The sequence below is a fragment of the Streptomyces hoynatensis genome (assembly GCF_003626535.1).
In the GTDB taxonomy this organism is placed as follows: Bacteria; Actinomycetota; Actinomycetes; order Streptomycetales; family Streptomycetaceae; genus Streptomyces; species Streptomyces hoynatensis.
Genome location: NZ_RBAL01000013.1, coordinates 115,343 through 173,013, shown reverse-complemented (window position 1 = coordinate 173,013; position 57,671 = coordinate 115,343). Strand labels below are relative to the sequence as shown.

At 73.1% G+C, this 57,671-nt stretch carries 44 protein-coding genes, 5 tRNA genes and 1 pseudogene (2 of these 50 running past the window's edge); 30 read left to right on the top strand and 20 right to left on the bottom strand.

The features are described from left to right. Positions 1-772, bottom strand: the 5' end (the start) of a protein-coding gene (locus D7294_RS32650; protein ID WP_120682240.1) for a serine/threonine-protein kinase. Its footprint begins 1,256 nt before the window's first position; only the first 772 of its 2,028 coding nucleotides appear in the window; the start codon lies at positions 770-772; its stop codon lies beyond the left edge, outside the window. Positions 773-1,137: 365 nt separating this feature from the next. Continuing rightward, positions 1,138-1,611 (bottom strand): MarR family winged helix-turn-helix transcriptional regulator, encoded by a 474-nt coding sequence (locus D7294_RS21460; protein ID WP_241562537.1) that lies wholly within the window; start codon positions 1,609-1,611, stop codon positions 1,138-1,140. A gap of 237 nt (positions 1,612-1,848) precedes the next feature. Here D7294_RS21460 and D7294_RS21455 point away from each other — a divergent pair, with 237 nt between their 5' ends. Together D7294_RS21455 and D7294_RS21450 are read left to right on the top strand one after the other, a co-directional pair. Continuing rightward, positions 1,849-2,538: a GntR family transcriptional regulator gene (locus D7294_RS21455; protein WP_120682236.1), complete on the top strand. Its 690-nt coding sequence runs from the start codon at positions 1,849-1,851 to the stop codon at positions 2,536-2,538. A 116-nt stretch (positions 2,539-2,654) separates the two neighbouring features. Then, positions 2,655-3,305, top strand: a complete 651-nt coding sequence (locus tag D7294_RS21450) for a hypothetical protein (RefSeq protein WP_120682234.1) — start codon at positions 2,655-2,657, stop codon at positions 3,303-3,305. Positions 3,306-3,374: 69 nt separating this feature from the next. Here the strand turns inward: D7294_RS21450 and D7294_RS21445 are convergent, their stop codons facing one another. Both D7294_RS21445 and D7294_RS21440 read right to left on the bottom strand, forming a co-directional pair. Further along, positions 3,375-3,665: a DUF1330 domain-containing protein gene (locus D7294_RS21445; protein ID WP_120682232.1), complete on the bottom strand. Its 291-nt coding sequence runs from the start codon at positions 3,663-3,665 to the stop codon at positions 3,375-3,377. Between the two features lie 72 nt (positions 3,666-3,737). Further along, positions 3,738-4,430: an SLATT domain-containing protein gene (locus D7294_RS21440; RefSeq protein WP_422070723.1), complete on the bottom strand. Its 693-nt coding sequence runs from the start codon at positions 4,428-4,430 to the stop codon at positions 3,738-3,740. A gap of 204 nt (positions 4,431-4,634) precedes the next feature. On the opposite strand from D7294_RS21440, the gene purD reads away from it, so the two are divergent. The 4 genes from purD (at position 4,635) to D7294_RS21420 (ending at position 10,464) form a co-directional block, all read left to right on the top strand. Then, on the top strand, positions 4,635-5,981 hold the full coding sequence (gene purD / locus D7294_RS21435) for a phosphoribosylamine--glycine ligase (protein ID WP_120682228.1): 1,347 nt from the start codon (positions 4,635-4,637) through the stop codon (positions 5,979-5,981). A gap of 225 nt (positions 5,982-6,206) precedes the next feature. Further along, entirely contained in the window at positions 6,207-7,781 is a 1,575-nt protein-coding gene (locus D7294_RS21430) for a hypothetical protein (RefSeq protein WP_120682226.1), read from the top strand. 175 nt (positions 7,782-7,956) lie between these two features. Further along, a complete protein-coding gene (locus D7294_RS21425; protein WP_120682224.1) occupies positions 7,957-9,435 on the top strand; it encodes a N,N-dimethylformamidase beta subunit family domain-containing protein in 1,479 nt (492 codons plus the stop codon). Positions 9,436-9,552: 117 nt separating this feature from the next. Beyond that, entirely contained in the window at positions 9,553-10,464 is a 912-nt protein-coding gene (locus tag D7294_RS21420; RefSeq protein WP_120682222.1) for a phosphoribosylaminoimidazolesuccinocarboxamide synthase, read from the top strand. Between the two features lie 365 nt (positions 10,465-10,829). Here the strand turns inward: D7294_RS21420 and D7294_RS21415 are convergent. From D7294_RS21415 to D7294_RS21405, 3 genes are all read right to left on the bottom strand, one after another. Next, positions 10,830-10,902 (bottom strand) — tRNA-Gly (locus tag D7294_RS21415). Between the two features lie 42 nt (positions 10,903-10,944). After that, positions 10,945-11,019: transfer RNA gene (locus tag D7294_RS21410), tRNA-Gly, on the bottom strand. Between the two features lie 86 nt (positions 11,020-11,105). Beyond that, positions 11,106-11,435: a histone-like nucleoid-structuring protein Lsr2 gene (locus tag D7294_RS21405; protein WP_120682220.1), complete on the bottom strand. Its 330-nt coding sequence runs from the start codon at positions 11,433-11,435 to the stop codon at positions 11,106-11,108. Positions 11,436-11,786: 351 nt separating this feature from the next. On the opposite strand from D7294_RS21405, the gene purS reads away from it, so the two are divergent. Genes purS through purL form a run of 3 tightly spaced genes read left to right on the top strand, consistent with a single transcriptional unit; the run spans position 11,787 to position 14,982 of the window. Further along, positions 11,787-12,044: a phosphoribosylformylglycinamidine synthase subunit PurS gene (gene purS / locus D7294_RS21400; RefSeq protein WP_120682218.1), complete on the top strand. Its 258-nt coding sequence runs from the start codon at positions 11,787-11,789 to the stop codon at positions 12,042-12,044. Next, positions 12,041-12,715, top strand: coding sequence for a phosphoribosylformylglycinamidine synthase subunit PurQ (gene purQ, locus D7294_RS21395; protein WP_120682216.1), 675 nt, complete (start codon positions 12,041-12,043; stop codon positions 12,713-12,715). The genes purS and purQ overlap by 4 nt, the downstream gene beginning before the upstream one ends. After that, entirely contained in the window at positions 12,715-14,982 is a 2,268-nt protein-coding gene (purL, locus tag D7294_RS21390) for a phosphoribosylformylglycinamidine synthase subunit PurL (protein ID WP_120682215.1), read from the top strand. The genes purQ and purL overlap by 1 nt, the downstream gene beginning before the upstream one ends. 158 nt (positions 14,983-15,140) lie before the next feature. Here the strand turns inward: purL and D7294_RS21385 are convergent, their stop codons facing one another. Both D7294_RS21385 and D7294_RS21380 read right to left on the bottom strand, forming a co-directional pair. Then, positions 15,141-15,644: a hypothetical protein gene (locus D7294_RS21385; RefSeq protein ID WP_120682213.1), complete on the bottom strand. Its 504-nt coding sequence runs from the start codon at positions 15,642-15,644 to the stop codon at positions 15,141-15,143. Between the two features lie 13 nt (positions 15,645-15,657). Next, positions 15,658-16,110, bottom strand: coding sequence for a YbhB/YbcL family Raf kinase inhibitor-like protein (locus tag D7294_RS21380; protein ID WP_120682211.1), 453 nt, complete (start codon positions 16,108-16,110; stop codon positions 15,658-15,660). A gap of 190 nt (positions 16,111-16,300) precedes the next feature. On the opposite strand from D7294_RS21380, the gene D7294_RS21375 reads away from it, so the two are divergent. From D7294_RS21375 to purM, 3 genes are all read left to right on the top strand, one after another. Next, positions 16,301-17,107 (top strand): sterol carrier family protein, encoded by an 807-nt coding sequence (locus tag D7294_RS21375; protein WP_120682209.1) that lies wholly within the window; start codon positions 16,301-16,303, stop codon positions 17,105-17,107. A 103-nt stretch (positions 17,108-17,210) separates the two neighbouring features. Continuing rightward, complete coding sequence (gene purF / locus D7294_RS21370) at positions 17,211-18,746, top strand: amidophosphoribosyltransferase (protein ID WP_120682207.1); 1,536 nt, start codon at positions 17,211-17,213, stop codon at positions 18,744-18,746. A 103-nt stretch (positions 18,747-18,849) separates the two neighbouring features. Beyond that, positions 18,850-19,926, top strand: coding sequence for a phosphoribosylformylglycinamidine cyclo-ligase (gene purM, locus D7294_RS21365; protein ID WP_120682205.1), 1,077 nt, complete (start codon positions 18,850-18,852; stop codon positions 19,924-19,926). 180 nt (positions 19,927-20,106) lie between these two features. Here purM and D7294_RS21360 read toward each other — a convergent pair whose 3' ends face one another. Together D7294_RS21360 and D7294_RS21355 are read right to left on the bottom strand one after the other, a co-directional pair. Beyond that, entirely contained in the window at positions 20,107-20,370 is a 264-nt protein-coding gene (locus D7294_RS21360) for a DUF3073 domain-containing protein (RefSeq protein WP_120682276.1), read from the bottom strand. Positions 20,371-20,632: 262 nt separating this feature from the next. Continuing rightward, positions 20,633-21,763, bottom strand: coding sequence for a Leu/Phe/Val dehydrogenase (locus D7294_RS21355; protein ID WP_120682203.1), 1,131 nt, complete (start codon positions 21,761-21,763; stop codon positions 20,633-20,635). A gap of 219 nt (positions 21,764-21,982) precedes the next feature. Between D7294_RS21355 and D7294_RS21350 the strand changes: the two genes are divergently transcribed. After that, positions 21,983-22,825, top strand: a complete 843-nt coding sequence (locus tag D7294_RS21350; RefSeq protein WP_120682201.1) for a DUF8083 family protein — start codon at positions 21,983-21,985, stop codon at positions 22,823-22,825. A 477-nt stretch (positions 22,826-23,302) separates the two neighbouring features. Then, a complete protein-coding gene (gene bldC / locus D7294_RS21345; RefSeq protein ID WP_019431930.1) occupies positions 23,303-23,509 on the top strand; it encodes a developmental transcriptional regulator BldC in 207 nt (68 codons plus the stop codon). A 510-nt stretch (positions 23,510-24,019) separates the two neighbouring features. Here bldC and D7294_RS21340 read toward each other — a convergent pair. Next, positions 24,020-24,094, bottom strand: a tRNA-Asp gene (locus D7294_RS21340). A 61-nt stretch (positions 24,095-24,155) separates the two neighbouring features. Further along, positions 24,156-28,124, bottom strand: a complete 3,969-nt coding sequence (hrpA, locus tag D7294_RS21335) for an ATP-dependent RNA helicase HrpA (protein WP_241562529.1) — start codon at positions 28,122-28,124, stop codon at positions 24,156-24,158. 496 nt (positions 28,125-28,620) lie between these two features. On the opposite strand from hrpA, the gene D7294_RS21330 reads away from it, so the two are divergent. The 4 genes and pseudogenes from D7294_RS21330 (at position 28,621) to D7294_RS21315 (ending at position 31,758) form a co-directional block, all read left to right on the top strand. Beyond that, positions 28,621-29,238: a TIGR03086 family metal-binding protein gene (locus D7294_RS21330; protein ID WP_158674676.1), complete on the top strand. Its 618-nt coding sequence runs from the start codon at positions 28,621-28,623 to the stop codon at positions 29,236-29,238. A 232-nt stretch (positions 29,239-29,470) separates the two neighbouring features. Continuing rightward, positions 29,471-30,187, top strand: a pseudogene (locus D7294_RS21325) (DUF3631 domain-containing protein); the annotation flags it as partial. Between the two features lie 174 nt (positions 30,188-30,361). After that, the gene (locus D7294_RS21320; RefSeq protein ID WP_120682195.1) at positions 30,362-30,562 is read left to right on the top strand and encodes a helix-turn-helix domain-containing protein; all 201 of its coding nucleotides are present in this window, start codon (positions 30,362-30,364) and stop codon (positions 30,560-30,562) included. Further along, positions 30,562-31,758: a site-specific integrase gene (locus D7294_RS21315; protein WP_120682193.1), complete on the top strand. Its 1,197-nt coding sequence runs from the start codon at positions 30,562-30,564 to the stop codon at positions 31,756-31,758. The genes D7294_RS21320 and D7294_RS21315 overlap by 1 nt, the downstream gene beginning before the upstream one ends. Positions 31,759-31,873: 115 nt before the next feature. On the opposite strand, the gene D7294_RS31630 is transcribed toward D7294_RS21315, so the two are convergent. The 4 genes from D7294_RS31630 to D7294_RS21300 form a co-directional block, all read right to left on the bottom strand. Further along, the gene (locus tag D7294_RS31630; protein ID WP_147450885.1) at positions 31,874-32,635 is read right to left on the bottom strand and encodes a hypothetical protein; all 762 of its coding nucleotides are present in this window, start codon (positions 32,633-32,635) and stop codon (positions 31,874-31,876) included. Between the two features lie 706 nt (positions 32,636-33,341). Then, positions 33,342-33,415, bottom strand: a tRNA-Phe gene (locus D7294_RS21310). 4 nt (positions 33,416-33,419) lie between these two features. Continuing rightward, positions 33,420-33,494, bottom strand: a tRNA-Asp gene (locus D7294_RS21305). A gap of 212 nt (positions 33,495-33,706) precedes the next feature. Further along, positions 33,707-35,371: a DHA2 family efflux MFS transporter permease subunit gene (locus D7294_RS21300; protein WP_158674675.1), complete on the bottom strand. Its 1,665-nt coding sequence runs from the start codon at positions 35,369-35,371 to the stop codon at positions 33,707-33,709. A gap of 214 nt (positions 35,372-35,585) precedes the next feature. On the opposite strand from D7294_RS21300, the gene D7294_RS21295 reads away from it, so the two are divergent. After that, complete coding sequence (locus D7294_RS21295) at positions 35,586-36,206, top strand: TetR/AcrR family transcriptional regulator (protein ID WP_120682188.1); 621 nt, start codon at positions 35,586-35,588, stop codon at positions 36,204-36,206. Positions 36,207-36,468: 262 nt separating this feature from the next. On the opposite strand, the gene D7294_RS21290 is transcribed toward D7294_RS21295, so the two are convergent. Next, the gene (locus D7294_RS21290; RefSeq protein WP_241562528.1) at positions 36,469-36,912 is read right to left on the bottom strand and encodes a MarR family winged helix-turn-helix transcriptional regulator; all 444 of its coding nucleotides are present in this window, start codon (positions 36,910-36,912) and stop codon (positions 36,469-36,471) included. Positions 36,913-37,016: 104 nt separating this feature from the next. Between D7294_RS21290 and D7294_RS21285 the strand changes: the two genes are divergently transcribed. From D7294_RS21285 to D7294_RS21250, 8 genes are all read left to right on the top strand, one after another. After that, complete coding sequence (locus D7294_RS21285; protein ID WP_120682184.1) at positions 37,017-37,550, top strand: (2Fe-2S)-binding protein; 534 nt, start codon at positions 37,017-37,019, stop codon at positions 37,548-37,550. Position 37,551: 1 nt separating this feature from the next. Next, entirely contained in the window at positions 37,552-38,529 is a 978-nt protein-coding gene (locus D7294_RS21280; RefSeq protein ID WP_120682182.1) for an FAD binding domain-containing protein, read from the top strand. Beyond that, positions 38,526-40,757: a xanthine dehydrogenase family protein molybdopterin-binding subunit gene (locus tag D7294_RS21275; protein ID WP_120682180.1), complete on the top strand. Its 2,232-nt coding sequence runs from the start codon at positions 38,526-38,528 to the stop codon at positions 40,755-40,757. Before D7294_RS21280 ends, D7294_RS21275 begins: the two co-directional genes overlap by 4 nt. 248 nt (positions 40,758-41,005) lie before the next feature. After that, positions 41,006-41,944, top strand: a complete 939-nt coding sequence (locus D7294_RS21270) for an oxidoreductase (protein WP_120682274.1) — start codon at positions 41,006-41,008, stop codon at positions 41,942-41,944. Between the two features lie 4 nt (positions 41,945-41,948). Then, the gene (locus D7294_RS21265; protein WP_120682178.1) at positions 41,949-43,484 is read left to right on the top strand and encodes a flavin monoamine oxidase family protein; all 1,536 of its coding nucleotides are present in this window, start codon (positions 41,949-41,951) and stop codon (positions 43,482-43,484) included. Further along, entirely contained in the window at positions 43,481-44,476 is a 996-nt protein-coding gene (locus D7294_RS21260; protein ID WP_120682176.1) for an enoyl-CoA hydratase/isomerase family protein, read from the top strand. The genes D7294_RS21265 and D7294_RS21260 overlap by 4 nt, the downstream gene beginning before the upstream one ends. A gap of 2 nt (positions 44,477-44,478) precedes the next feature. Then, on the top strand, positions 44,479-45,840 hold the full coding sequence (locus D7294_RS21255) for a protoporphyrinogen/coproporphyrinogen oxidase (RefSeq protein ID WP_158674674.1): 1,362 nt from the start codon (positions 44,479-44,481) through the stop codon (positions 45,838-45,840). After that, positions 45,837-46,661, top strand: coding sequence for an SDR family NAD(P)-dependent oxidoreductase (locus D7294_RS21250; RefSeq protein WP_120682172.1), 825 nt, complete (start codon positions 45,837-45,839; stop codon positions 46,659-46,661). The genes D7294_RS21255 and D7294_RS21250 overlap by 4 nt, the downstream gene beginning before the upstream one ends. A gap of 200 nt (positions 46,662-46,861) precedes the next feature. Here the strand turns inward: D7294_RS21250 and D7294_RS21245 are convergent, their stop codons facing one another. Both D7294_RS21245 and D7294_RS21240 read right to left on the bottom strand, forming a co-directional pair. Next, a complete protein-coding gene (locus tag D7294_RS21245; protein WP_120682170.1) occupies positions 46,862-47,743 on the bottom strand; it encodes an SDR family NAD(P)-dependent oxidoreductase in 882 nt (293 codons plus the stop codon). A gap of 21 nt (positions 47,744-47,764) precedes the next feature. Next, positions 47,765-49,291, bottom strand: coding sequence for a GMC oxidoreductase (locus tag D7294_RS21240; RefSeq protein WP_147450884.1), 1,527 nt, complete (start codon positions 49,289-49,291; stop codon positions 47,765-47,767). Between the two features lie 159 nt (positions 49,292-49,450). On the opposite strand from D7294_RS21240, the gene D7294_RS21235 reads away from it, so the two are divergent. From D7294_RS21235 to D7294_RS21225, 3 genes are all read left to right on the top strand, one after another. Then, on the top strand, positions 49,451-50,518 hold the full coding sequence (locus D7294_RS21235) for a transposase domain-containing protein (protein WP_120682166.1): 1,068 nt from the start codon (positions 49,451-49,453) through the stop codon (positions 50,516-50,518). A 415-nt stretch (positions 50,519-50,933) separates the two neighbouring features. After that, positions 50,934-52,709: a fatty acyl-AMP ligase gene (locus D7294_RS21230; RefSeq protein ID WP_158674672.1), complete on the top strand. Its 1,776-nt coding sequence runs from the start codon at positions 50,934-50,936 to the stop codon at positions 52,707-52,709. Next, on the top strand, positions 52,709-57,671 hold the 5' portion of the coding sequence (locus D7294_RS21225; RefSeq protein ID WP_120682162.1) for a type I polyketide synthase. The gene runs 1,076 nt beyond the window's last position; only the first 4,963 of its 6,039 coding nucleotides appear in the window; it begins with the start codon at positions 52,709-52,711; the stop codon falls past the right edge of the window. Before D7294_RS21230 ends, D7294_RS21225 begins: the two co-directional genes overlap by 1 nt.

Sequence of the window (57,671 nt, the reverse complement as noted above, 5' to 3'; positions counted from 1 at the left end):
GCTGGTCGGGCTCCTTGGCCAGGCAGCCGGAGATCAGGTGCCGCAGCTGCTCCGGTATCTCGGAGAGGTCGGGGCTCTCCTCGACTATGCGGAACAGCAGGATGTGCACCCCGGACTGGAGCGAGCCGAAGGGGGTCCTGCCGGTGGCCGCGTAGGCGAGGAGCGAGCCGAGGCAGAAGATGTCGCTCGCGGGCGTCAGCCGCCGGCCGCGCACCTGCTCGGGCGACATGAAGCCGGGGGAGCCGACGGTGGCGCCGGTGCGGGTGAGGCCGCCGGTGGTGACGTCGAGGGCGCGGGCGATGCCGAAGTCGATGACGCGCGGGCCGTCGATGGTCAGCAGGACGTTGGACGGCTTGAGGTCGCGGTGGACGAGCCCCGCGCCGTGGATGTCGCGCAGCGCGTGGCCGAGCCCGTTCGCCAGCAGGCTGACGCTCCGCTCGGGCAGCGGCCCGAACTGCTGGCTGACCACCTGGTGCAGCGAGGGCCCGGCGATGTAGCCGGTGGCCACCCAGGGGGTGGCGGCCTCGGTGTCCGCGTCGAGCACGGGGGCGGTCCACTGGCCGCCGACGCGCTGGGCCGCGGTGATCTCCAGGGCGAAACGCTCCCGGAAGTCGGGCTCCTGGGCCAGCGCCGACCTGATGGTCTTGACGGCAACCATGCGGCCACGTTCGGAGCGCGCCAGGTAGACCTGGCCCATTCCGCCCTCGCCCAGCCTCCCGAGAAGCCGGTAGCGGCCGATTCGGTGCGGGTCCTGTGGCGTCAGCCGATCCATGTGGAGCAGACTCCCCCGATACGTACGTTGGTTGCGTCACCGAGGATAGTTGCGCGGCCCCCTCGGCGGCCCTGTGGGTTCGATACGGTGCGTGACGTCGGGCTCCCCGCGGCCCGGGGCCTGCGGGCTTGCGCGGGCAACCGGCCGGCGTGAGCCGCGGCCCGGCCCTCCGCCTCGCACGCCCCCTTCCACGGGCCGGGGAGGCCTTCCGCGCTGCGTCGGCGCCCTCTTCCCCAAGCCTTTCCACGGCTTTCTCCCGGGAATCTCCGGATGTGGCCCCGGCGCGGCCCGGCCGCCCGGCACGAGGATAAGCCCAACGGCCCGGCCGGGGGCGGGGAACGATCAGTTTCCCGGCGGCCTCGCGGTCACGATCCGGTGTCCTTCCGCGGGGTGCCCGCGCCGGCCTCCCCGAGCCGGTCCAGCGCATGCGCGAGCCGGGCGAGCGCACGCAGCGTGGCGGCCGGCTCGCGCTCCCCGCCCAGCGCCGTGGCGAGTTCCGCGGCGAACGCGGCGGCGAACGCGGCCCGTTCCGGCTCGGCGGCGGCCAGGGCGGCCCGGCCCTCGGCGGTGGGCGCCAGCAGCTTCGCGCGCCGGTGCGCCGGATTGGTCCTGAAGTCGGCGAGCCCGCGGGCGGCCAGCAGGTCGGCGACGCGCTGCACGCTCTGCCGGGTGACCCCGGTGGCGCGGGCGATCTCCGCCACCGGACGCGGCCGGTCGCGCACCGCGTCGAGCACCTGCCACCAGGCGGCGGTGAGCCCGGCCGGCCGGGCCAGCCGCTCGGCGGCGGCCTGGAACCGGCCGTCCAGCCGCCGCACGGCGCGCGCGTAGGCGGCGAGCAACTGCCGTGCCTCCGCGCTCCCGGCCGCGCCCGCGCCCGCGCCGGCCTCCCCGCCCGCGCCCGCGCTTCCGCCCGCGCCTGTGTTGCCGCCCGCGCCCGCGCTTCCCGCCGCGCGCCCCGCGCCCGCCGCGCCTCCCACCTGTTCCGCGCTCCTCGCGTGCCTCGCGCCCGTGTCCGCCGCACGGGCCCTCGGGTCCGGGAGGCGCGCCACCCTCGCCCGTTGACAACATCCTGTCATATGCCCGGGGCGTCTGTAGTCTGGACTGCCGTGATTCGACGCAGCACGCTGCGAGAGCAGCTCGCCGACGCCTTGCGGGAGGAGATCCTGGCCGGAAGGCTCGGCCCCGGCGGGGAGTTCACCGTCCGGGAGATAGCCGAGCAGTACGGCGTCTCCGCCACCCCGGTGCGCGAGGCGCTCGTCGACCTGTCCGCGCAGGGGCTGCTGGAGGTGGAGCAGCACCGGGGCTTTCGCATCAAGCGCTTCTCGCTCGCCGACTTCCAGCACATGATCGAGGCGCAGACCCTGGTCAGCGACGGGATACTCGCCCACAGACCGGCGTTAAGCCCCCGCGAGGGCGGCCCGGAGGCGTTCACCTCCATTCGCCGCCGCGCCGTGGCCGCGCGGCAGGCCGCGCTCGCCGGCGACCTCGACATCTTCATCGCCTACGACCTGCGCTTCTGGCGCGAGCTGGACGCCCTGCTCGGCAACCCGCACATCGGGGAGTTCCTCGACAGACTCCGCGTGCGCTGCTGGGCCTTCACCGTTCCCTACCTGCGCCGCGAGCGGCGCCTCGCCGGCCGCCTCTGGGCGGCCCACCTCGAACTCAGCGACGCCGTCGAGCGGGTGGACTGCGCCGAGACCAGGCGCCTGCTGCGCGACCACCGCGAGCACGCCCTCGCCATGGCGGCCGAACTCGCCACCGCCTGAGCGGCCGAACTCGCCACCGCCTGCAGGGCCGTTGCCCGCGCGCCCCGTACCCTGAGCTGGCGCGGCCCGCGCCGCGCCCGTCCCGCGCCCGCCGGATTTCGAGAGTGAGCCCCTCCGTGGCCTGTGACCTGTGGCTGGTCCCCCTCGTCGACGTGCTGTGCCACAGCCCCGACAACCCCTTCGCGGAGGAACTCGCCGAGTACGACCGGGCCCTGGCCGAGGCCGGGCTGCCGCCCGTGCCGGTGTTCGGCTACGTGGCGGGCATGTCGGGGACGGTCGCCCCCGTCGCCGGCTTCGACTACGCGGCCCTGCACCTGCTGCGCCGCGCCTACCTGCTGCAGCTCAGCGGGCTGCCCGTCACCCCGGCCGAGCGGCTCGACGGCGACTACCAGCAGCTGCTGGAGATGTTCGAGACCGCGGCCCAGCAGGCCCATCTCGTCTGGCACTTCGACCACGCGGGGGCGTATGTGCCGGTGGACTTCCCGCACCCGCTGGTCAACGACGCGCTGCTGGCCGGCGGCGGCCCGCTGGGTTCGAGCCAGGGCCTGCTGCGGGAACTGGAGGCGGTGGCGCCCGTCCTGGGCATCGACCCGTTCAACCCGCCGCCCGCGCCCGCCCCTCCCGAGCGGCCGACCCGGCTGGAGGAGCCGGCCGCGGGGCCGCGCGCCGAGGACGGCCCGTTCGCCCGGGAGCGGCACGTCTGGCTCGGGCTGCACGCCGCGGCCACCCGCAGCCTCGCCCAGGGCTCGATGATCGTCTTCAGCTGAGCGCCCGCCACGGCCCGGCGGCGGGCGCCTCCCGCCGCCGCCCGGGCCCGCCGCGTGGGCGCCCCCGGCTCACAGGCCGGGGACGATGAGCCGCGTGCTCTCCGTGTTCCGGGCGCGCAGCGGGGCGATGGCCCGGTACTCCGCCGACTCGTTCCAGGCCTTCGCGGCGGCGGCGTCGGGGAACTCCACCAGCACCACCTGCCCGGGTTCCCAGTCGCCCTCCACGACCTCGGCCTCGCTGCTGCGGGCGAGGTACCTGCCGCCGTACGGTTCGAGAGTCGCGGCCACCTTCGACCGGTACTCGGCCAGTTCCCCGGCGTCGCCCGTCAGCCGCACGTTCGCGATCAGATAAGCGGTCATGGGCAGGACTCTAATCGCGGCCCCGGGAAGCCCAGGCGCTCCGCCCACGGCCGCCGAGGCCGTGGCCCGTCCTCAGGTCTGCCCGCCCGGGCCGGACTCGGGCGGGCGCTGCCGCGGCATGCTGGGGCGCAGGTGCGGGTCGCCCGGGAAGCGGAAGCGGGCGGGCGGCTCTTGGGCCTGCGGCTCGGGGCGGGCGCCCGGCGCCGCCTGCCCGGCCGCCGCGAGCGGCGGCGCCGCGCCCACCGGCGCCCCGAACTCCCGCATCCACGTGGCGGTCTCGGCCCGCACCAGCTCGGTGACGTCCTCGGAGAACCGGCGCAGCACCCCGAGCCGCCGCTCGGCCGCCTCGCCCACCAGGCCGTCGCAGGGCCCGAGCAGTTCCGCCGCCCACTCGTAGCGCAGCCGTTCGAGCCGCCGCCGAATCGCCTGGGCGGTGTCGACCGAGCGCAGCCAGCCCGAGGTGACCCCGAGGTAGCGGTCGCAGCCGAGGCAGGCGGCGGCGCCGAGCAGCGCCAGGTGGCCCGGCCTGCCGAGGCCGAACAGCGGCAGCGCCACCCCGAGCGCCGCGCCGAGCACCGTGCCCAGCCGCAGCGCCCGCGCCGCGCGCCGCTTGCGCCGCCGGACGGAGAGGTACCAGGCCACGCTGCGCAGCGCCTCGGCCTCCGCCCTGGCGTACAGCTCGCCGAGCCGGTCGCCCGGCTCCGCCCAGGCCCCTGGCGGCAGGTGCGTCCCGTCCGCCATCTGCTTCTCCGGCTGGCTGCTCACCCTCGCGCTCCCCACGAAACTCGCCCGCCCGGCGAACGGGCGGAAGCTGACTACCCTTTGTAACGGCCGCGACGGGGAGACAACACCGGGCAGATCATCGCTTTTACGGCAAACCAGCCGGAAACTCCGGCCCGTCAGCTCTCCGGCACCCACCGGCCTCACCCGAAAGAGTGGGGGGCGGAATGCCGCCGTTAGGCTGCCCCTGTGAGGTTCCTTGTCATCGGCGGCGGCGCCCGCGAACACGCCCTGTGCCACGCCCTGTCCCGCGACCCGGCCGTCACCGAGCTGCACTGCGCGCCGGGCAACGCCGGGATCGCCGCGCTCGCGACCCGCCACGAGGTGGACCAGCTCGACGGCGCGGCCGTGGCCGGCCTCGCCACCCGGCTCGGCGCCGGCCTGGTCGTCGTCGGCCCCGAGGCGCCGCTGGTCGCCGGGGTCGCCGACGCCGTGCGCGAGGCCGGGATTCCGGTCTTCGGGCCCTCGGCCGCGGCGGCCCGCCTCGAGGGCAGCAAGGGCTTCGCCAAGGAGGTGATGGCGGCCGCCGGCGTGCCCACCGCCCGCTCCTATCTCTGCGCCACCCCCGAGGAGGCCGACGCCGCGCTCGACGCCTTCAGCCCGCCCTACGTGGTGAAGGACGACGGCCTCGCCGCGGGCAAGGGCGTGGTGGTGACCGAGGACCTCGCCGAGGCCCGCGCGCACGCGCGCGCCTGCGGCCGGGTCGTGATCGAGGAGTACCTCGACGGCCCCGAGGTCTCGCTGTTCGCGGTCACCGACGGGGAGACGGTCCTGCCGCTCCAGCCCGCCCAGGACTTCAAGCGGGCCCTCGACGGCGACCGGGGCCCCAACACCGGTGGCATGGGCGCCTACTCGCCGCTGCCCTGGGCCGACCCGAAGCTGGCCGACGAGGTCCTCGACACCGTGCTGCGGCCGACGATCGCCGAGATGCGCAGGCGCGGCACCCCCTTCTCCGGGCTGCTGTACGCCGGGCTCGCCCTCACCTCCCGCGGGGTGCGCGTCGTGGAGTTCAACGCCAGGTTCGGCGACCCGGAGACCCAGGTCGTGCTGGCCAGGCTGCGCACCCCGCTGGGCGGCGTGCTGCACGCCGCCGCCACCGGCACGCTGGCCGACCTGCCCCCGCTGCGCTGGAGTGAGGAGGCCGCGGTCACCGTGGTGATCGCCGCCGAGGGGTATCCGCGCTCCCCGCGCACCGGCGATCCGATCGAGGGGCTCGACGAGTTGGCCGGGCCGGCCGGGCCGGCCGAGGGCCCGGGCGCCTACGTCCTGCACGCCGGCACGCGCCTGGACGAGGAGGGCCGCGTGGTGAGCGCCGGGGGGCGCGTGCTCTCGGTCACCGCCACCGGGGCCGACCTGGCCGAGGCCAGGTCGCGGGCCTACCGCGCCGTCGGCCGGATCGGCCTGGCCGGCTCGCACCACCGCACCGACATCGCGGCCGCCGCCGCGGGTGCCGCGGCAGGTCCCGCGCCGGACCCTGCCGCGGGTCCCGGCGCGCCGGGCGGGGCCTCCTCTGCCCAAAGCCCCACCATCGAGTGACCGGTGAGCTGAGCGGCTGACGCCTCCGTCTCGCCCAACTATCGTGCGGCGCAGGGGCTTTCGCCGCGCCGCCCGTCCCCACGCGGCGCGATCGGTCCATCGCGGATTGCGATGTCAGTGGCCGGTGCGACAGTGGGAGACAGTGCGGCGCCCGGCGCGAGTCCGGTCGGGAGACCGTCACGGTCGTCGTCCGGCGCGCCCGCGCCGGGAGCGGAGGGCAGGGGCATGCTGCAGCGTGAAGCGCGCGGGACCGGCGAAGCCGGGCGCTCCGCACGCCAGGACGCGCTCGCCGTGCTCCGCGTGCGCGACGGCGCGCTGGCGCTCGCCCTGCTGCCGGCCGCCGTCGCCATCGTGCTGTGGAGCGCGGGCGCGGACCCGGCGCTGTGCCTGCCGGTGGCCGGGTGCGCCGCCGCCTGCCTGGCCCTGGCCGCCGCGAGCGCCCTGCTGATGGCCCGCTCCCGCCCCGCCCTCACCCCCGTGATCGAAGTGCCGGAACGCGCCGCGCCCGCCCTGCACGGGCTGATACGCGAGCTCGCCGAGCGGCTGGACGTCCCGGTCCCCGGCGGCATCGCGCTCACCCCCGACTGCGACAGCTGGCTGGAGGAGATCCCGGGCCGCCCCCGTGGCGCCCGCGGACAGCCCCCGCCGGCCCCGGTGCTCGTCATCGGCTCCCCCTTCCTGTGGTGGATGCGCGTGGGAGAGCTGCGCGCGCTGCTCGCGCCCGTCGTCGCCGGCACCGGCCCCTCCGCCCACCCCGACATCGCCGCCGCCCGCCGCTGCCTGCGCGCCTGGGACGCCACCGCCGCACTCGCCGCCGGCGCCTCCCGGGTGCGCCATCCCCTCCTCGCCTTCTCCGGCCTGCTGTCCCGCCGCCTGCTGCGGGCCGCCGCACAGCGGGCGGGAGACATGGAGCGCGGCGTCGCCCGCGCCGCCTCCGCCCGCGCCCAGGGCGTCGACCAGGGCCTCAGAGCCGCGGCCCAGGAGCAGGTCGGCCTCGCCTACGCGGGCTGGGACCGGCTGCTGACCCGGGTCGCGCTGCCCGCCTGGCGCATAGGCCGCTGGCCGCGCCGCCTGGACGCCGGCGTGGTGGCGGCGCTCACCGAGCTCTCCCGCCGCGACCGGCTGGCCGAGGGCTTCGCGGCCCGCCTCGGCGAGCGGCCCGCCTGCGACCTGCTGGAGGAGCCGGGCGCCGTGGACGAGGAGATCTCGCTGCTCGCCGCCAGGCTCTTCCACGGCATACCCCAGGGCCGCGGCGCCGACTGGGCCCCGGTCGACTGGGGTGCCTACGCCGACGAGGTCGTCGACCGCATCTGGCGGGACCGGGCCGCCCGGCTGTTCGCCGCCCTCGACGCCCTGGAGACGCCGACCCTGGCCTGCGCCCTCGACCGGCTCGCCGAGGCCGCGGGGGCCGCGGGCACGGACGAGCTCGCCGCGCGCGTCGACGCCGAGGCCGCCCGCGCGGAGGCGGCGCAGGGCGTGCGGCAGGAGAGCCCGCCCGGCACGATGCCCCCGGCGTTCCCGCCGGCGCTTCAGCCGCTGCCCGCGCGCCCTTCGCGCGGGGAGCGGGAGTCGCTGGCCGAGCACGTCGCGGCCGCGGTCTGCTGCGCCGCCGCCGACACCACGGGCGCCGTTCCCGGCCTCGACTGGCTGGACGGCCCGGTCCTCCTCGCGGACGGCGTGCGCCGCCGCGACCTGACGGGACCGGTGCACCGCCTGGTGGACGAGGGCGACCCCGGGCCGCTGCGGGACTGGCTCGCCGCCGCCGGAGTCCGTCCCGACAAGCCCGTGCGCCTCGTGTGACCCCGCCGGACATGTCCGTACCGATGTCCTTGTGAGAGGTCTCGACACCCCCCGCCTCCGGCGTCAATATCAGGCAACCACCTCCGGTCAATCCCGCGACGAGCGGTGACCGGCCGCTCGCCGGATGTGATGTGCTGGGGCGCGGCACGGCCGCACGGAGGTGCAGGGAGGGGAAGTGAAGACGACGGCGCGACAGCCGGCCCGTCCGGCGACACGGGACGGCACGGAACGCATCCGCCGCTGGGAGTCGGGCACCCTCACGCACGCGGTGTCCGACCCGTTCGGCCAGGGCCCGCTGCCCTGGCTGCGGGGGGACGAGGGCAGCTTCTGCCGCAGCGATCACGCGGTGCCCTGGCACCCGTCCGGGCCGCGCATGGCCGACGACATCGGCTGCCAGATCAAGGGCTTCGTCACCGAGTCCGCGGTGGCCCCGGGCCGGCCCCTCGACTTCAGGGTCACGGTGAACCCGCCGCAGGAGTTCACCATCGACATCTACCGCATCGGCCACTTCGCGGGCGACGGCGCACAGTTGCTCCAGAGCAGCCCGAAACTCATGGGCATCAGGCAGCCGCCCCCCATGGTCGCCGGCCGCACCGTCTCCTGCCACCACTGGTGGCTCTCCTGGCGCTGGCAGGTGCCCCCCGACTGGCGCCCGGGGGCCCACGTGGCGGTGCTGACCACGGCCGACGGCGGCTTCCGCTCCCACATCCCGTTCACGATCAGGGACGACCGCCCGGCCGACCTGCTGCTCGTCCTGCCCGACCTGACCTGGCAGGCGTACAACCTCTTCCCCGAGGACGGCAGGCAGGGGGCCAGCCTGTACCACGCCTGGGACACCGGCGGCCGGCTGCTCGGCGAGTCCGGGGCAGCGGTCACCGTCTGCTTCGACCGCCCCTACGCGAACGCGGGCCTGCCCCTGCACGCCGGGCACGCCTACGACTTCATCCGCTGGGCCGAGCGCTACGGCTACGACCTGTCCTACGCCACCGCGCGGGACCTGCACGCGGGCCGGGTGCGCCCGGGCCGCTACCGCGGAATCGTCTTCTCCGGCCACGACGAGTACTGGTCCCTGCCCATGCGGGCCGCGGTGGAGCAGGCCCGCGACGAGGGCACCTCCCTGGTGTTCCTCTCGGCCAACACCATGTACTGGCAGGTCTCGCTCGGCCCCCTGCCCTCCGGCGACCCCGACCGCCTGCTCCACTGCCGCAAGCGCCAGGGCCCGGGCCGTTCCCTGCTCTGGCGCGACCAGGGCCGCCCGGAACAGCTGCTGCTCGGCATCCAGTACGTGGGCCGCGTCCCCCGCCCCCACCCGCTCGTCGTCCGCAACGCGCACCACTGGCTGTGGGAGGCGACCGGCGCCCGCGAGGGCGAGGAACTGCCGGGACTGGTCGCCGGGGAGGCCGACCGCTACCACCCGCGCACGCCGCTGCCCGAGTCGGCCGACCGGGTCCTGCTCGCCCACTCCCCCTACCGCGACGAGTCGGGGGTGCGCCGCCACCAGGAGACCTCCCTGTACCGGGCGCCGAGCGGCGCTTGGGTCTTCGCCTCGGGAACCTTCGCCTGGACCCCCGCCCTCGGCCGCCCTGGCCACACCGACGTCAGGATTCAGCGCGCCACCGCAAACCTGCTGGACCGCATCTGCAAACGGGACTGAGGCCGCGCCCCGCGCCGCTCCTGCCTGCCCGCCCGCACCCCCCGGAGGCCGCCTCCGGGGCTGCGGGAGAATGAGAGTGCGCGGTCACACAGTCCGCAGTCGCTGCCAGGAGGACCTGTGCCAGGATTCGTCGAGAAGCCAGAGCCCGTGCAGGTGCCGGGGCTTGTTCATCTGCACACCGGCAAGGTGCGCGACCTCTACCAGAACGAGGCGGGAGAGCTGGTCATGGTGGCCAGCGACCGGATCTCCACGTACGACTGGGTGCTCCCCACCGAGATTCCGGACAAAGGCAGGATTCTGACGAGGCTTTCGCTGTGGTGGTTCGACCAGCTCGCCGACCTGGTGCCCCACCACGTGATCTCCACCGAGGTGCCCGCGGGGGCGCCCGCCGACTGGGCGGGCCGGGTCACCGTGTGCCGCTCCCTGGAGATGATCCCGGTGGAGGCCGTCGCCCGCGGCTACCTGACCGGCTCGGGACTGCTGGAGTACGAGCGCGACCAGACCGTCTGCGGCCTCGCCCTGCCGCCCGGCCTCGTGGACGGCTCGGAGCTGCCGGCGCCGATCTTCACCCCGGCCACCAAGGCGGCGGTCGGCGACCACGACGAGAACGTGAGCTACGAGGAGGTCGCCCGCCAGGTCGGCGCGGACACCGCCGCCGAGCTGCGGCAGGCCACCCTCGCGATCTACGGCCGGGCCAGGGACATCGCCCGCTCCCGCGGCATCGTGCTGGCGGACACGAAGTTCGAGTTCGGCCGCCCCAGGCAGGAGGGGCCGGCCCCGCTGGTCCTGGCCGACGAGGTGCTCACGCCCGACTCCTCGCGGTTCTGGCGCCGGGACGAGTGGCAGCCGGGCCGCCCCCAGAAGTCGTACGACAAGCAGTACGTCCGCGACTGGCTGACCTCGCCGGCCTCCGGCTGGGACCGCACGGGCGACGCGCCGCCCCCGCCGCTGCCCGAGGAGATCGTGGCGCGGACCAGGGAGCGGTACACCGAGGCGTACCGGCTCCTGACCGGCAGCGCCTGGGACTGAGGCGCCCGTCACCCGAAGGGGTATTTCTGCCCCGCCCCGGCCCACTCCTCCGCGAGCCTGGGCCGGGGAATTTTTTGTGAAGCTTTACCGCGGCGGGCGGGAAACGACGGCGGGCCCCGGCCCGCGAACCGGCCGGCGCGGGGGCCGGCTTGCCGGCGCACGGCCGCCGGGCGACGCGCCCCGGCGGCCCGGAACCCCCGAGGGCCCCCGGGGCGGGAGGCCGGGCGCGCCCGAGGCCGGGGCGGCGCCCGAAGGCCGCGGCAGCCGGACGGCGGCCGGGGGCGGGGGCGGGGGAGCGGCGGGGCGCGGGCACGGCGCACACGGCGAAGGGGCCGATCCCCTGGGGGATCGGCCCCTTCGTGCCGAGCGGACGACGAGATTCGAACTCGCGACCCTCACCTTGGCAAGGTGATGCTCTACCAACTGAGCCACGTCCGCGTGGCGCCTACTGTACCCGATCCTGGGGATCGGTCCAGCGGCTGGAGCGGGTGACAGGAATCGCACACTGCGCCTCCCTCTTGGAAAGAGGGTGTTCTGCTACTGAACTACACCCGCGCGACCCGAGGGCTTCGGCCTTTCGGCCCTGCCCCGCGGCGCGCTCCAGACTCTAGCCGATCACCCGGGGTTCATGGCAAGTCGACTCAATGAGCGGGCGCGTGGGCCTCGTTGAACGCGTCGTAGACCTTCTTGGGGATGCGCCCGCGGGTCGGCACGCCGAAGCCGTTGGACTCCGCCCAGGCGCGCACCGCCTTCGGGTCGGGGGCGACGGCGGTGTGGTGGAAGGTCCGCCCGGACCTGGCCCGCTTGCGGCCCGCCTCCACGTAGGGGGCGAGCGCGGTCCGCAGCTTCTCCGCGTTGTGCGGGCTGAGGTCGATCTCGTAGGTCTTCCCGTCGAGGCCGAAGGCAACCGTTTCCGACGCTTCACCGCCGTCGATGTCGTCGGCGAGGGTGACCACTACACGCTGTGCCACGGATATCGGTCCTTTCGGGAGGGTCGCTACCGCGCGGGGCGGTGCCCGGCCGTCACCGCGGTTTCTGCGCTGCGGTGCTGTGCTCCCCTAGATCACCAGTATGGTTCTTTTATTTGTGCCCGTGCGCGGCCGGGTAATGCACGGATGGCGAATTACCGCGCTCCGCGCCGCTTCGCGAGCCATACCCGGACCCTACTTTTAGTTTCCCGTTTCCTGCAGGGGTTTCCGCCCTCGATACCTTAACGTGACCGAAGTTCGGAGTCGACCGTATCTACCCGAGTAGATCCGGGGGCCCGGTAGGCTGAGCGGTGCGTCAAGCACAACCCATCGCACGACCACCCGGGAGTACCAGTGGCTCGCGTCGTAGTCGACGTCATGCTCAAGCCGGAGATCCTCGACCCGCAGGGCCAGGCGGTGCAGCGCGCCCTGCCCCGGCTTGGTTTCGAGGGCGTGACCGACGTCCGTCAGGGCAAGCGCTTCGAGCTGGAGGTGGCGGGCCCGGTCGACGAGTCGGTGCTCGCCCGCGTCCGCGAGATGGCCGAGACCTTTCTCGCCAACACCGTCATCGAGGACTTCCACGTCCACGTCGAAGAAGAGGCGATCCGGTGACAACTCGTGTAGGAGTCGTCACATTTCCGGGTTCCCTCGACGACAGGGACGCGCAACGCGCGGTAAAACTGGCCGGCGCGGAGCCGGTGGCGCTCTGGCACGGGGATAAAGACCTGCGTCAGGTCGATGCCGTGATCCTGCCCGGCGGATTCTCCTACGGCGACTATCTCCGCGCCGGGGCGATCGCCCGTTTCTCCCCGGTCATGGAAACGATCATCGAGCAGGCCCGGTCTGGTTTGCCCGTTCTCGGCATCTGCAATGGCTTCCAGGTGCTCTGCGAATCCCACCTGCTGCCCGGCGCCCTCACCCGCAACGACCACCTCCACTTCGTCTGCCGCGACCAGCGGCTGCGGGTGGAGAACGCGGCGACCGCCTGGACGAGCGCCTACGCCGCCGGCCAGGAGATCACCATCCCGCTGAAGAACGGCGAGGGCGGCTACGTCGCCGACGCGCGCACGCTCGACGAGCTGGAGGCCGAGGGCCGGGTCGTCTTCCGCTACCTGGAGGTCAATCCGAACGGCTCCCGCCGCGACATCGCGGGCGTCACCAACGCGGCCGGCAACGTCGTCGGCCTCATGCCCCACCCCGAGCACGCCGTCGAGGAGCTCACCGGGCCGAGCACCGACGGCCTGGGGTTCTTCACGTCGGTCCTGAAGAAGCTGGTCTCGTGATGTCCACGTCACCCACCCGCCACCTCGACACCGTCAAGCACGCGGCAGGCAGCCCCGACGCCGCCCAGCCGTGGGCGGAACTCGGCCTGAAGCGCGAGGAGTACGATCGGATCAGGGAGGTGCTCGGCCGCCGCCCGACCGGGGCCGAGCTGGCGATGTACTCGGTCATGTGGTCCGAGCACTGCAGCTACAAGTCGAGCAAGGTGCACCTGCGGCAGTTCGGCGACAAGGCCCCGCACAGCGACGCGCTCCTGGTGGGCATCGGCGAGCAGGCCGGGGTCGTGGACGTGGGCCAGGGCTACGCGGTCACCTTCAAGATCGAGTCGCACAACCACCCCTCGTACGTCGAGCCCTACCAGGGGGCGGCCACCGGGGTCGGCGGCATCGTCCGGGACATCATCGCCATGGGCGCCCGCCCGATCGCCGTCCTCGACCCGCTGCGCTTCGGCGCCGCCGACCACCCCGACACCCGGCGGGTCCTGCCCGGCGTCGTGGCCGGCATCGGCGGCTACGGCAACTGCCTGGGCCTGCCCACCATCGGAGGCGAGGTCGTCTTCGACCCCTGCTACCAGGGGAACCCGCTGGTCAACGCGCTGTGCGTGGGCGTGATGCGGCACGAGGACATCCACCTCGCCAAGGCCTCAGGCGTCGGGAACAAGGTGATCCTCTACGGCGCCCGCACCGGCGGGGACGGCATCGGCGGCGCCTCGATCCTGGCCTCGGAGACCTTCGACGCGGCCAAGCCCTCCAAGCGGCCCGCGGTGCAGGTCGGCGACCCGTTCCAGGAGAAGCTGCTCATCGAGTGCACCCTGGAGGTCTTCGCCGAGGGGCTGGTCGTCGGCATCCAGGACCTCGGCGCGGCGGGCCTGTCCTGCGCCACCTCCGAGCTGGCCTCGGCCGGCTCGGGCGGCATGCGCGTGGACCTGGACCGCGTGCCGCTGCGCGACCCCTCGCTCTCCCCCGAGGAGATCCTCATGAGCGAGTCGCAGGAGCGGATGTGCGCGGTCGTCGAGCCGGGCAAGGTGGAGCGCTTCCTGGAGATCTGCGCCAAGTGGGACGTCATCGCCACCGTGATCGGCGAGGTCACCGACGGCGAGCGGCTGGAGATCTTCTGGCACGGCGAGCAGATCGTGGACGTGCCGCCGCGCACCGTGGCCCACGACGGCCCGGTCTACGAGCGCCCCTTCGCCCGCCCCGGCTGGCAGGACGAGCTGCAGGCCGACGACCCCGCGCGGCTGGCCAGGCCGTCCGGCGGCGCCGAGCTGCGCGCCCAGGTGCTGCGGCTGGCCGGCTCCCCCAACCAGGCGGCCAAGAGCTGGATCACCGACCAGTACGACCGCTACGTCCTGGGCAACACGGTGCTCGCGCAGCCCGAGGACGGCGCGGTGCTGCGGATCGACGAGGAGACCGGCCTCGGCATCGCCCTGGCGACCGACGGCAACGGCCGCTACGCGAAGCTCGACCCGTACGCGGGCGCGCAGCTGGCCCTCGTCGAGGCGTACCGCAACGTGGCGGCCACCGGGGCGCGCCCGCTCGCCGTCACCGACTGCCTCAACTTCGGCTCGCCCGAGGACCCCGCCGTGATGTGGCAGTTCGCCGAGGCCACCCGGGGCCTCGCGGACGCCTGCCGGGTGCTCGGCACCCCGGTCACCGGCGGCAACGTGTCGCTCTACAACCAGACCGGCGAGGCGGCCATCCACCCCACGCCCGTGGTGGGCGTCCTCGGGGTGCTCGACGACGTGGCGCGCCGCACCCCGATGGCCTTCCGCGAGGAGGGGCTGCTGCTGTACCTGCTGGGGGAGACCCGCGCGGAGTTCGGCGGCTCGGCCTGGGCCGACGTGGTGCACGGGCACCTGGGCGGGCTGCCGCCGCGGGTGGATCTGGAGCGGGAGCGGCTGCTGGCCGAGATCCTCGTCGCGGCCTCCCGCGACGGCATGATCGACGCCGCGCACGACCTGTCCGACGGCGGCCTGGTGCAGGCCGTGGCCGAGTCCTGCGTGCGCGGCGGGCGCGGGGCGCGGCTGGTGCCGCCGGACGGGCTCGACCCGTTCACGTTCCTCTTCTCCGAGTCCACGGCGCGGGCCGTGGTGGCGGTGCCGCGCAGCGAGGAGCTGCGGTTCACCGACATGTGCGCGGCGCGGAACCAGCCCGCGGCGCGCATCGGCGTCGTCGACGGGGACGCGCTCGAACTCCAGGGGCACTTCACGATTCCGCTCGCGGAGCTCAGGGAGACCCACGAGCGTACGCTCCCGGCCCTCTTCGGCTGAGCGCGCCGGAGCGCGGCGCCCGGGCCCACGCCCCGGCGCCGTGCCCCGGGGGTGCGCCGGGCGCCGCGCCCGGGGGTGCGCGCCCGTGGCGGGGGCCCGCGGCCGCCGGGCCCCGGCGGTCACGGCCGGCCGCCGGAGCCGGGGCGGGGCGCGCCGGCTCAGCGGCCGGGCCTGATCTCGTAGCGCGGGCCCTGGTCGGGGGTGTCGGCGCCCCTGAGCTCGGTCACCAGGCGGTGCTCGCTCACCAGGTCGTGCAGGATCGGGATGGTCCGGTCCACCGGCAGCTCGGCGGTCCGCGCGATCTCGGAGGCGAACACCGCCTCGCCGCCGTGCCGCCGCTCCGCCACGCCGATCGCCTCGAAGACGCGCGCGTGCTCCGGGCCGTACGCGGTGGGGCCGCGGTCCTGGTACATGCGCCCGGGCCCCGGCGGGGGCATCTCCGGTTGCTCGGCGCGTTCCGCCGTCGCCTCCACCGCCTGCTCGCGCTGCTTGCCCGGGTAGGGCGGCGGCTCCGGTCCCTGCGAGCCGCGCGTCACATGCGCGCGCTGCTTGGACGCGCCGGTGGTCGTGCGCCTGGCGCTCGGCAGTTCGCCGGCCTGCTCGGCCTCGCGGGCCGCCGCGCGCCGCTGTTCCTCGTTGCCCTCGACCTTCTTGCGGACCATGTCGTGCACCTCCTCAACGCCGGTGGTAGCCCGTCAGCGCGGCTCCGGCGAGCCGGTGGCCGTCCAGCGCCTCGTGCGCCTGGGCCGCGGAGACGCGGTCCGGCAGCTCGGAGGGCTCGGGCAGCGCGTACAGCACGAAGCGGTACCGGTGCGCCGGGTCGCCGGGCGGCGGGCTCGGTCCGTCCCAGCTCCGGTCGCCGAAGCCGTTGCGGTGGGCCGTGCCGCCGGGCGGGGTGTCCCCGGCCGCCACGCCGCGGCTCGCCGGGTCGATCCCGGTGACCAGCCAGTGCAGGAAGGTCCCGGAGGGCGCGTCCGGGTCCTCGCACATCAGGACCAGCTCACGGGTCCCCGCGGGCGGGTCGGACCAGGTCAGGGGCGGCGAGATGTTCTCGCCCTCCCTGGCGAACCGATGCGGGATCGGGGCCTGGTCCGCGAACGCGGTGCTCTGTAGTTCCATAGCAGCCATACCGGCGGGGTACCCGCCCCGCGCGGGGACATTCGAGCCGTTGTGTGCCGATTGCGGCGATTTCTTCCGTGGGTTCCTCCCGGCGCATCCGGCCGCGGGCCCGCGCCGCCGCACCCCCGTGCGCCTCCGGGTGTTCCCGCGTGCCTCCGGGCGGCTACCGGGCGCCGGAGATCGTCGTAAGCTCCGTCGTATGTCTGGTGCCGTCCGGCGCAAGCCCCGCGCCTACCATCCCGATCGGGTCCGCGCCGCGCTCCTCGCGCAGGTGGAATTCGTACGGCTTGGCGCGCACGAGCTCACTCCGGAGCAGCTGGCGCGGCCCTCGGGGCTGCCGGGCCGGGACGTCGGCGCGCTGCTCGCCCACCTCGCCGCCCAGATCGACGCCCTGCCCCGCTGCCTCGCGGAACCCGCGCCCCCGGTCACCCGCCCCGCGTCCGACCTCACCCGCTGGGTGCTCTCCTCCGCCGCCCACTCCGCCGAGACGGCCCAGGCCGCCGCGGGTCCCGGCGCCGGGGCCGACCACGCGGCCGCCATCGACGCCGCGGCCGAGGAACTCGACGCCGTGCTGGAGACCGGCGTCCGCGAGGACCTGCTGGTGCCGCACCCCACCGGCGCGATGCGCGCCCTGGACTTCACGGTCAGCCGCGTCGTCGAACTCACCGTCCACAGCGACGACCTGGCCCGGGCGACCGGGAGCGCGGTCCGCATCGACCGCGGCGCCCTCGCGATCACCGTCCGGGCGCTCGCCGACGCGCTCGCCGCGAAGGCGCCCGGCGCCTCGACCGAGGTCCGGGTGCCGCCCTTCGCCGCCGTCCAGTGCCTCGCCGGCCCCCGGCACACCCGCGGCACCCCGCCCAACGTCGTGGAGACCGACCCGGTCACCTGGCTGCGCCTGGCCACCGGACGCCTCGACTGGCAGGCCGCCACCGCCTCCGGGCGGCTGCGGGCCGGCGGGGAGCGGGCCGGGGCCCTCGCCGCGGAACTCCCCGTGCTCGCCTGACCGCGGCCGGGCACCGCACGGGCCGCTCCCGGGTCCCGTATGGGGCATCTCTCACCTTCCAGGGGTTCTCGGGGCCCAGGGCACCTGGCCTAGACTCAATGACGTGCGTGGTGACGGACGACTCAGCCACGACCTGGACCCCCGAGACCAGGGCCCGAAGGACGCGTGTGGCGTCTTCGGCGTCTGGGCCCCGGGCGAAGAGGTCGCCAAACTCACCTTCTTCGGCCTGTACGCGCTGCAACACCGGGGTCAGGAATCCGCGGGCATCGCGGTGAGCGACGGTTCCAAGATCCTGGTCTTCAAGGACATGGGCCTGGTCTCCCAGGTCTTCGACGAATCCTCCCTCGGCGCGCTGACCGGGCACATCGCCGTCGGTCACACCCGCTACTCGACGACCGGCGCCTCCACCTGGGAGAACGCCCAGCCCGTCTTCCGCGCCACCGGGCACGGCTCGCTCGCCCTGGGGCACAACGGCAACCTGGTGAACACCGCCGAGCTCGCCGAGCTCGCCGCCGCCCTCCCCGCCGGCCGCGGCCCCAGGCACCGGGTCGCCGCCACCAACGACACCGACCTGGTCACCGTCCTGCTCGCCGGGCAGACCGACGCGGAGACGGGCAGGCCGCTGACCGTCGAGGAGGCGGCCCCGCGGGTCCTCCCGCAGATCAAGGGCGCCTACACCTTCGTCTTCATGGACGAAAACACCCTCTACGCGGCCCGCGACCCGCACGGCATCAGGCCCCTCGTCCTCGGCCGCCTGGAGCGCGGCTGGGTGGTGGCCTCGGAGACCTCCGCCCTCGACATCGTCGGCGCCTCCGTGGTCCGCGAGGTCGAGCCGGGCGAGCTGATCGCCGTGGACGAGGGCGGCCTCAGGTCCACCAGATTCGCGGAAGCGAAGCCCCGCGGCTGCGCCTTCGAGTACGTCTACCTGGCCCGTCCCGACACGGACATCGCGGGCCGCAACGTCTACCTCTCCCGCGTCGAGATGGGCCGCAGGCTCGCCGCCGAGGCCCCCGCAGAGGCCGACCTCGTCATAGCCACCCCGGAGTCGGGCACCCCGGCGGCCGTGGGCTACGCCGAGGCAAGCGGCATCCCCTACGGCTCGGGCCTGGTGAAGAACTCCTACGTGGGCAGGACCTTCATCCAGCCGAGCCAGACCATCAGGCAGCTGGGCATCCGCCTCAAGCTGAACCCCCTGAAGGAGGTGATCCGCGGCAAGCGCCTGGTGGTCGTCGACGACTCCATCGTCCGGGGCAACACCCAGCGCGCCCTGGTCCGCATGCTCCGCGAGGCCGGCGCGGCCGAGGTCCACGTGCGGATCAGCTCCCCGCCGATCAAGTGGCCCTGCTTCCTCGGCATCGACTTCGCCACCCGCGCCGAGCTGATCGCCAACGGCCTCTCCGTCGAGGAGATCGGCACCTCGCTCGGGGCCGACTCCCTCGCCTACATCTCCCTCGACGGCATGATCGAGGCGACCACCATCCCCAAGGCCAACCTGTGCCGCGCGTGCTTCGACGGCGACTACCCGATCGAGCTGCCCGACCCGGCACTCCTGGGCAAGGACGTCCTCGAACAGCGCGACGGCCACCCCCTGCCCCTGCTGACGGGGCCCGGCGCGGCCGACGCGCTGCGGCGCCCCTGAGCGCGCCCGCCCGGCGCGGCCCAAGGGGGCGCGCCGGGGCGCACGGCGCACAACGGGACATCCCAGGGGATGCCAGGCCCCGACCACGAGCGAGAAGGAACCGATGACCGAGAACGCCTCCGGTCCGTCCGGCGTGAGCTACGCCGCGGCCGGCGTCGACATCGAGGCCGGCGAGACGGCCGTCGAGCTGATGCGGAAATGGGTGGCCAAGGCCCAGCGGCCGGAGAGCGTCGGCGGCCTGGGCGGCTTCGCCGGCCTGTTCGACGCCACCGCCCTCACCCGCTACCGGCGTCCGCTGCTCGCCTCGGCCACCGACGGCGTCGGCACCAAGGTGGCCATCGCCCAGCGGATGGACCGGCACGACACCATCGGCCGGGACCTGGTCGCCATGGTCGTGGACGACCTGGTGGTCTGCGGGGCCGAGCCCCTCTTCATGACCGACTACATCTGCGTGGGCAAGGTGCACCCGGAGCGGGTCGCCTCCCTCGTCAAGGGCATCGCCGAGGGCTGCGTGCTGGCCGGCTGCGCGCTGGTCGGCGGCGAGACCGCGGAGCACCCCGGGCTGCTCGGTCCCGAGGAGTACGACGTGGCCGGCGCCGGCACCGGCGTGGTGGAGGCGGACGAGGTGCTGGGCGCGGAGCGGGTCCGCGCGGGCGACGCGGTGCTCGCGCTCGCCTCCTCAGGACTGCACTCCAACGGGTACTCGCTGGTCAGGCACGTCTTCTTCGACCTGGCCGGCTGGTCGACCGAGCGGCACGTCGCCGAGCTCGGCCGGACGCTCGGCGAGGAGCTGCTGGAGCCGACCAGGATCTACTCCCTGGACTGCCTCGCGCTCGCCAGGGCCACCGAGGTCCACGCCTTCGCGCACGTCACCGGGGGCGGGCTGGCCGCCAATCTCGCCCGGGTCGTCCCGGCCGGGCTCGGCGCCAGGCTCGACCGCGGGACCTGGCGCCCCGCCCCGATCTTCGGCCTGGTCGCGGAGGCGGGGCAGGTGGCGCGGGACGAGCTCGAACGCACGCTCAACATGGGCGTCGGGATGGTGGCCGTCGTCCCGCCGGGCGCGGTGGACACGGCCCTGGCCACGCTGGCGGAGCGCGGCGTCCCGGCCTGGGTCGTGGGAGAGATCACCGCTTCGGACGAAGGGCCCGCGGCGACGCTGACCGGCGACTACGCCGGGTGAGGCAGCCGCGGCACGGGGCGAGGGACGGGCGAGTGCGGGCGAGGCCGGAGCGGGTGCCGGGGATCACGGCAGCCGCGGGGCGCCACGGCGGCCGGGCCGCCGAAGACAACACTGAACCCGGTCCGGCGGGCCGGACCGGGAACAGGTATGCGCGTTGTCGGTGGTGGTCAGAGACGCGTGTCAGGCACGGCGACGTTTCGCGGAGGCATCGGGCGACGCCTCGTCCTCGTCGTCCTCTTCCTCGTCGCTGTACATCTCCGCGTACCGCGTGTACAGGTCGTCGTCCAGCTCTTCGTCGTCCTCGAACCGGTCGCTCGACGCCCGGTCCGGCGTGGTTGATGCACCCAGCTCTTCGGCCAGACGGGAGAGGTCCGTCCGGCCGCTGTTGTACTTCAGCTGGCGGGCGACCTTCGTCTGCTTGGCCTTGGCCCGGCCGCGCCCCATTGGCTCGACCCCCTCAACGACGGGGCGCAACGGCCCCGGAGTGTTGACATCCGTTCATGATTGAGAGCGGGCCCTCGGACGAGCGCCCGGTCCATCGGCCTTCAACCGTACCTGCTTCCGCGGGCCTACGGTACGCCGTCCGCAGGACCGGGGTCGCGGGTGCGACGACCGATGACCTTCTCTTTGCTGGTCAGCGGCGATTTTACCTTCTTTCTCGGCGCAACACGGCCGAGGGGGTGACATGTCTTACGCAAATGGCCGATCAGCGGCCCGCGGCCTGCGCCATCCGGTGCTCGGCCACCCGGTCCGCGGCAACGGCCGGGGGTACGCCCTCCGTCTGGGCCCGGTCGAAGATCTCCAGCGTCGTGTCGAAGATCTTCTCCACCTTTGCCTTTGCGCGAGCGAAGTCGAAACCGTTCAGCTCGTCGGCCACCTGGACCACCCCGCCCGAGTTCACCAGGTAGTCGGGGGCGTACAGCACCCCCCGGTCGGCCAGGTCCTTCTCCACCCCCGGGTGGGCGAGCTGGTTGTTGGCGGCGCCGCAGACCACGCGGGCGGTGAGGCGGGAGACCGTGGCGTCGTCCAGGGCCCCGCCGAGCGCGCAGGGCGAGTAGATGTCGAGGCCCTCGGTGGCGAGCAGCGCATCGGTGTCCGCCACCGCGCGCACCGGCGCGCCCGGGTGCGCGTCCAGCACCTCGCGCACCGCCTGCTCCCTGACATCCGTGATCACCACCCGGGCCCCCGCCTCGACCAGGTGCCCGACCAGCAGGTGCCCGACCTTGCCGACCCCGGCCACCCCGACCGTGCGGCCGTCCAGGGCGGGCGAGCCCCACAGGTGCTCGGCGCAGGCGCGCATGCCCTGGAAGACGCCGAAGGCGGTGAGCACGGAGGAGTCGCCGGCGCCGCCCTGCTCGGGCGACCTGCCGGTGGTCCACTGGCAGGTCCTCGCGACCACGTCCATGTCCCGGACGTAGGTGCCGACGTCACAGGCGGTGATGTAGCGGCCGCCGAGCGCGGCGACGCAGCGGCCGTAGGCGAGCAGCAGCTCCTCGGTCTTCAGGCGCTCGGGGTCCCCGATGATCACGGCCTTGCCGCCGCCGTGCGGCAGGCCGGCGAGCGCGTTCTTGTAGCTCATGCCCCGGGCGAGGTTGAGCGCGTCGCGCAGCGCGGCCTCCGCCGGGTCGGCCGCGTCCGCGTAGGCGTGGAATCGGGTGCCGCCCAGGGCGGGGCCGAGGGCGGTGGAGTGGATGGCGATCACGGCCTTGAGGCCGGTGGGCCGGTCCTGGCACAGCACGACCTGCTCGTGGCCCCCCAGGTCGGAGTGGAAGAGCGTGTCCAGGACGCCGGCTTCCGCGGGGCCGTCGACGGTGACGGCGGGACGTACGTCGGTCACGGTGGTGACTCCTGCATGTCGGAGCGGATGCCCTCCCTTCGGGTCGGGGGGGCGTTGATGAGATGAGCCTACGGCGACCTTAGGCCGCGGGGTGCCGTGGTTTCCCCAGACTGACACGATCGTGGGGTGGAGGGAGACGGTCGCGGGGGCGGAGCGCGCGCCCGCGGGCGAGACGCGAAGCGCGAGCATGACGGGCGAACAGAACAGGAGGGTGGCGGCGTGCCGAAGGTTCCGTACGCGGCGTATCTGAGGGTTTACGAGCCGCTGGCGGCCTTTCCCGAGCCGGAACGGGTGCGCTGGGCCGAGTACGCCAGGCGGGAGCGGCTGCCCACGGCGCAGGACGAACTGGCCTTCGCGATGGCGGGTCTCGCGGCCTGGCCGCCGCGGGTGGCGCCGGCGCGCGAGAGCACGGACGCGTTCGTGACGACGGTGGACGGCGTGCTGTGCGTGTGCCCGTGGCAGACCCGGCTGCGCTCCTGGCAGGCGCTGGGCGAGGTGGGGCACTGGCTGATGCCGCAGCCGGTGCTCGACGCGGCCCTGCCGCCCGGGGTGCGCCGGCGGGCCGCGGCCGACTACGACCGGTGGCGGGAGCGGAACCCGGACGCGCGGCCGTGGATCAGGTCGGCCCTGTGGCACGTGCCGGTGCGGTGGTTCGCGCTGTTCGCCGACGAGGAGCGGGTCTTCCGCAAGGCGGGGGAGCACCAGGGGGACCCGGCCGCGCCCTCGCTGACGTACCGGACGCCGATGGTGCAGGCGCGGCGCCGGCTGGCGCGGGGACTGCGCACGGTGCGGAAGTCGATGGTGCAGGGGCCGTTGGCGGAGGCGCTCACCGACATCGGGCGCTGGCTGGAGGAGTTCCACCCGCGGTCCCTGGTCGAACTGGACTACGGCGGACTGGTCTATACGATCTCCGAGGACCAGTTGGCGGCCGACCGCTCGGCCGCGGACGTGACCGCGGGGCTTGCCGCGCTCGCCGCCGGTGACCTGGAACGGGCCGGGCGGCTCTACGAGGAGCTGACCGACCGCTGGATGACCGTGCGCGAGCGGCAGTTCGCCAACTGACCGTGGGACCGGCGGCGGGACCAAGGTCCATGGCGCAAGGGACTAAAGCCCCAAGCGTGATGGATTGCACTGTAAGGAACTCTTGCCTTCAAGTAGTCTCCTCGTGTCAAAATAGGACAAGGAGCTCGGAAGGGTTCCTTCTCTCCGCTCGTCGATGGGGCGAAGGGTGGATAGATCGGTATTGCGCTCCTTGGCGGGGCTGATGGCGAGTCATCACGGAGTGACTGATTGTCACGGTCGAGTGACTGTCCGTTATGACACGGTCCGTTCGGCTTCCGTCGAGGTTGAACACCTGAGAGGGCAATTCCATCGGTTTGGCCGACCCGGCTGGACGGATGGTGTAGTTGTAGTGCCGAGGACAAGCCGTTCGTCCTATAACCGACTCGACCCGCCTCTGTCATTTCGGGCAAGGTGGGTCAAGGTGCAGAATTTAGAGGAAAGAACCGTGATGGTTCGGTTCTCCCGAGGAGGCCGCCCATGACCGCTCGCACCCCTGATGCCGAGCCGCTGCTGACCCCGGCTGAGGTTGCCACCATGTTCCGCGTCGACCCGAAAACGGTCACACGCTGGGCAAAGGCGGGCAAGCTCACGTCTATCCGCACGCTCGGTGGGCACCGCCGCTACCGCGAGGCGGAGGTGCGCGCACTGCTCGCGGGCATCCCGCAGCAGCGTGGCGAGGCCTGAGCAACACAGCACACCCCAGGCTCCGGGGCCCCCACCCCGGCCGGCTTGGCCCCGATCGCGTCGGACTCCGCCGAGTCCGACGCGATCTTTTTGCGTCGCGTGCGGAGTTTCCGCGGGGGCTTGGTGGTGTCCCGTGGGGACATCCGAGGGCCGTGCAATTGCACATATTAAATTGACGCGTGTCTCTACGGGGTCGAACGAGCTCAGCCCGCAACCGAGTTCCGTGACTCCCGTCACACCCTTCGTGTCTTGCCGAGCCTGTTGATCTTGCGGTAGTGCGGGCCCGGTCCCCGTGGCTCCCCGGCTTCCCCCTCGTTCTCCCGCGCCACCTCCCCCTGCCTTCCCGCGCCTTCCCCCGCCCTCTGTCGGTCTTCCCCCTGTCTTACCGCCGTGCCCTGTGCTCTCCCGGACTTCCCCGGCTTCTCCCCGGAATGCCCCCACACAAGAAACCCGGACCCCCGTGTGGGGGTCCGGGCCGGCGACTCTGCTGACGTGGCATCTCGGATCGAGCGGTCCTGACGGGATTTGAACCCGCGGCCTCCACCTTGACAGGGTGGCGAGCACTCCAAACTGCTCCACAGGACCAGGCTGCGAGCGTGACTCTACCCCAGCCCGGGGGCGCGTAGCCAATCGCCCCCGGCGCACGTCAGCGCGCGGGCGCCAGGGCGTCCACCGCCTTCACGATGCGCTTGTCGGAGATCGGATACGCGGTGCCCAGGGCGTGCGCGAAGTAGCTGACCCGCAGCTCCTCGATCATCCAGCGGATCTCCTCCGCCTGCGGCGGCACCGGCCTGCCCGGCGGGAACTGTTCGAGCAGCCAGGCGTATTCGTCCCGCATCTCGTGGATCTTCGCCATCCGCGCCCGGTCGCGCTCGGCCTGGTGCGGCAGCTGCTGGAGCCTGCGGTCGGCGGCCATCAGGTAGCGCAGCAGGTCGGGCAGCCGCCGGGCGCCGTGCCCCGAGACGAATCCCGGGCCCACCAACTCGCCCAGCTGCGTGCGGACATCGGCCACCGCCGGGGCCAGCACCGGGCTGCCGAGCGTGCGCAGCCGCCGCTCGCACGCCTGCCAGGCGGCGAGCACCTCCCGCACCTGCCGCACGATCCGCAGGGTCAGGTCGACGACGTCGGCGCGCACCGCGTCGAAGAGCTTGGTGAAGCCCTCCTCGTCCCAGGCGGGCCCGCCGTGGGCCGCGATCAGCTGGTCGGCCGCCGCGGCGACGCAGTCGTCGAAGAGGGCCGCGACGCTGCCGTGCGGGTTGGCGGAGAGCGCGAGCTTCCCCGCGTTGTCCAGCTGCCGCAGGGCGAACTTGGCCGGGTCGGAAGGGAGGTTGAGCAGCAGCAGGCGGCGGGTGCCGCGGGCCATCGCGCGCCGCTGCTCCTCCGCGGTGTCGAAGAGCCGCACGGCCACCGTGGCCCCCTCGTCGACCAGCGCCGGGTACGCCTTCACCGGCTGCCCGCCGCGGCGGGTCTCGAAGGTCCGCGGCAGGCTGCCGATCGTCCAGGAGGTGAGGCCCTTCGCCGTGGCGGCGAAGGCGCCCTCCAGGGACTCCCGCGTCCTGGGGCGCAGCCGCTCCTTGAGCGCGGACAGGTCCTTGCTCTCGAACTCCCGGGCGTCCGCGGCCGGTTCGCCGCGGCCGGCGCCGGGGCGCCGGCCCTTGGGCTCCTTGGGGGCCCGCGGTCCCGACGCCAGCCGGCGCCCGCGCTCGTCGACCACGCGGAAGGTGATCCGCAGGTGGCCCGGGATGCGGTCGGTGTCGAAGTCCTCGGGCGCCACCGGCACCCCCGTCATCCGGGTGAGGGCGCGGGCGAGCGCCACGTGCAGCGGCTCCGGCGTCGGCTCCGCCGTCTCCTCCAGGAAGCGGCGGGCGAAGTCGGGGGCGGGAACGCAGTGCCGTCTGATCGGCTTCGGCAGGGACCTGATCAGTTCGGTCGCCAACTGCTCGCGCAGGCCCGGGATCTGCCAGTCGAAGCCGTCCGGCGTGACCTGGTTCAGCACCTGGAGCGGCACGTGCACGGTCACCCCGTCGGCGTCGGCGCCCGGCTCGAACTGGTAGGTCACCTTGAGGGAGAGCGGGCCCTGCCGCCACCGGTCCGGGTAGTCCGCCTTGGTGACCCGCTCCGCCTGCTCGTTGATGAGCATGGACTTCTCGAAGTTGAGCAGGTCCGGCTCTTCCTGGCGTTTCTTCTTCCACCAGGCGTCGAAGTGCGCCCCGGAGACGATGTCCTCCGGCAGGCGCCGGTCGTAGAAGTCGTACAGCGTCTCGTCGTCCACCAGGATGTCGCGGCGCCGGGCCCGGTGTTCCAGCTCCTCGACCTCGGCGAGCAGCCTGCGGTTGTCGTGGAAGAAGCGGTGGTTCGTCCGCCAGTCGCCCTCGACCAGCGCGTTGCGGATGAACAGGTCGCGGCAGGTCTCCGGGTCGATCCGGCCGTAGTTGACCTTGCGCTGGGCCACGATCGGCACGCCGTACAGCGTGACGCGCTCGTAGGCCAGCACCGCGGCCTGCTTCTGCTCCCAGTGCGGCTCGCTGTAGGAACGCTTCACCAGGTGGCCGGCCAGCGGCTCGATCCACTCGGGCTCGATCCTGGCGTTGACGCGGGCCCACAGCCGGGAGGTCTCCACCAGCTCCGCGGACATCACCCAGCGCGGCGGCTTGCGGAACAGCGCGGAACCGGGAAACACGGCGAACTTCGTGCCGCGCGCGCCCAGATACTCGTGCTTGTCGGTGTCCTTGAGGCCGATGTGGGACAGCAGCCCGGCAAGCAGCGACTGGTGCACCCGCTGCGGGTCGCGCTCCCCGCCGCCGCGGCGCGTCTCGATGCCGAGCGAGCCGGCCACCGTGCGCAGCTGCGCGTGGATGTCCTGCCACTCGCGTATCCGCAGGTAGTTGAGGTACTCGGTGCGGCACATGCGGCGGAACGCCGAGGAGGAGAGCGCCTTCTGACGCTCGCGCACGTGGTCCCACAGGTTGAGGAAGGCGAGGAAGTCGGACTCCTCCGCGGGGCCCTCGCGGAAACGCTGGTGCTTGGCGTCGGCCTGCTGCTGCTTGTCGGCCGGGCGCTCGCGCGGGTCCTGGATGGAGAGGGCGGCCGCGATCACCATGACCTCGTGCACGCAGCCGTTGCGGTCGGCCTCCAGCACCATCCGGGCCAGCCGCGGGTCCACGGGCAGCTGCGAGAGCGTGCGGCCGGTCTCGGTCAGCCGGCCGCCGGCCAGGGCGCCGAGCTCCTCCAGGAGCTGGACGCCGGCCTTGATCGAGCGGTGGTCGGGCGCGTCGATGAAGGGGAAGCGCTCGATGTCGCCGAGGCCCGCCGCGTTCATCTGGAGGATGACCGAGGCCAGGTTCGTGCGCAGGATCTCGGCGTCGGTGAACTCCGGCCTGGAGCGGAAGTCCTCCTCCGAGTACAGCCGGATGCAGATGCCGTCGCTCGTCCTGCCGCAGCGGCCCTTGCGCTGGTTGGCGCTGGCCTGCGAGATCGGCTCGATCGGCAGCCGCTGCACCTTGGTGCGATGGCTGTAGCGCGAGATGCGGGCGGTGCCGGGATCGATCACGTACGTGATGCCAGGCACCGTCAGCGAGGTCTCCGCCACGTTGGTGGCGAGGACCACGCGGCGGCCCGGGTGCGGCTGGAACACGCGCTGCTGCTCGCCGTGCGAGAGGCGCGCGTACAGCGGCAGCACCTCGGTGTGCCGCAGCCTGCGCTTCTCCAGGGCGTCGGCGGTGTCCCTGATCTCCCGCTCGCCGGAGAGGAAGACGAGGATGTCGCCGTCCCCCTCGGCCTGGAGCTCGTCCACGGCCTCGCAGATGGCGGTGATCTGGTCGCGGTCGGCGCCGGGACCCTCCTCCTCGTCCTCCTCCGGCTCTTCGAGCAGCGGCCGGTAGCGGACCTCCACCGGGTAGGTGCGGCCGGAGACCTCGACGATCGGGGCGTCGCGGCCCTCGCGGTCGCGGAAGTGCCGGGCGAAGCGCTCGGGGTCGATGGTCGCCGAGGTGATGACGACCTTCAGGTCGGGGCGGCGGGGCAGCAGCTGGGCGAGGTAGCCGAGCAGGAAGTCGATGTTGAGGCTGCGCTCGTGCGCCTCGTCGATGATGATCGTGTCGTACTGCCGCAGCTCGCGGTCGTGCTGGATCTCGGCGAGGAGGATGCCGTCGGTCATCAGCTTGACCAGGGTGTCCTCGCTCGCCTGGTCGGTGAAACGCACCTTGTAGCCGACCGCCTGGCCGAGCGGCGTGCCCAGTTCCTCGGCCACCCGCTGGGCCACCGTGCGGGCGGCCAGGCGCCGCGGCTGGGTGTGGCCGATCAGCCCGCGCACCCCGCGGCCGAGTTCCAGGCAGATCTTGGGGAGCTGGGTGGTCTTGCCCGAGCCGGTCTCGCCCGCCACGATCACCACCTGGTGATCGCGTATCGCCGCCAGGATCTCGTCCTTCTTGTTGCTGACCGGCAGTTGCGGGGGATAGGAGATCCGCGGCACGGCGGCGCGCCGCCGCTCGGCGCGCCGCTCGGCAGCCTCGACGGCCTCGGCGATCGAGTCGAGGGCCTGCTGCCTGGCGGCGGGCTTCCTGATGCGGCGGACGCCGTCGAGCCGCCGCCCGAGCCGCCGTTCGTCCCGCAGCATGAGCGCGGGCAGCCGCGCCGCGAGCTCCGCCGCGGTGACGGGTGCCGTGGCCTGGGCGGGGCCGCCGGTGGCGTCACCTGGGCCGGCACCGGAATTGCCCCCGGGGCCGGGTGACCCGGGCGCCGGCGCGGGCGAGCCGCCGGGGGACGGCGCGCGGGAAGACGGGGGAGAGGGGTGGGTAGACATACGCACCCAAGCGTCTCACCTCGGCGGGGCGGGCGGCGAGCCGTTATTCCACCGGGCGTGTGACGCGCGGGCCCGGCGGGCGGGGGCCGGGAGGGGCGCGGGGCAGGAGCGCGGCGGCCCCGGGCGCACGTCTGCCGGCACCGGCGGGGGGAGGGGGCGGTGGGGAGCGGGCAGGGAGCGGGCAGGGAGCGGGCGGCGGCCGGTGCCGAACGGGCACGAGGGCGGGGGTGGCGAGAGGCCGTGCGGCCGGGAAAACGATCAGTTGTCAACTGCTTGTCAACCATTTGCCAGCGGCTATATGGTCCGCGCCATGACTGAGACGAGCGTCACCTCCATGGACCCAAGACCCGTCTACGAGCAGGCCGCCGACTACCTCGGCGCGTTGGTCGCGGCCGTGCGGCCGGACCAGCTCGACGGTCCCACCCCCTGCGCCGGGTGGACCGTGCGGGACCTGCTCAGCCACCTCGTCGCCGCGACCGAGGGCATCGCCGTACTCGGCGAGACGGGCACCGCCCCGGGCGGATCGGGCATGATGTCCGCCGCGCAGATCGCCGACGACGGCTGGGGCGCCGCGCTCGCCGCGGCCAGGGCGCACCTGTCCGCGGTCTGGGCGGACGACACCAAGCTCGACGAGGTGTTCCAGCTGCCCTGGGGGCCGAAGTTCCCCGGCCGCGTCACCCTCGCCATCCCCGTCTTCGAGGCGGTCGTCCACGGCTGGGACCTGGCCCGGGCCACCGGTGGACAGCGGCGTCCCGAGCCGGGTCCGGTCCGGTTCGCCGAGGCCGTGGCCGGCCAGTTCGCCCCGGCCGGGGAACGGGACGGCCGCCGGCCCTTCGGCCCGGTGCAGACCGCGCCCGCCGAGGCGGACGCGCAGGACCGGCTGGCGGCGTTCCTCGGCCGCCCCCACGACTGGTCCCCGGCGGCCTGACTGCCGCCCGCGCCCCCGGCTCCGGCGAAGACGCCCCGCGGCTCCCGCGGAGGCGCGCCGCAGCTCCGGCGGAGGCGCATCCCGCGCTGCGCGCCCCCATCTCCTCCCCCTTGCTTCTCTTCTCCCCTTTCCTGGGGTGCCCTGGGGCTCCCTGGGGTTTTCCTGCGGCTTGCCAGGCTTGCCAGGGTTTCCAGGGTTTTCCCGAGGTTTCCTGGTGCCGCGGCCGTTTCCTGGGGGCGGCGGCCGGCCATCCGTGCCCTCCCCGCCTTCCGAACCCTCTTCAACAATCCTGACCCGCTCCGTCATCATCCGCATGCGCCGCCGGGCACGGAACGAGAAGGTGGAGAGCTTCCGGGCGCGCATCCACGAGGCGGAGGGACACAAGCTACGTGACCGGCTCGCGCAGTGGGCAGAGCACGCGCGCGGGTTCGTCATGGGGGCATGGCCAGACATGCCCGAAGGGGTGGCAGACCGGCCGGCCGACGTGTGCGAACCCCTGCTCGCCGTCGCGGACGCCGCCGGGGGCCACTGGCCCAAGCGCGCCCGGGAAGCCTGCCTGACCCTGGTCAAAGCCTCACAGGCCAACGACAAAGGCAGCCTCGGTGTCCGGCTGCTCACCGACCTCCGCGACCACGTCCTGATCGGTATCGACCGGTTGCCCACCATCGCCATCCTGGACCGGCTCAATGCCCTGGACGATGCCCCATGGGCGGACTTGGACGGCCGGCCGCTCGACAACCGCAAGCTCTCCAGGCTGCTCGGGGAGTACATGACGGCTGACAACGAGCCGATCCGCTCCCGCAACATCCGCACCGCTGGCGGAGTCCTCAAAGGCTTCCACGCTGCCGACCTGACCGATGCGTGGGCCCGATACTGCCCGCCCCCACCTCAGGACTCCGCTACATCCGCTACGCCGCTACCGCCCAGCTCAGGGCCGCTGAATCAGTAGCGGCACCGAGGCGTGTAGCGGCTACGCACACGCCCCGCCGCAGCGTGCGTAGCCGCTACACGCGAACCCTCCGCTACAAAAATCCGCCCGCTGACCTGCGATGTAGCGCTGTAGCGGATGTAGCGGACTTCTCAGAAGGGCCCAGAGCCCCCCGGCCACACCCGGAGGTTCGCCGTGCGCACCGCCACGCCCCCGCCGCCCCCCGCCGCCCTCACCGTTCCCGAAGTCATGACCGCCCTTCGCCTCAGCCGGTCCAAGGTCTACGACCTGCTCCGTACCAACCAGCTCAAGAGCTTCACCGCCGGCTGCGCCCGCCGGATCCCCACCGAAGCACTCCGCCAGTACATCGACAACCAGATGGGAGAAGCCGCCTGATGGCCAAGCGCGCCAACGGAGAGGGCAGCATCACCCGCCGCAAGGACGGGACCTATCACGGTCGGGTCTACGTGACCACCACCAGCGGTGTCCGCAAGCGGGTCTCGGTCTACGGCAAGACCCGCGACGAGATCCGCGAGAAGGTCACCGAGCTGCAAGCGCAGGAGGCCAAGGGCGTACCCCAGCCGGACACCAACATGAAGCTGGACGACTACCTGACCTACTGGCTGGCCCGGGTGGTCAAGGTGAACCGCCGGCCGAAGACCTACCAGGGGTACGAGAGCGTTGCCCGGGTCCACCTCGTTCCGGGGCTGGGGCGGAAGAAGATCCGCACGCTTCGCGCCGCCGAGGTGCGGACCTGGCTCGCTCAGGTGGCCGCGGAGTGCCAGTGCTGCAAGCACGGGCTGGACGTCGACCGCAAGCGGTGCTGCGCGGCCGGGGAGTGCTGCCGGACGCTGCTGTCCCGCCGCATGGTCCAGTCGATTCACGCCGTGCTGCGGAACGCGCTCCAGAACGCCGTTCGGGAGAAGCTGATCACGCGCAACGTGGCCCAGCTCGTCCAGGTGCCGACGCCCACCTACGACACGGGCAAAGGGCTCAGCCTCCGGCAGGCGCGCCTACTGCTGAAGGAGGCCGAGAAGGACCGGCTGCACGCGCTGTATGTGCTGGCGCTCGTCATGGGGATGCGGCGCGGGGAGCTGCTGGGACTGGGCTGGGACTCCATCGACCTGGACCGTGGTTCACTCATCGTGGAGAGGGCGCTGCAACGGGTCAACGGGGCGCTAACCCTGGTCAAACCCAAGACGCGGTCATCGGTCCGGACCGTGCCGCTGCCGCCGGTCGTGGTGAAGGCGCTGGAGCAGCACCGGGAGCGGCAGGCGCAGGAACGGGCGGCGGCCGGCGACACGTGGACGGAGACCGGGCTGGTCTTCACCTCCCGGGTGGGCACCGCGCTGGAGCCGGACAACCTCCGCCGGAGCTGGTACCCGCTCCGGAAGCGGCTGGGGCTCGAACTCCGCTTCCATGATCTCCGCCACTCCTGCGTGACGCTGCTGCTTGATCTCGGCGTCCCGCCGCACGTCGTCCAGCAGATCGCCGGACACAGCGGCATCGAAGTGACCATGAAGGTCTACGCCCATGCATCGCTGGACGAGATGCGGAAGGGGCTGGACAAGCTGGGGAGTCGGCTCAGTTGAAGTTCTTGGTGCCTCGGCGGTATTTACTGCCGAGGCGTCAGGGTGACTGTGCTTGAAGCGGGTCGCCTCTTATTCTGCGTCCACGCCGCTCGGTTACCGTGCGAGCAGTTATCTTTCAAGGGCTGCGTGGAAGTTGTGATTGAGCATCGCCTGGCTGAGAGTTCGGTGAGGAAGCAGGTTCTTGTGAGGCTTCCGTAAGTGACTGTCGGACGGCGACCAACAGATTCTCCGGTGTGCTTCTGAGTCGACGGCTACCGAACCAAATAGTGGGGCCGATGAGTAGAATGAGCGCGGCAGGGACGCCAGCGGCCAGTGGTAGGCCCATTGTGGTTGCGGTTGCCAGGGCGGCGGAGGCAAGGAGGGAAGTGAGCATCGCTATCCCCGCATCTTTGTTGCTCTCGGCGACGTCTCCCGCAGAACCCTGAGAGTTCGGCAACGATGACGAGTCGCCCAAATCCAGCAGAGCAAGCCACTGGTCAGAGTTTATGCGTTGAATCATCGTGTGGATCAACGAAACAAGCCGAGGTAGGGCGCTTGGTCCTTCTCGAAGTAGGCACGCTGAGGCTTCCATCAGTTCGCGCCGCACAGCGGCTGTATGCTGCCCGACGGCGGCATCTAGGGGCGGCGTCAGCAGCGCTTCGTGCGTGGCGGTGAAGTCGGCGACCTGACGGCACAGCGTATCGACAAGCTTGACGATAGTTAGCGCGCTGACGTTACCTCGCGCATAAGCAGTGCAAGTGGTGGCGATATGAAGGCAGGTGGATACGGCCGTGAGGTTCGCGCCCAGTTTTCGCCACTTACGTGATGCGAGGAGGATAATGGTGAATAGCGTTCCCCCGTATATCACTGCACCGACCGTAATGGTGCTTGCCAGCACGTTCCGGAAGTCTAGCTTTAGGTCAATGTCCCCTATGATTAATGATGCGAGCAATAGGGGAGACATGCCTAATGTTACGGCCGCTATGACTGGTCTTGCGTGCCATCGAATCTCATACAGCGCTGCGACGTGGAGATGGGTCAGTCTCGCATAGGTGAAGGGGGTCTGGCTGGTGTAAAATCGGAAGACGGCCAATGCTCGCCTTGTCGAGGTTTCCACCTGGCGTCGGGTGAGGGCTGGCGTTTTTCCAGGTTTTCTCGCTCTTTTTTCCCACGGCTTTGCTGTGTTTATATAGCCAAAGAGGTGTCGGGTGAGGGTGGACGTGGATACTGTTGCGTATAAGATAAAAATCCATGTGGCTGCGATGGTGAGCCATTCATTCCTACTCATGATGTCCCCTGTCGGAGGTTCAGTCGGCTTGAGGTAGGTCGGTCCGCGGGGGCCATCGTCCACCGTCTGCATCATGGCCGGCCGAGACGTACGCGGTGGGTCATCGCGATGCCTCCGGGTGGCACTCAACGGCTCGTCGGCTGCAAAGGTGCCGTCCGTGAGCGTCCCCCTCCGTGGACCGCTGGCTGAGGTGAGGGGCGGTTCGACTGGGTCCGTGGCCCCCAAGCTGATCACGTTGGCGTACCCGTTGGCGTAGAACGCACGAAAACCCCCTGCCGGAGTGATCCGGTAGGGGGTTCTTGCTGGTCAAAGAAGGTGGCTGGGGCCGGGGTCGAACCGGCGACCTTCCGCTTTTCAGGCGGACGCTCGTACCAACTGAGCTACCCAGCCGGAGCGGTCCTGACGGGATTTGAACCCGCGGCCTCCACCTTGACAGGGTGGCGAGCACTCCAAACTGCTCCACAGGACCCGGCTTGCGCGACTCCCTCTGGCCGGAGACCCGGCCGGGCTGATGTCGCTGAAGCAGCCTATCACGGGGACCGGGGCCGCTCGCTCACCTTTGGGGGCGGGGGCGGAACCGGGGAACCCCGCCCCACCGGGGGCCGCGGCTGGGGGAGAGCCGCGGACCGTCGTGGTGGGGCGGGGTCCTGGCCGCCTGGGCGGCGAACTGAGAGGGGGGCCTCAGTCCGCGGCCGCAGGGGCCTTATCGGGGGCGGCGGCAGGTGCGGGGGTCACCTCGGCCGCCGCCCGGCGGCGGGCTATGGCGAGGCAGCTGAGCGCGGCCACGGCGAGGACGACCACCGGCACGGCCAGGGTCGGCTTGACCGCGTCGGTGAAGCCGTTGACGAAGACGTCGTGGGCCACCTGCTCGAGCGTGCTCGCGGTATCGGGGGCGACGCCGTCCGGGAGGGCAACGCCGCCGTTCTGTCCTGGGGCCACCTGGAGGCCGGAGTCGGAGGCCTCGCTGAAGGCGTCGATGAGCTGGGTCTTGACCTCGGCGGGGGCGTCGACCCCGGCCACCCGGTCCCGGGCCTGGCTGGCGAAGGAGGAGGACAGCTGGGCCTGGAGGACCGCGCCGACCACGGCGGTGCCGATGACGCTGCCGACCTGGCGGACCGCGTTCAGCATGCCGGAGGCCGCGCCCACCTGCACGGGTGGCACCTCGCGCAGCGCCTCGGCGGTCAGCGGGGCCATGCTGAGGCCGAGGCCGCCGCCGGCGACGAAGCCGGGGAGCAGGAAGGAGAGGAAGCCCGCGTCGAGGTCGACGGCGGCGATCATGAGGCCGACGCCCAGGGAGAAGAGGGCGAGGCCGAGCATGAGCACCCACTTGGCGCCGTACTTGTCGGCCAGGCGGCCGGCGAAGGGCGCGGTGAACATGGTGGCCACGGCCCAGGGAGCCATCGTGAGGCCGGCCCTGATGGCGCTCATGTCGAGGACGGACTGGAGGAAGAGGACCACCGGCAGGTACAGCGCCATCAGGCCGAAGGCGATGAGGGCCTGGAGCCAGTTCAGGACGGCGAAGTTGCGGTTGCGGATGAGGGCCAGCGGCAGCAGCGGCTCGCTCGGGCGGCGCTCGTAGACGACGAACGCGATGAGGAGCACCACGCCGGCGCCGATGATCTCCCAGATGGTGATCGGGCCCCAGCACTCGCCCCAGTCGTAGCGCTCGCCCTCGATGAGGCCGTAGACGATCAGGGAGAGGGAGGCGCTGACCAGGAGGACGCCCGGCAGGTCGAGGCGGTGGCTGCGGCCGGGCCGCAGGTCGGGGACGAAGCGGAAGGCGCCCCAGAGGCCGACCGCGCCGATCGGGACGTTGACGAAGAAGATCCAGCGCCAGTTGACGCCGTCGACGAGGACGCCGCCGATGATCGGGCCCGCGATGGCGGACATGCCGATGAGGGCGCTCCACACGCCCATCGCCGCACCGCGCCGCTCCTTGGGGAAGACGGCGGTGATGATCGTCAGGGTCTGCGGGGTGAGCAGCGCTCCCGCAAGGCCCTGCACCACGCGGGCGATGATCATCTGGGTCGTGTTCTGCGAGACGCCACAGGCGATCGAGGCCAGGACGAAGACCGACAGGCCGGTGATGAAGAGGTTGCGCGGCCCGAAGATGTCGCCGAGCCGGCCGCCGGTGATCAGCAGGGTGGCGTAGGCGAGCAGGTAGGCGTTGATGACCCAGAGAATCTGGTCGAGCGAGCCGTCCAGACCGTCGAGCATGGCGGGCAGGGCGACGTTCACGATCGTGCTGTCGAGCATGATCATGAAGAAGCCCGAGCAGAGCACGATCAGGACCACCCAGGGGTTGACCTCCCGCTGGCTGGGTGCTGAGGGTGTGGCTGTCGTCACCTGCGAACTCCCTCGGAGGTGGGGCTGTGGTGGAGCACCGGACATGAGTTACAAGTAAAAACTCGTATTCTGGCGGCGACATTACGAGCGATTACTCGTCTCTGTCAATGGGTCACGGCCCGTTTCCCCCGAGGTTCACGCACCAGTTCCACAAACGCGCCGCGGGGGTAGCCTGAAAGCTGGTTCCGTCCGCGAAGCCTTCGAGGAGGGGTAGATGCCGCGCACGACACCATCGGCCACGCGTCGCCGACTGGCCAGGGGAGAGCAGCGGATCGCGCAGCTCCTCGACGCCGCCGAGCGTGAGTTCGTGGAGGTGGGCTACCACGCCGCGACGACCAATGGGATCGCGGCGCGTGCGGGCGCCTCGCCTGGGACGCTGTACCAGTTCTTCCCCAACAAGGAGGCCATGGCGCAGGCGCTGGCCGACCGGTACCTGGAGGAGCTGAGCCGGGTCTACTCCTTCGTGCACGACCCGGATCTCGCGCTGCTGCCGGCCGAGGAGCTGGTCGAGCGGACGGTCGAGCCCGTCGTGGCCTTCACCGCGGCGAACCCCGGCTTCAAGGCGATCTTCGCGGGCGCGGCCACCCCGCCGCATCTGGCCGCCTCCACCCAGCGGCTCCACTCGGCCCTGCACGGCTGGATGGACGCGCTGCTCGCGGCGTTCCGTCCCGGGCTGCCCGCCGAGGTGCGGCAGGTGAAGGCGACGGTGGCGCTGGGCATCGTGCGGGCGATGGTGCCGCTGATCTACGCGGCCCGCGGCGCCGAGCGCCGGACGCTCGTCACCGAGATGAAGGGCGTGATGCGGGCGTACTTCGCCTCGCTGCCCACCGAATGACCCGCGGGGCCCGCCGGGTTCGGGAAGGGCGCGGCGGCCGTCGCGCGCGCCGGGGCCGCCGCCTGTGCCGAGAGTGCCGAGGCCGCGGCGATCGCCGCCGGGCCGTGCGGACGGCGGGAGGCGGCCGCCCGGCCGGGTGAGTGGGCCCAAGGTCCCCGGGAGCCGGCCGCCGCCGGGCGGCGTGCGCGGCACGGCCGGCCGGGAGGCCGGCCCGCCAGGCCGCGGGGTCAGGCAGCTCACCGTGGGGCCCGTCCGCTCGCGCTCAGCGCGGGAGCGGGCTCTTTTCCAGGCCGTCCGACAGGGTTTCGAGCAACTCGCCGAGCTGGCGGGCGCTGTCGGGGCCGAGGATGTCGGCGATCTGCCGCTCCAGTTCGATCATGGCCGCGTCGGCGCGGGCCAGCAGCTCCTCGCCCGCCTCGGTGATCCACAGTTCGATGACGTGCCGGTGGCTCGGCCGCGGCCTGCGCTCGATCAGGCCGCGCAGCTCCAGCCTGGCCGCGAGCCCGACGATGTTCTGCGGCGAGACATTCAGCTCGCGGGCCATCTCGGCGCCCGTGCCGCCGGGGCGGAAGGAGATCGCGGCGAGCAGGGTGTAGTGCGCCACCGGCAGGTCGAGGGGGCGAAGACGCTGCTCCTTGGCGGTGTTCAGCGTCTTGTTGGCCCGCCGCGAGGCCCAGATAACCCGATTGAACGTTTGGTCACCCATGGTCCCCATCCTAGCGAGTATAAAGCGGTTGTAAAGCACTTGACTTTGCCTGGTGAGTGTACGACCGTTTCCCCCGAGGCCGACCAGCTCTTCAGGGGGATTTCATGGCAAACCCGGCAGGGGCCAGCGAGGAAAGAACATCACAGAACGGCCGTATCACCGTCGACCTGTGCGTCAACGGCGCCACCGAGACCAGGGAGATCGACGTCCGCACGACGCTGCTGGACGCGCTGCGCAACGAACTCGGCCTCACCGGCACGAAGAAGGGCTGCGACCGCGGCCAGTGCGGCGCCTGCACCGTGCACGTCGAGGGCCGCCGCGTGCTGTCCTGCCTGACCCTGGCCGCCGGCGTCGACGGCCGCCCCGTCACCACCATCGAGGGACTGGCCGAGGGCGAGCAACTGCACCCGATGCAGCAGGCGTTCCTGGACAACGACGGCTTCCAGTGCGGGTTCTGCACCCCGGGACAGATCATGTCGGCGGTGTGCGCCGTCGAGGAGGCCGACACCCACAGCGACGCGGAGGGCCGGGAGGCCATCCGCGAGGTGATGTCGGGCAACCTGTGCCGCTGCGGTGCCTACGAGAACATCCTGCGCGCCATCGAGGCGGAGCGAGAGCGGCGGAGCGAGGCGGTCTGACATGCGGTCCTTCGAATACGCGGCGCCGGTCACCGTGCCCGACGCGCTCTCCCGCTCCGGCGAGGGCGCCGCCTACCTGGCCGGCGGCACCACCCTCGTCGACCTGATGAAGCTGAACGTGGTCCGCCCCGAGCGCGTGGTCGACATCAACGCGCTGCCGCTGACCGGCGTCGGCTTCGACGGGCAGCGGCTGCGGATGGGCGCCCTGGAGCGGATGAGCGACGTCGCCACCCACCCGGCCGTCGCCACCGAGTACCCGGTGCTCCGCGAGGCCCTGCTGCACAGCGCCTCCCCCCAGCTGCGCAACATGGCCAGCATCGGCGGCAACCTGCTGCAGCGCACCCGCTGCGGCTACTTCCGCGACACCGCCATGCCCTGCAACAAGCGTGAACCCGGCTCCGGTTGCCCCGCCCAGCAGGGCCAGAACCGCGGCCACGCCATCCTCGGCACCAGCGACTCCTGTGTCGCCACCCACCCGAGCGACGCCTGCGTCGCCCTCGTCGCCCTCGACGCCTCCGTCGAGCTGGCGGGCCCCGAGGGCGAACGGACCGTCAGGCTCGACGACTTCTACCGGCTGCCCGGCGACACCCCGCACGTGGAGAACGCCCTCGCCCCGGGCGAGCTGCTCGCCGCCGTCGAGGTGCCGCACCTGCCCTGGGCCAGGAACTCGGCCTACGTGAAGGTGCGCGACCGCGCCGCCTACGAGTTCGCCGTGGTGTCCGTGGCCGCCGCCCTCGACCTGCGCGACGGCGTCGTCGCCGACGTGCGGCTGGCCGCCGGCGGCGTCGGCACCAAGCCCTGGCGGCTGACCGCCGTCGAGGACGCGCTGCGCGGCCGGGAGCTGACCGAGGAGACGGCCGACGAGGCCGCCGCCAGGTCCGCGGACGGCGCGCGGCCGCTCGCCCACAACGCGTTCAAGATCCCGCTGCTGCGCCGGACCCTCACCCACGTGCTGCTCCGCCTTGGAGGCCGGTCATGACCGCACCCCTGATAGGCACCCGGGTCGGCCGCGTCGACGGCCGTTTCAAGGTCACCGGGGAGGCCACGTACACCGCCGACCACACCGCGGCCGGGATGGCCCACGGCTATCTCGTCCTCGCCTCCGTCGGCGGCGGCGAACTGCTGTCCATGGACACCGCCGCGGCCGAGGCCGCCCCCGGCGTGCTCGCCGTCTACAGCCCCTTCAACCCGCTGAAGCTGCAGTCCATCAAGACCACGCCGGACCTCAGCTTCGTCGGCCAGTTCTGGCTGCCCCTCCAGGACACCACGATCCGGCACTACGGCCAGATCATCGGCCTGGTCGTCGCCGAGAGCTACGAGGAGGCCAGGTACGCCGCCTCGCTGGTGACCGCCACCTACGAGGAGCGCACCCCGAAGACCGACCTCAAGGCCGGCATCCCCAGGGCCGTCGCGCCGCCGATCCCGGTCAACTACGAGGAGCCCGAGCTGAACCTCCTCGCCGACGGCGTGGGCAGCGTGGAGGAGGCCCTGGCCGCCAGCGAGGTGCGGGTGGCCGCCGACTACTCGCAGCCCGTCGACACGCCCACGGCCATCGAGCCGCACGCGGTGCTCGCCACCTGGGAGGGCGGCGTCCTCACCCTCCAGGTCGGCACCCAGTCCGCCGTCGGCTCCGCGATGACCACGGCCGAGGCCCTGGGCATCGACGTCTTCCAGGTGCGCGTCGTCAGCCCCGTGGTCGGCGGCGCCTTCGGCGGCAAGATGTACCTCTTCGGCCACCCGCTGCTGACCGCGGTGGCCGCCCGCGAACTCAACCGGCCGATCAAGACCGTCCTCACCCAGGAGCAGGTCTTCACCGTCACCGGGCACCGCTCGGGAGTGGCCCAGCGCATCGAGCTCGGCGCGAGCCGCGAGGGCGTGCTCAACGCCGTCAAGCACGACGCCTGGTCGGGCTTCTCCGCCTCGGGCGTGCTCTTCGAGAGCGCGGCCCACACCACCTCCCGCGTGCTGTACAAGTCGCCCAACATCCACGTCGGCCAGAAGATCGTGCCGCTGGACCTGCCGCCCACCACCTGGGTGCGCGCCCCGGGCGAGCAGCCCGGCTCCTTCGCGCTGGAGAGCGCGATGGACGAGCTGGCCGTCGAGCTCGGGATCGACCCGATCGAGCTGCGGATGCGCAACTACGCCGACACCATGCCCGGCCGCGAGGTGCCCTGGTCGAGCAAGCATCTCGACGAGTGCTACCGGATCGGCGCCGAGCGCTTCGGCTGGGCGGACCGCGCCGAGCGGCCCGGCACCCAGGCCGACGGCGACTGGCTGGTCGGCCAGGGCATGGCCGGCACGGTCTACCCGGGCAACCTGCTGCCCACCACCGTGGCCGTCGTCACGCTGCGGCCCGACGGCGGCGCGACCGTCTCCAGCGCCACCGCCGACCCGGGCACCGGCATGCTCACCGTGCTCGCCATGGTCTGCGCCCAGGAGCTCGGCATCCCCCTGGACCGGGTCACCCCCCTGCTCGGCGACTCCGTACTGCCGCTGAACTTCGGGGCGTTCGGCTCCATGGGCACCGCGAGCACCGCCTCGGCCGTCGCCCAGGCCGCGTTCGTGGCGCGCGCCGAGCTGATCCGGCTCGCGGTCTCCGACGAGCGCTCCCCCTTCCACGGGCTCGACCCCGAGACGGTCGAGTACCAGGAGGGCAGGCTCTCCGCCCCGGGCGGCCGCCAGGCCGACTTCGGTGAGCTGCTGACCCTGCTCGAATCGGCCGGCGTCGACGGCACCGGCGCCTCCGCGCCCGGCGCCGAGAAGCTCCGCTACGCCATCCACTCCTTCGGCGCGCACTTCTGCGAGGTGCGGGTCCACCGCTTCACCAGGGAGACCCGGGTCAGCCGCTGGACCAGCGTCATCGACGCGGGCCAGATCATCAACGAGGTCACCGCCCGCGGGCAGATCGTCGGCGGCGTCCTGTTCGGCCTCGGCCAGGCGCTGCTGGAGGACGCCAGGCCCGAGGCGGGCACCGGCCGCTTCGCGAACGCCAACCTGGCGGACTACCTGCTGCCGGTGCACGCCGACATGCCGGACTTCGACGTCCACTTCCTGCGCCACCCCGACACCAGCTTCAACCAGATCGGGGCCCGCGGCATCGGCGAGATCGGCGCCGTCGGCTCGGCCGCCGCGATCGCGAACGCCGTCTACCACGCGACCGGCGTCCGGGTGCGCGACCTGCCCATCACGGTCGACAAGCTGCTCTGACCCGGCGGGCCGAAGGGGCGGGTCACGGAGCCGGACTTTCTAGTGATTCGCCCCGCGCCCGGCGGGTTTCACTGGTCCCGACTCCGTCACACGTCCGCCCACTTCTCCGATCCTTCTCCGGCCCCAGGGCGCCGGAGGACGGGAGGCCCACCTTGCCAGCAGGGAACACCGCTGGGAACGCCGCTGGGAAAGATGCAGGGAACAGCGCCGGGAACGCCACCTCGCCCCCGGCGCCCGCCGAAGCCGCCATTCCGAACGCGTGGGGATTCGGCGACATACCCGACCAGACCGGGCGTCTCGCCCTGGTCACCGGGGCCAACAGCGGACTCGGCCTCGTCGTCGCAGGCGAACTCGCCAGAGCGGGAGCCCGGGTGGTCCTCGCCTGCCGCGACACCGCCAAGGGCGAGGCCGCTGCCGACTCCATCCGCGCCCGGGCCGCCGGCGCCGACCTCGAGGTGCGGCGGCTCGACCTGGCCGACCTGAGCGCGGTACGCGAGTTCGCCGCCGAGTTCGCCGCCGCCCACGACCGGCTCGACACGCTGGTCAACAACGCCGGCATCATGGCGGTGCCGCGCGGCACCACGGCCGACGGCTTCGAGACCCAGTTCGGCGTCAACCACCTCGGCCACTTCGCGCTCACCGGCCTGCTGCTGCCGGTGCTCGAAGCCGCGCCCGAGGCCCGCGTCGTCACGGTGACCAGCACCTTCCACGCCTTCGGCTCGATCGACTTCGGCAACCTGCGCGGCGAGAAGCGCTACTCGCGCAACGGCGCCTACTCCCAGTCGAAGCTGGCCAACCTGCTCTTCGCCGCCGAGCTGCACCGCCGCCTCGCCGCCGTCGGCTCCCCGGCGCGCAGCCTCCCCGCCCACCCGGGCTGGGTCTCCACCAACCTCCAGCCCAACGGCTACGGCCCCCTCATGCGGGTCGTCATGCGGAGCTCGAACCTGCTCTTCGCGGCGCCCGTGCGGTCGGGGGCCAGGTCGATCCTGTGCGCCGCCACCCTGCCCGGGCTGCCGGGCGGCACCTTCGTCGGGCCCCGCAGCCTCGGCGGCTACCGCGGCTCGCCCGGCATCGCCCGTCCCGCCAAGCGCGCCCAGGACACCGAACTGGCGGCCCGGCTGTGGGAGGTCTCCGAGGAGGCCACCGGCGTCCGTTTCGCCTTCGCCAACGACACCCACCGAGCGTGATGCCATGCCGACCAGGAAACCCAAGGCAACCAAGGACACTTCCGCGGCGGACCAGGCCGCCCCGCCGACGCACCCGGCCGAGGCCGACGTCGTCGTCGTGGGCGCCGGCCTCGCCGGCCTGACCGCCGCCACCCACCTGCTGCGCGGCGGCGTCGAGCCGCTGGTGCTGGAGGCCCGCGACCGGGTGGGCGGCCGGACCCTGAACGAACCCCTCGGCGACGGCGCCGTCGTCGAGCACGGCGGGCAGTGGCTGGCCAAGGGCAACGAGCGGATGGGCGAACTCGCCAGGACCCTCGGCGACGGCCTGTTCCGCACCTACACCGAGGGCAAGGGCGTGGTGGAGCTCGGCGGGAGCATCCGCCACCAGCGCGGCACCCTGCCGCCGCTGCGCCCGCTGGCCATGGTGGACGCGGGCATCGGCCTGCTGCGCCTGGACCGGCTGGTGCGTTCCGTCCCGGTCAACGCCCCCTGGCGGGCGCCCCGGGCGGCCGAACTCGACCAGCGGACCTTCGGCGACTGGATGAGCCGCACCCTGCGCACCAAGGAGGCCAGGGCGCTGCTCGAACTCGCGGTCAACAGCGTCTGGGCCACCGACCCGGGACGGGTCAACCTGCTCCAGGCGCTGTTCAACATCGGCAGCACCGGCGGCTTCACCGACCTGATGACCACCAAGCTCCAGGACCGCATCGTCGGCGGCGCCGGCCGGATCGCCCCCGCGCTCGCCGCGGCGCTGGGCGAGCGGGTCGTGCTGAACTGCCCGGTCACCGGCGTCACCCGGCACGCCTCAGGCGTGGAGGTGCACACCGCCGGCGGCACGGTCCGCGCCCGGCGCGTCGTCATCGCCGTCCCGCCGCAGCTTGCGGCCGAGATCGAGTTCACCCCCCGCCTGCCGCGGGAACGCGAACTCGCCCTGGAGAGCCTGCCGATGGGCCGGGCCACCAAGATCTCCGTCGGCTACGAGCGGCCGTTCTGGCGCCTGAACGGGCTCAGCGGCCAGGGCCTGACGACCGAGGGGCCGGTCACCGCGACCTTCGACAACTCCCAGCCGGGCAACGGCGGCCCCGGCATGCTGGTGGCCTTCGTCCCGGGGCGGCGCTCCGACGAGCTGGCCAGGCTCCCGGAGAAGGAGCGCCGCGAGGCCGTCCTCGGCACCCTCGGGCGGCTCTTCGGCCCCGAGGCGGCCAAGCCCACGACCTACCACGAGAAGAACTGGACCGAGGACCCCTGGACCCGCGGCGGGTTCATGGCCGTGCCGGGGCCCGGCGTGGTGTGCGGCCCGCTGCGCACCCTGCGCGACCCGATCGGCCCGGTGCACTGGGCCGGCTCGGAGACCGTGCTGAAGGACTACGGCGGCATGGAGGGCGCCGTGGCCTCGGGCGAGCGGGCCGCGGGCGAGGTGCTGTCCGCCCTGGCCAACGCCGACCCGGAACCCGCGGCCAAGCGGGCGGCAGACGCCGGAAAGGCCGCGGACGCCAAGGAAGACGCCGAGGAAGCAGACGGCTCCCGGGAGCCCGAGGCCGCGGGGGAGGCGCGCCGATGAGCCTCATCTCCACCGAGCGGCAGGGCGCCGTCCTCATCGTCAGGTTCGACAACGAGCCCTTCAACTTCCTCAACGACCGGGTGCTGGTGGAGTACCACCGCGTCCTCGACCGCGTCGAGGCGGACCGCAGCCTGCGGGCCGTGGTGCTCAGCGGCACCCAGCCGGGGATCTTCATCAACCACTTCGACATCGAGGAGCTGATCGCCGGCGCCGAGCGCGGCGGCGTGCAGCTCTCGCCGCGGGCCGCCGCGATCCCGCTGCGCGCCGTGGCCGGCCTCGGCCGCATCCCCGGCATGGGGCGGCTGCTCGACCGCGGGCCCACCGCCGGGCTGCGGGCGCTGCTCCGCTTCCACGACGCGGTCCGCAGGATGCGCGACAGCGACGCCACCTTCGTGGCCGCCATCGACGGCCACTCCTACGGCGGCGGCTTCGAACTCGCCCTCGCCTGCGACGTGCGGATCATCGGCGACGGCCCCTTCTACGTCGGCCTGCTGGAGATCACCCTCGATCTGATCCCGGGCGGGGGCGGCAGCCAGCTGCTCACCCACCTGCTCGGCGCGGGCGACACCGTGGCCGCCCTGCTCGAAGGCCGCCTGTTCACCCCGGCGCAGGCCCACCAGGCCGGCCTCGCGCAGCGCCTGGTCGAGCGGGACGACGTGGTCGCCGAGGCCCTGGAGACCGCGGCGCGGCTCGCCAGGCGCTCGCCCGGCGCGGTCCGCTTCGTCAAGCAGGCCGTCTACCAGGGCGGTTTCGGCAGGACCGGGCGCGGCCTGGCGATGGAGCGCAACCGGTTCATGGGCCTGGCCAGCCGCCGAGCCACCCTCGACGCGCTCCGCGCCTACCTGGCGTTCCTCAAGGAACAGCCGGGCAGCGGCCTGGATCCGGCCGCATTCCTCAGCAAGCGCCTGCCGGAGTGGCAAGGGAGCCACGCGGCGAACTCAACTGGCTTCATCGGCTCTTCGCGTTCTTCGCAACTCCCGGAGGGGGACTGACCGTGCTAGGACACATCGACAGCGAGGGCCGCCGGGTCGCGGTGGTGGGCAGCGGAATCTCCGGCCTCACCGCGGCTCTGCGCCTGGAGCGCGCCGGCTTCGAGGTCGACCTGATCGAGAGCGGCGACGTGCTCGGTGGCCGCATGGGCGCGGCCCACCTGGGCGACCGGCCGGTCATGCTCGGCGGCAAGAACATCGGCCACAAGTACGACGCCTTCCGCGGCTTCCTCGGCGCCCTCGGCTCCTACGAGTGGCAGCCCTTCGGCATCAACGCCTCCATGATGAAGGAAGGCGAGGTGCTGACCCTGGACAGCACCAAGCGCAACCGCTCCATCAACAACATCCGCCGCATGGGCGCCCCCCGCGACCTTGCGAAGCTGCTCAACCTGGTCGCCCACATCCGGCTTGAGGAGTCCAACAAGTTCCTCGGCTCCACGTACTTCAGCAAGCTCGGCAGCCGCCGCGACCACCAGCCGCTGAGCGCCTGGTTCGGCCGCACCCTCACCAACACCCTGCTGCGGCCGATGACGGTCCGGATGAACGGCGCCGAGCCCGACGAGGTCTACCTCGGCAACTTCAACACCAACCTGGCGCTGCTGCTCGACACCTACGACCAGCTGACCCACAGCATCCAGCCCGCCCTGGACGCGATGGCCAACCGCGTCAACGCCCGCCTGCACACCAAGGCGGAGGGGCTGGTCATCAGCGGCGGCAGGGTCACCGGCCTCAAGCTCTCCGAGAAGGGCGGCCCGGCCGAGGAGGAGTCCTACGACGGCGTCGTGATCGCCACCCCGGCCTACGCCACCGCCGAGATCGTCGCCTCCGAGCTGCCCGGCCTCGGCAAGCGGCTGAAGGACGCCAGGTACTTCCCCTCCAGCGTCGTGGTCGTGGAGTACGACCGGCCGGTGTTCACGCCCGAGGTGCGGGCCCTGGCCATGCACGACGGCGGCCCGTGCAGCAACGCCGGCTCGTACGGCATGGAGGACCGGCACATCGTCAGGTACACCTTCAGCGGCCGCAACGGCCGCACCGGCAAGGACGGCCAGTCGCTGACCACCGCGCCGGAGCAGCTGGAGGAGTGGGTCGGCGAGGCGGAGGAGCGGCTCACCCGCTACCTCAGCGCGAGCCGCGCCAAGCGGGTCAACTCCGTCAGCCGCGCCTGGGACGCCGCGTACTGCGCCTACTCGCCCTTCCACAGCGAGTTCCTCACCGAGGTGCGGGCGGCCGTGGCCTCCGTGCCCGGCCTTGAGCTCTCCGGCGACTACCTGTGGGGCGTGTCGCTTGAGGCCTGCGCCCGCTCCGGCAACGAGGCAGGCGCCAAGCTGTCCCACTACCTCACGGGCACCAGCCCGGTGCGCGCATGAGCCGGCGCTCCCGCCTGACGGGCGGCCCCGGCTGGGCCGTGGTGACCGGCGCCTCCTCGGGAATCGGGGCGGCGCTGGCCGCCGGCCTGGCGCGGCGCGGCTACCGGCTGTGGCTGGTGGCCAGGCGCAAGGACCGGCTTGAGGAGCTGGCCGAGCGGCTGCGGACCGAGCACGGCACCGAGGTCGCGGTGCGCGCCTGCGACCTCGCGGACCGGGCGGAACGCGCGGAGCTGTGCCGGGAGCTGGAGACGCTGGACGTCTCGGTGCTGTGCAGCAACGCCGGGTTCACGACCTGTGGTTCGCTCGCGGAGTGCGACCCGGCCCGGGAGGCGGCCGAGGTGGAGCTCAACGCCGTGGCCCTGCACCAGCTGGTGCTCACCGTGCTGCCCGGGATGCTGGCCAAGCGCGCCGGCTCCCTCGTCATCACGGGCTCCACGGCCGGGCTCCAGCCGGTGCCCACCGCGGCCACGTACTCCGCGACGAAGGCCTTCGCCAACACCTTCGCCGAGGCGCTCAGCGGCGAGCTGCGGGGCACCGGCGTGACCTGCACCCTGCTCGCGCCGGGGCCGGTGAAGACGGAGTTCATGACCGTCGGCGGCGCGGCCGACCTGGAGGAGCGCCGCTGGTTCGCCTGGCAGACGCCGGAGACGGTGGCCGAGGTGGCGCTGCGGGAGGCCGACCGGGGCAGCCGGGTGGCGATCCCGGGCTTCATGGCCAAGGTCCAGGCGCTCTCCGGGCGGCACCTGCCGCACGGCTTCGCGTTCCTGCTGATGCGGTGGGTGATCCTGCCGCGGATGCGGGCGGGCACGAACATCCACTGAGCCGTCGTTAAGTCACCGCCGGGGGCCGCCCGGCGGTGACCCGGCGAAGCCCCGCGGACGGGGATGTCGCGGCGGAACGGAACGGCGGGAACAGCGAGAACAGCGGGAACAGCCACAACAGCCACAACAGTCAAAACGGGGCCCGGCCGGTCGAAGTGACCGGCCGGGCCCCGTCGTTGTTGTCGTTGTCGCCGTGGCGGTCAGGCGGCGCGGGTGCCCTCGAAGGGGCCGCGCAGCTCCTCGGTGACCTGCCACAGCCAGGCCGCGGCTGCGGCGTCCCTGGCCGCGGCGGAGGGCTGGGAGGGCGTGAAGCGGTCCCAGTAGCCGCCGCTCGGCAGCCCCTCCTCGACCGCGAGCCGCACCACGGGCCGCGCCCCCTTGGTGGCCGAGGTGGCGATCGCCATGAACAGCATCACCTGGGCCTTGGGGAACGACCTGCCCAGGCTGGTCCTGACCACGCCGGGGTGCAGCGCGAGCACGGTCAGCTCCGGGTACCGGCTGCTCAGTTCGAGGGAAAATAGCAGATTGGCCAGCTTAGATTTGCCATAGGCGCGGAAGGGCTCGTAGCCCCCCTCGCCGCGCAGGTCCGACACGTCGATGCCGTGCGCGTTCCGGTGTACCTCGGAGTTGACGTTCACCACGCGCCCCGCGCCGTTCCGCAACAGCGGGAGCAGGCGGCTGGTCAGCGAGAAGGGAGCGAGATGGTTCACCGCCACGTTGAGCTCGAACCCCTCCTCGCTGAGCCGGAGCTTCGGGGTCATCATGCCCGCGCAGTTGACCAGCACGTCGACGCGGTCGGTCAGCTCGCCCACGCGCCCGGAGATCTCCTCGATGCCCTTGGCGGTGGCGAGGTCGCCGAGCACCAGGGCGTGACCGGCCTCGGGGACGGAGCGGCGCAGGTCGGCCTCGACCCGCTCCCCGCGCTCCCGGTCCCGGCCGATCAGGATGACCCGGTGGCCGAGGGCGGCGAGTTGCCGCACGGCCTGCCGGCCTATGCCGGCGGTGCCGCCGGTGAGGACGATCGTCTTCGGGGGTGCCGCGCTCGCGGTGGCCGGCTCGGCGGGATCGTGCGCGTCGGCCATCACGGCCTCCTTCCGGGCCCGTCAGCCCTTGGCGGCGACGATGTCGTCCATGGCGCGCTCGGCGAGCGCGGCGATGAGCAGCGAGGGGTTGGCGCCACCGGCGTTCCCGGGGACCAGCGAACTGTCCACAGCGTACAGGCCGTCATATCCGCTGACGCGCCCGTACAGGTCGGTCGCCTTGCCGATCGGGCAGCCGCCCAGCGGGTGGGCGGTGCCGCCCATCGGGGAGAGCACCGGGGAGGGGCCTGCCAGGCCCTTCTCCATCAGCAGCTGGACGAAGCCGTTGGCCGCCGCCTCGGAGGGGGCGTTCTTCTCCGGGCCCCAGTCGCGCATCGCCACCTTGCCGGTGGCGCGGTCGTAGGTCCAGGTGCCGCGGTTGTCCATGTCGACGGCGACGCTCAGCTGGTTCATGTAGGGGGTGCCGTTGAAGGCCATGGAGTACCAGTTCTCCACCCGGATCGGCATCCCGAAGCCCTCTTCGAGGAAGGCGGTGGAGGCGCAGGGGGCGGCCTGCGTGAGGCCCGTGGGGCCGGCGAAGGTGCGGTAGACGAAGGCGTCGCCGTTGCTTCCCCAGCAGGTCCCGACGTGCTCGTTGAGGTCGGGAAGGGCACCGGAGTCGCGGGCGGCGACCAGCAGCCGGGTGGTGTTCACCGAGCCGGCGGCCAGGAAGAGCATCTCGCAGACCAGCTCCCTGGTGCCGAGCACGGTGCCGTCGGCGGCCAGCCGGCGCACGCGGACCGCGTAGCCGCGGCCGTGCGGCCCGCGCTCGATGGAGGTCACCTCGGTGAGGGGGCTGATCCTGACGTTGCCGGTGGCCATGGCGGCCGGCAGGTAGTTCTGCGTCAGGTCGTTCTTGGCGCCGTTGCTGTTGCCGAAGGAGGACTCGCCGATGACCGCGGAGGGGCGCAGCCGGCCGGCCAGCTCGCCCCTGACCTTGGACCAGTTGAACGTGGTGGCCACGGGCTTGGTGGGGAAGCCGGCCGCCGCGCACTGCTCGTCGAAGGCGCGGGAGTGGGTGAAGGGGTCGGTCCGGTAGATGTCCTCGGGCATCGCCGAGGCGGACAGCATGTGCCGCACCCGCGGGAAGTAGACGCGGTTCATCTCGTCGTAGGGGATGCCGGCGGGGAACAGCGCCTCGTAGTAGCGGCGGGTGGGCGCCACCGTGACGCCCGCGTAGACCACGGAGCCGCCGCCGACGCAGGCCGCGGCGGCGATCTGCACGCCGCCCGCCTGCACCACCTCGATGATGCCGGGCACCCGGTTGATCAGCGTGGGGGACATGGTCAGCCAGACGGCGAAGTCGTTGTTCCAGAACATGTCGTCCCGCAGGCGCAGCTCGCTGCCGAAGACGGCCTCTTCCGCGTCGTAGGACCAGGCCCTGCCGCGTTCGAGGACGAGGGTCTGCACGCCGGCCTCGCCCAGCCGGAGCGCCGCGATGGAACCCCCGAAGCCGGAACCGATGACGATGGCCTGATGTTCTTCCGGAATTTCGGCTATGTCGCCGTCAGGACCGAGGCGAAGCACGCCTCCGTTAATCGTCCCCGTCACGGTAGGGCTCCCTTCCCGATAAGCGGTCGCACGCGACGGCGCCCGGAACAAGAACACACCATTCGGGGTGCCAAGGGCAAGCAAAAAACTGAATGATCATGGACACGAGCCGCGCTATCCAGTGACTTAAAGGGCTCCGATAACGGGGGTGTAACAAACGTGGACCTTATCGCCGAGAGCCTTTCGGATCGGCTCGCGGTCGGTCTCCTGACCCGTGTATACCCACCACATCTGGTGGAGCACGCGGTGCGCGAGAGTGGCCGCGCGGGGCAGCGCAACCGGCTGCTGCCACCGGGGAAGACCGTCTACTTCGTGCTGGCGATGTGCCTCTTCTCCGGGGCGCCGTACGAGCAGGTCGCGGGGGTGCTCTCGGACGGCCTGGCCTGGGTGGAGCCCAACCTGCTCAACTTCGCGGCGGGCCGGCCGGGGCAGATACCGAGCACCGCGGCGATCTCCAGGGCCAGGCGGCGCCTTGGCTCCGACCCGCTGAAGGCGCTGTTCCGCACGGTGACGAGCGAGCAGGAGGCCCTCTACAGCGCCCAGGGCACGCGGTACGGCCGCTGGTGGCTGAAGTCGCTCGACGGGGGCACCACCGCCGTCTCGCCCAGCAAGGAGAACCTGGAGTGGTTCGGGTACGCGCCGGGGGGCGCGCCCGGCCACGTGCGGGTCTCCGCGCTGGCGCAGTGCGGCACCGGGCTGCTGCGGGACGTGGAGGTCAGGGCCGACCTCGGGGGCGAGCCGCCGGCCTCCCCGGCGATGCTGGCGAAGACGGGCCCCGGTGACTTAGTGCTGGCGGACGGCCCCTACGCCTCGGCCGAGGCGTGGGCCACGGCGAGCGCCACCGGCGCGCAGCTGCTGTGGGGGCGGCCGGCCGACGCCAGGCTGCTGCCGCTGCGCAGGCTGGCCGACGGCTCGATGCTGCACGTCTTCGAGCCGCCGCGGGGCGAGGCCACGACGGTCCGGCTGCTCGACGGGCCGCCCGGCGGGGGGCAGCTGATGACGACGCTGCTCGACCCGCACGTGGCGCCCGCCCCCGACCTGCGGTCCGTCCACGCGAGCAGGTGGCGCTTCGGGGTCGCCCTGGAGGAGTTGCGCACCCAGCGCCCCGGGCCCTCGATGGACCTGCGCTCGCGCTCGCCCGAGATGGTGGAACAGGAGGTGTGGGGACACGTTCTGGTGTACTGCGCGATTCGCAGCGTCATGAACTGGAAGCACAGCGTGCTCTGACCGTGCCCCGGGCGGTGCCCGGGCGCGCGTGGACGGTGCCTGGTGCTCTCCGGTGCTCTCCGGTGCTCTTGGGCGTTGCCGGGCGCTCCCTGGTGTTCTCTGGTGTTGTCCGGTCGTTTTCCCGCATGTTCCCTGTCGTCTCTTGTGCTTCCACGGGGGGGAGCACAAGAGACGACACGCCCTTTTCATCTCCGCTAAAGTCACCGCAATTTTCGGCGGCGCTATGTCACCAGCGCCTCCACGATGCTTCTGCAATCTTTTCACCAAAAGATTGACCCACGACGGGCCCGGCGCCTAGCGTACTGACCCGAATAAGGTGGGGATTCTGCGCTGCCTGGCAATGTCGCCGCAGCGTGTCCGCTGCCGCCACGTAGAACGTGCCGTCGGTTTTTACGCGCAACAGGGGAGCGCGAAATTGGAACTGCAACTGAAGTCTCCAACGATCTCTGACCTGCTCTCCCTGCACGCCGGGGAGCGGGGAGACAAAACCGCCTATACGTTTCTGGAGAGCGGCAGCGACCAGCCGGTCTCGCTCAGCTACCGGGAACTCGACCTGCAGGCCAGGGCGGTCGCGGCGCGCCTGCAGCGCTCGCTTCGCCGCGGGGACCGGGCGCTGATCCTCACCACGGACAACAGGCACTTCATCCGGGCCTTCCTGGCCTGCCAGCACGCCGGCGTCATCGCCGTCCCGCTGGCGCCGCCGTGGCCGCTGCGCTCCGAGCGCAGGGTGCACACGCTGCGCGCCGTCGCCAAGGACAGCGGCGCCCGCGCCGTGCTGACCGGCGGCGGCGCCGACCTGCGCACGCCGCTGGCCGGGATCGCGCCCGAGCTGGACCGGCTGGAGTGGATCCACGTCGACGAGGTCGAGGCCGGCGAGGCCGGCGCCTACGAGAAGGCGCCCGTCATCCCGGACGACCTGGCGTTCATCCAGTACACCTCGGGCTCCACCTCCACGCCGAAGGGGGTGACGGTCAGCCACCGCTCGCTGCTGCTGAACGAGGACAACTTCTCGCGCTGCATGGGCCTGACGGAGGAGGACACCCTCATCTCCTGGCTGCCCCTGTTCCACGACCTGGGGCTCATCGGCAAGGTCCTGCAAAACCTGTACCTGGGCGCGCACCTGGTGCTCATGCCCAACCTGGACTTCGTGCAGCGGCCGGTGCGCTGGCTGCGGGCCATCACCGAGTACAAGGGCACCGTCTCCGGCGCCCCGAACTTCGCCTACGACATGTGCGTGCGCCGCATCCCGCCGCAGCAGCGGGCCGAGTTCGACCTCAGCAGCTGGAAGCTGGCCTTCAGCGGCGCCGAGCCGGTGCGGCCGGCGACGCTCGACGCCTTCTCCGAGGCGTTCGCGCCCTGCGGCTTCCAGCGCAAGGCGCTCTACCCGGCCTACGGCCTGGCCGAGGCGACCCTGATCGCCACCGGCTCGGTCCGCGACGAGGGCCCCTCGATCCTCGAGGTCGACCTGGAGGCCATGCGCAAGGGCGAGCTGGTGCCTGGCGGCGACCACAAGCTGGTCGGCGTCGGCAAGGCCAGGTACGGGCGCGGGGTGCTCATCGTGGACACCGAGACCACCGAGCCGCTGCCCGAGGGGCGCATCGGCGAGGTCTGGCTCACCGGCCCCGACATCGCCACCGGCTACTGGCAGCGCCCCGAGGAGACGGAGCGCACCTTCCACGCCCGCCCCGCGGGCGACCACGACTTCGACGAGCCCTACCTGCGCACCGGCGACCTCGGCGTGCTGTACCAGGGCGAGCTCTACATCACCGGGCGCGCCAAGGACCTGATCATCGTCGGCGGGCGCAACCACGACCCGCAGGAGATCGAGCTCACCGTCTACGACGTGCACCCCTGGCTGCGCCGCGACTGCTGCGCCGCGTTCTCCGTGGACCGCGACGGCCGCGAACAGGTCGTCGTCGTCGCCGAGTTCGTGTGGCCAGAGGACGCCGCCAAGTCCGGCAAGCCGGGCGACCCGCCGCCCTCCCTCACCGGCGTCAAGCGGCTGATCAAGGCCGCGGTCAGCGAGGAGCACGGCATCCAGGTCGACGACATCCAGCTGGTGCTGCCCGGCTCGGTGCCCAAGACGTCCAGCGGCAAGATCCAGCGCAGCGCCTGCCGCGCGGCCTACGAGAACGGTGCCCTCCAGCTCGCCGCCGACCCCTCGGCCCGCGCCCTGGAAGGTGCCCGCTGATGGCGGGACGCGAGCGCAGGGAGGAGATCGCGGACTGGCTCGCGGCCCGCGTCGCCGAGCTGCTCGGCCTGCCGGAGGAGGAGGTGCCGACGGGCGAGCTGTTCACCTCGCTCGGCCTCAGCTCCCTCCAGGCGCTGGAACTCTCCGACGACCTGCAGCAGTTCGCCGCCGTCGAGCTGCCCCCGACGATCCTCTACGACTACCCGACCATCGACGACATCGCCGCCGAGGTCGCGCGGCGATCCGGAGGCGGTGACGCCGGGGAGGCCGCCCGGGGCGAAGGGGCCGGCCCGGCCCCTGCCACGACCGAGAGCAGCACCCACCCGGCTCCGGCGGCGGAGGCCGCCGGGGCCGCGGCCGTCGCGGGGGAGGCGCCGGCCGCGGATCGCGAGGGGCGAGTGCCGATCGCCATCGTGGGCATCGGCTGCCGCCTGCCGGGCGGGGTGTTCGGCCCGGACGGCTTCTGGCGCCTGCTGACCGAGGGCCGCGACGCCATCACCGAGGTCCCCGCCAACCGCTGGGACGCCGAGGCGTTCTACGACCCCGACTACACCACCCCCGACCGGATGAACACCAAGTGGGGCGGCTTCCTCGACGACGTCGAGGGCTTCGACGCCGAGTTCTTCGGCATCTCGGCCCGCGAGGCCGCCCGCGTCGACCCCCAGCAGCGGCTCGCCCTCGAGGTCGCCTGGGAGGCCATCGAGGACGCCGGCCTCGCCGCCGAGCACCTGGCCGGCACCCGCACCGGCGTGTTCATGGGCGTGTCCACCTTCGACCACGCCACCGCGGTCTTCGGCTCCCCCGAGGACGTCCAGCCCTACGACGGCACCGGCGGCGCGCTCAGCATCGTCGCCAACCGGCTCTCCTACAACTTCAACCTGCGCGGCCCCAGCATCTCGGTGGACACCGCCTGCTCCTCCTCGCTGGTGGCCACCCACCTCGCCGCCCAGGCGCTGCGCGCCGGCGAGGCCGACATCGCCCTGGCCGGCGGGGTCAACGTCATCACCAGCCCCAGGATCGCCCTCAGCTTCAGCCAGGGCGGCCTCACCGCGCCCGACGGCCGCTGCAAGGCGTTCGACCACCGGGCCGACGGGTACGTCCGCAGCGAGGGCGTCGGCGTCGTCGTGCTGAAGCCGCTGGCGCGGGCGGTGGCCGACGGCGACCGGATCTACGCCGTGCTGCTCGGCGGCGCCGTCAACCAGGACGGCAGGACCAACGGGCTCACCGCGCCCAACGGCCAGGCCCAGGAGGACGTGCTGCGCGCGGCCTGCGAGGCGGCCGGGGTCGACCCGGCCGAGGTCGACTACGTCGAGGCGCACGGCACCGGCACGGCCGTCGGCGACCCCATCGAGATCAACGCCCTCAACTCCGTGCACGGGCAGGGCCGTCCGGCCGCACGCCCGCTGCTCGTCGGCTCCGCCAAGTCCAACCTGGGGCACCTGGAGGCCGCCGCGGGGGTCACCGGCCTCATCAAGGCGGCCCTCGCCCTGCACCACCGGCGCATCCCGCCGAGCATCCACTTCGAGAAGCCGAACCCGCTGCTCGGCCTCGACCGGATACCCATCGGCGTGGTCGCGGCCGAGGAGCCCTGGCCGCGGCGCGGCGACGGCACGCCCCCCGCGCTCGCCGGCGTCAGCTCCTTCGGCTTCGGCGGCACCAACGCGCACCTCGTCCTCACCGCCGCGCCCGAACCGGGCGGCGAGAGCGGCACGCACGGCGAGGCCGGGACGTTCGGCGAGGCCGGCGAGGGCGCCGCGCGCCACCCGGGCACGCTGCTGCCGGTCGGCGGGGCCCCGGTGCCGCGGCTGGTGCCGCTGTCGGCGAAGACCGCCGAGGCGCTGCGCCGCCGCGCCACCGCCTGGGCCGGGCTCGCCGCCGCCCCCCGCGCCGCCGGGGAGGCGAACGGGGCCGCGCGGCCGGACGACTGGGTCGGCCGGGCCGCTGCCGCCGCCGCGCTGCGCCAGACCCACGCCCCGCACCGGGCCGCCGTCGTGGCCGCCGACCCCGCAGAACTCGCCGCCGCGATGGCCGCCATCGGCCGCGGCGAGCACGACCCCGCCACCGCGGGGCCGCGCGCCGTGGGCCGCCGCGCCCCGCGCGTCGCCATGGTCTTCTCAGGACAGGGCTCCCAGTGGGACGGGATGGGGCGCGAACTCGCCGCCGCCCTGCCCGCGTTCCGCGAGGCCGTCCTGGAGGCCGACGCGGCCGTGGCCACGCACCTGGGCCGCTCCCTGTGGAGCGACGAGGAGGGCCTGGTCGCCGGCGGCATCGACACCGTGCAGCCCGCGCTCTTCCTCATGCAGGTGGGCCTCGCCGCCGCCTGGCGCGCCTGGGGCGTCGTCCCGGACGCCGTCGTCGGGCACAGCATGGGCGAGGTCGCCGCCGCCTGCGTCTCCGGCGCCCTGTCCGTGGCGGACGCGGCGGCCGTCATCTGCGAACGCAGCAGGCTGCTGACCTCCCTCACCGGCGCCGGCGGCCTCGCGCTGCTCGAACTGCCGGCGGACGAGGCCCGCGCCCTCATCGCGGGACGCGAGCACGAGGTCTCCGTGGCCGCCGTCAACGGGCCGCGCGCCACGGTGCTCTCCGGCACCGAGGAGGCCCTCGACGACATCCTCGCCACCCTGCCGGAACGCGGCGTCTTCGCCCGCAGGATCGCCGAGGCGGTCGCCGGGCACAGCCCGCAGGTCGAGCCGCTGCGCCCCCGGCTGCGGGAGGCCCTGACCGGGATCGCGCCGCGGCCCGCGGCCACCCGCCTGTACTCCACGGTCACCGGGGAACCCGTCGAGGGCACCGCTCTCGACCCCGAGTACTGGTCGCGCAACATGCGCGAGCCCGTGCTCTTCGGCCCGGTCGTGCGGCGGCTGCTCGCCGACGGCTACGACGCCTTCGTCGAGATCTCCCCGCACCCCGTGCTGGCCCGCCCGATCGCCGACTACCTCGACGAGACCGGCGCGGCCGACGCCATGGTGGTCTCCTCCATGCGCCGCGGCGAGGACTCCGTGCGCACCCTGCTCGGCGCGCTCGGCACCCTCTACACCGCCGGCCTCGACGTCGACTGGTCCGCGCTCCACCCGGGCACCCCCCGGCACGTGGACCTGCCGGGGCACGGCTGGCGGCACCGCCGCTTCCCCATCGCCAGGCCCGCGGCGCCCAAGGCCGCCGCCCCGGCCGGGCGGCCCGCCGCCACCGGCGGCGACAGCCTGCTCGGGCGGCGCATCCCGGTCGGCGTCGAACCCCAACTCAAGCTGTGGGACCTGCCGTTCGGCCTGGACACCCACCCGGAGATCGCCGACCACGTCGCCGAGGACCTGGCCATCGTGCCCGGCGCCTACTGGCTGACCGCCGCCGCCCAGGCCGCGGCCGGGCTCGCCGGCGGCACCGCCGCGGTGCTCTCCGACGTCACCATCGACGCGCCCTACCTGGTCGGCGACGACGCCGCCACCGACGCCACCGCGGCCCCCGAGGCGCTGCAACTCGGCGTCCGGCCCTCGCCCGAGGGCGCGCGCCGCTTCACCGTCACCTCGGTGACCCGCGACGGGCGCCCCACCGTCCACGCCACCGGCGTGCTCGGCGACGCCCCCGAGGCGCCGCGCGAGGCCGCGGATCAGGCCGCGCGCCGCGTCGCCGAACTCACCCGCGACCCCGCGGAGAACTCCGCGGGCGCGCCGGACGTCGTCCGCGTCGCCGCCGCCGACTACTACCCCCGCCTGGAGGGGGCGGGGCTGCGCTACGGGCCGCGCTTCCGCGGCATCGCCGCGCTGTGGACCGTGGCAGGCGAGGCCGTGGCGCGGCTGCGGCTGCCGGACGACCTCGACCCGGCGCTGCCCGGGCTGCACCCGGCGCTGCTCGACGCCTGCTTCCAGTCCGTCGCCGCCTGCGCCCCCGGCGCCCTCGACGACGGCGCGCTCCCGCTCCCGGTCGGCGCCGACCGGGTGTGGAGCCGCGTCGGCGGCGCCCGGCTGCACGAGGGCTGGTGCCACGTCCGCCTGGTGCGCGCCGAACCCGACCTGGTGGTGGCCGACCTCACCGTCCTCGACGAGGACGGGGAACCGCGCTGGCACGCCGCGGGGTTCCGGGCCAGGATCACCGCGGGCCGCAGGCCCCCGCAGGCCGGCCGGCTCTACGACGTCCACTGGCAGCAGGCGCCCGCCCCCCAGGCCGCCGCCGGCCCCGGCGGCTGGCTGATCCTCACCGGCCCGGAAGGGCCCAAGGGCCTTGGCGCCGCCCTCGCCGCCCGCCTCACCAGGGCCGGGGACCGCTGCCTGACCGGGGAGGACCTCGACGGGCTCCTCGCCCAGGCGGACGCGGCCGACTGGGCGCCCACCGGCGTCCTCGACGCCCGCCTGCCCGCCGGGCCGCAGGCCGACGTGCCCGCCGCCCTGCGCCGGCGCACCGCCGAGGCCCTCGCCCTGATCAACGCCGTGGCCGAGCGCGACTGGCGGGCCGCCACCCCCCGGGTGTGGCTGCTGACCGCGGGCGCCCAGCCCGACGCGGCGCCGGGCGGCGCCCCCACCGACGCCACCCTGTGGGGCCTGGGCAGGACCTTCGCCAACGAGCGTTCCGCGCCCGGCGCCACCGTCCTCGACCTGGACCTGCCGCCGGGCGCAGGGGACGCCGCGGTCGCGGGCCTCGACCTCGACCCGGTCGTCGCCCTGCTGCGCTCCGCCGAGCCGCCCACCCAGGCGGCCGTGCGCGGCGCAGGGCACCGCGTCCCGGTGCTGCGCCCGCTGGCCAGGGCCGCGGGGCAGGAGGCGGGCTGCACGATCCGCCCCGACCGCACCTACCTGGTCACCGGCGGCCTCGGCGCCCTCGGCCTGCGCACCGCGCGCTGGCTTGCCGAGTCGGGCGCAGGGCACCTGCTGCTGCTCGGCCGCACCGCGCCCTCCCCCGAGGCGGAGGCCGAACTGGCCGCGCTGCGGGCGGCGGGCGCCGGCCTCCGCGTCGCCCTTGCCGACGCCGCGG

What these genes read in the sequence shown, in the direction of transcription:
- D7294_RS21375 (WP_120682209.1), top strand. Translation starts at nt 16,301, where the DNA reads ATGTCTGGTGCCGTCCGGCGCAAGCCCCGCGCCTACCATCCCGATCGG.
- purM (WP_120682205.1), top strand. Translation starts at nt 18,850, where the DNA reads ATGACCGAGAACGCCTCCGGTCCGTCCGGCGTGAGCTACGCCGCGGCC.
- D7294_RS21360 (WP_120682276.1), bottom strand. Translation starts at nt 20,370, where the DNA reads ATGGGGCGCGGCCGGGCCAAGGCCAAGCAGACGAAGGTCGCCCGCCAG.
- bldC (WP_019431930.1), top strand. Translation starts at nt 23,303, where the DNA reads ATGACCGCTCGCACCCCTGATGCCGAGCCGCTGCTGACCCCGGCTGAG.
- D7294_RS21250 (WP_120682172.1), top strand. Translation starts at nt 45,837, where the DNA reads ATGAGCCGGCGCTCCCGCCTGACGGGCGGCCCCGGCTGGGCCGTGGTG.
- D7294_RS21455 (WP_120682236.1), top strand. Translation starts at nt 1,849, where the DNA reads ATGCCCGGGGCGTCTGTAGTCTGGACTGCCGTGATTCGACGCAGCACG.
- D7294_RS21285 (WP_120682184.1), top strand. Translation starts at nt 37,017, where the DNA reads ATGGCAAACCCGGCAGGGGCCAGCGAGGAAAGAACATCACAGAACGGC.
- D7294_RS21290 (WP_241562528.1), bottom strand. Translation starts at nt 36,912, where the DNA reads ATGGGTGACCAAACGTTCAATCGGGTTATCTGGGCCTCGCGGCGGGCC.
- D7294_RS21280 (WP_120682182.1), top strand. Translation starts at nt 37,552, where the DNA reads ATGCGGTCCTTCGAATACGCGGCGCCGGTCACCGTGCCCGACGCGCTC.
- D7294_RS21275 (WP_120682180.1), top strand. Translation starts at nt 38,526, where the DNA reads ATGACCGCACCCCTGATAGGCACCCGGGTCGGCCGCGTCGACGGCCGT.
- hrpA (WP_241562529.1), bottom strand. Translation starts at nt 28,124, where the DNA reads ATGCTGCGGGACGAACGGCGGCTCGGGCGGCGGCTCGACGGCGTCCGC.
- D7294_RS21260 (WP_120682176.1), top strand. Translation starts at nt 43,481, where the DNA reads ATGAGCCTCATCTCCACCGAGCGGCAGGGCGCCGTCCTCATCGTCAGG.
- D7294_RS21430 (WP_120682226.1), top strand. Translation starts at nt 6,207, where the DNA reads ATGCTGCAGCGTGAAGCGCGCGGGACCGGCGAAGCCGGGCGCTCCGCA.
- D7294_RS21245 (WP_120682170.1), bottom strand. Translation starts at nt 47,743, where the DNA reads ATGGCCGACGCGCACGATCCCGCCGAGCCGGCCACCGCGAGCGCGGCA.
- D7294_RS21380 (WP_120682211.1), bottom strand. Translation starts at nt 16,110, where the DNA reads ATGGCTGCTATGGAACTACAGAGCACCGCGTTCGCGGACCAGGCCCCG.
- D7294_RS21330 (WP_158674676.1), top strand. Translation starts at nt 28,621, where the DNA reads ATGACTGAGACGAGCGTCACCTCCATGGACCCAAGACCCGTCTACGAG.
- D7294_RS21315 (WP_120682193.1), top strand. Translation starts at nt 30,562, where the DNA reads ATGGCCAAGCGCGCCAACGGAGAGGGCAGCATCACCCGCCGCAAGGAC.
- purL (WP_120682215.1), top strand. Translation starts at nt 12,715, where the DNA reads ATGTCCACGTCACCCACCCGCCACCTCGACACCGTCAAGCACGCGGCA.
- D7294_RS21385 (WP_120682213.1), bottom strand. Translation starts at nt 15,644, where the DNA reads ATGGTCCGCAAGAAGGTCGAGGGCAACGAGGAACAGCGGCGCGCGGCG.
- D7294_RS21445 (WP_120682232.1), bottom strand. Translation starts at nt 3,665, where the DNA reads ATGACCGCTTATCTGATCGCGAACGTGCGGCTGACGGGCGACGCCGGG.
- D7294_RS21295 (WP_120682188.1), top strand. Translation starts at nt 35,586, where the DNA reads ATGCCGCGCACGACACCATCGGCCACGCGTCGCCGACTGGCCAGGGGA.
- D7294_RS21265 (WP_120682178.1), top strand. Translation starts at nt 41,949, where the DNA reads ATGCCGACCAGGAAACCCAAGGCAACCAAGGACACTTCCGCGGCGGAC.